Origin of the sequence: Streptomyces albireticuli (assembly GCF_021228125.1) — a bacterium.
Classification (GTDB): domain Bacteria; phylum Actinomycetota; class Actinomycetes; order Streptomycetales; family Streptomycetaceae; genus Streptomyces; species Streptomyces albireticuli.
The window spans coordinates 458,934-515,889 of sequence record NZ_JAJQQS010000004.1 but is presented as its reverse complement, the minus strand read 5'-3'; the positions used below and the strand labels follow the sequence as shown (position 1 = coordinate 515,889).

The following is a 56,956-nucleotide window of genomic DNA, read 5'->3' as shown; positions in this document are numbered from 1 at the left end:
CATCCGCCAGGTCGGCCCGTTCATCGCCGCCGGCGTGCTGCTGGCCCTGGCGCTCGCCCGCCCGCTGAACGCGGTGGCGCTCGGCGACGACACCGCCCGCGCGCTCGGCACGAGCCCCGTCCGCACCCGCGTCCTCGCCATGACCGCCGTCACCCTGCTGTGCGGCGCCGCGACCGCGGCCTGCGGGCCGATCGTCTTCATCGGCCTGATCGTCCCGCACCTCGTCCGCTCCCTCACCGGCCCGGACCTGCGCTGGATCCTGCCGTACGCGGCCGTGCTGGCACCGGTGCTGCTGCTCGGCGCCGATGTGATCGGACGCGTCGTCACCCGGCCCGGGGAGCTCCAGGCCGGCATCGTCACCGCGGTCGTCGGCGGACCCGTCTTCATCCACCTCGTCCGCCGCCGCAGAATGGCACAGCAGTGACAGCCGCCTCCCGAACCCCCCGAACCTCCCGGCCCGGTACGACCGGGAAGACCCTGCGGACCCGCGGTGGGCTCTCCCTGCGGGTGGACCCCCGGGCGGCCGTCGTCGTCCTGCTGCTCCTCGCCGTCGCCGTCGCCGCGGCCGTCGCGCTCATCGGCACCGGCGACTTCCCCATGGCGCCCGCCGACGTGCTGCGCACCCTCACCGGCGGCGGCACACCCGCGCAGGAGTTCATCGTCCGGGACCTGCGGCTGCCGCGGGTGCTCGTCGGCCTGCTCGTCGGCGCCTCGCTCGGACTGGCCGGCGCCGTCTTCCAGTCCGTCTCCCGCAACCCGCTGGGCAGCCCGGACGTCATCGGCTTCGGCCAGGGGTCGGCGGCCGGGGCGCTCGTCGTCATCGTGCTCTTCCACGGCGACCCCTTCGCCGTCGCGGCGGGTGCCGTCGCGGGCGGCGTCGTCACCGGCCTCGCCGTCTACCTGCTGGCGTGGCGCAAGGGCATCCACGGCTACCGCCTCGTGCTCGTCGGCATCGGCGCCGCCGCCGTGCTCACCGGTGTCCGCGACTACCTGATGACCAAGGCCGACCTCGTCGACGCCACACGCTCCATGGTCTGGATGGTCGGCTCGCTCGACGGCCGCGACTGGAGCCAGGTGTGGCCCCTGCTGTGCGTGGCCGCCGTGCTCTTCCCCGTCCTCCTCGGCCACGGCCGGGCCCTGCGGATGCTGGAGATGGGCGACAACGCCGCGTACGCCCTGGGCGTACGGGCCGAGCGCACCCGGCTCGTGGCGATGGGCGCCGCCGTGCTGCTGACCGCCGCCGCGACGGCCGCCGCCGGACCCGTCACCTTCGTCGCCCTCGCCGCGCCCCAGATCGCCCGGCGGCTCACCCGGGCGTCCGGGCCCAACCTGCCCGCCTCCGCCTGCACCGGCGCGGTGCTGCTGGTCGGCGCGGACTGGGGCTCCCAGCGGCTCTTCGGGGCCGACCAGCTGCCCGTCGGGGCGCTGACCGGGATGCTGGGCGGCTGCTATCTGCTGTGGCTGCTGTTCACCGAGCGCAAGGCGGGACGGATATGAGCGGCCGGGGCATGAGCGCACCGGGCGCGGGCACGCCCGGGAGGCGGGACAGAAGCGCGTCGGCCGCCGCGCGCGCGTCGTACGGGAACGCCACCCGCGTCGGGTCGTACGCGAACACCGAGCGCGCGTCGTACGGCAACAGCCAGCGCGTGTCGCACATGAACACCGAGCGTGTGTCGCACATGAACACCGAGCGCGAGTCGTACGGGAACACCGAGCGTCGTACAGGTACACCGAGCAAGGAGACATCACCGTGAGCCGACTGACGGCCGAATCCGTCACCCTCGCCTACGACCAGCGCGTCATCGCCGAGAACCTCTCGGTCGCCGTCCCCGACAACTCCTTCACGGTGATCATCGGCCCCAACGCCTGCGGCAAGTCCACCCTGCTGCGGGCCCTGTCCCGGATGCTCAAGCCGGCCACCGGGTCCGTCCTCCTCGACGGCGCCGCCATCGACAGTTACCCCGCCAAGCAGGTCGCCCGCACCCTCGGTCTGCTTCCGCAGTCCTCCATCGCGCCGGACGGCATCACCGTCGCCGACCTGGTCGCCCGGGGCCGCTACCCGCACCAGGGGATGCTGCGCCAGTGGTCGCGCGAGGACGAGCGGATCGTCCAGGAGTCGATGGAGGCCACCGGCGTCGGGGCGCTCGGCGACCGGCACGTCGACGAGCTCTCCGGCGGCCAGCGCCAGCGGGTCTGGATCGCCATGGCCCTCGCCCAGCAGACCCCGCTGCTGCTCCTGGACGAGCCGACCACCTACCTCGACATCCAGCACCAGATCGAGGTCCTCGACCTCTGCGCCGACCTGCACGAGACCCAGGGCCGCACCCTCGTCGCCGTCCTCCACGACCTCAACCACGCCGCGCGCTACGCCACCCACCTGATCGCGATGCGCGACGGCCGGGTGGTGGCCGAGGGCGCGCCGGGCGAGGTCGTCACCGCCGAGCTCGTCGAGCGGGTGTTCGGGCTGCGCTGCCAGGTCATCGACGACCCCGAGACGGGCACACCGCTGGTCGTCCCGGCCGCCCGGCAGCGCCGGAGCGCCTCCGCCGAGGCCGCTACAGCAGCTTCCGCAGGCGCAGCACGTCCCGCAGGCTCGCCTGCACCCTGACCCGGCCGGCGGCCCACGCCTTCGCGAAGTTCAGCCGGCCGTCCACCAGGGCCACCAGGTCGTCGCCCGTCATCGTCAGGGCGATCTCCGAGCGCCGCTCGGGGGTGCCCGGGACGGTCCGTACGTCCTGGATGTGGCCGCCCGCGAGGTGGCCCACGAAGGTCACGTCGAGGTCGGACAGATGACAGCTGAGCGAGCGGTCGGGCGCGGCGGCGTCGCGGAGGTCGCCGCTCGCCCCCGCGAGGTTCTCCGCCAGCCGGTCGAGCGCTTCTCTGCACTCCTCGATGGTCGCCATTGGGAGGGACGCTACCTCAGGTGATCGCGTACGCCGCACAGGCGCTGTTCCGGGGTAGCGTCGGAGTCATGAGCGAAGCGATGAGCGGTGTGCCGGACGAGCCGCCGGGCGAGGCGGCACAGGACCCGGCGGACGGTCTCGCGGACGGGGCGGACGAGCGCGCCGGGGCCCCGGACGCCGCCGGGCCGCGGCCCCTCGGCGTCGACCGGGCGCCCACCGGCGACGCCGCGGTGGACGCCCAGCTGCGCCGGCTGGCCGACGCCGACCACCTCGCCGCGAGCGGCCACCTGGAGGTGTACGAGGATGTACACCGGGGCCTGCGCGACGCGCTCACCGCGCTCGACAGGCACCCGGGACCACCCGCGCCGTCCGGCGCGCCCGCCTCGTACGACAACAGGAGCTGAACCACCCGTGGCAGTGACCCGCCCGCGCCGCAGCCGACTCGACGCCGAGCTGGTGCGCCGGAAACTCGCCCGCTCCCGCGAGCACGCGAGCCAGCTGATCGCCGCGGGCCGGGTGACCGTCGGCGGCGCCGTCGCGACCAAGGCCGCCACCCAGGTGGAGATCAGCGCCGCCGTCGTGGTCACCCAGGACGAGAACGACCCCGACTACGTCTCCCGCGGCGGCCACAAGCTCGCGGGCGCCTTCGCCGCCTTCGTCCCGAAGGGCCTGAAGGTCGAGGGCCGCCGGGCCCTGGACGCGGGAGCCTCCACCGGCGGCTTCACCGACGTCCTGCTGCGCGCGGGCGCCGCCCACGTCGTCGCCGTGGACGTCGGCTACGGACAGCTCGCCTGGTCCCTCCAGAGTGACGACCGGGTCACCGTGAAGGACCGTACGAACGTCCGCGAGTTGACGCTCGACCAGATCGACGACCGGCCGGCCGACCTCGTCGTCGGCGACCTGTCCTTCATCCCGCTCGGCCTCGTACTGCCCGCCCTGGTGCGCTGCGCCGCGCCCGACGCGGACCTGGTCCTCATGGTCAAGCCGCAGTTCGAGGTGGGCAAGGAGCGGCTCGGCACCGGCGGCGTGGTGCGCAGCACCCAGCTGCGGGCCGAGGCCGTCCGCACGGTCGCCGGCCAGGCGGCCGCCCTCGGCCTCGGTGTGCTGGGCGTGACGGCCAGCCCGCTGCCCGGCCCCTCGGGCAACGTCGAGTACTTTCTGTGGCTGCGCGCCGGAGCGCCTGAACTGGACCCGGCGGACGTTGACCGTGCAGTGGCGGAGGGGCCCCGTTGACCACTTCAGAAGCAGCATCCGAGACAGCAGCAGCACAGGTGCGGAACCGGGCGGGAGCGGCGGGGGAGGCCACCGAGGCCGGCCGCACCGTCTTCCTGCTCGCACACACCGGCCGCCCGGCGGCCATCCGCAGCGCCGAACTCGTCGTCCAGGGACTGCTGCGCTGCGGCATCGGGGTGCGGGTCCTCGCCGAGGAGGCCGCGGACCTGCCGCTGCCGCCCTCGGCGGAACTGGTCGAGGCCGGACCGGGCAGGCCGGACGTCCTGGAGGGCTGCGAGCTGCTGATCGTGCTCGGCGGTGACGGCACCCTGCTGCGCGGCGCGGAGTTCGCGCGGCGCTCCGGGGTGCCGATGCTGGGCGTCAACCTCGGCCGGGTCGGCTTCCTGGCCGAGGCCGAGCGGGACGACCTGGACAAGGTCGTCGACCGCGTCGTGACCCGGGCCTACGAGGTCGAGGAGCGGATGACGCTCGACGTCCTCGTCCGGACCGACGGGCACGTCGTGCACACCGACTGGGCGCTGAACGAGGCGTCCGTGGAGAAGGCGGCGCGGGAGCGGCTGCTGGAGGTCGTCACGGAGGTCGACGGGCGGCCGGTGTCGCGGTTCGGCGGCGACGGCGTCGTCTGCGCGACCCCGACCGGCTCCACGGCCTACGCCTTCTCGGCGGGCGGCCCGGTGGTCTGGCCGGAGGTGGAGGCACTGCTGATGGTGCCCATCAGCGCGCACGCGCTCTTCGCCAAGCCGCTGGTGACGGCCCCGGACTCGGTCCTCGCGGTCGAGGTGCAGCCGCAGACGCCCAACGGCGTCCTGTGGTGCGACGGCCGCCGCACCGCTCCGCTGCCGGCGGGCGCGCGGGTGGAGGTACGGCGGGGTGCGGTGCCGGTGCGGCTGGCGCGGCTGCACCACGCGTCCTTCACGGACCGGCTGGTCGCGAAGTTCGCGCTGCCGGTCGCGGGCTGGCGGGGCGCGCCGCACTAGGGTTCCGCCCCCTCGCCCTTCCGCGCTGTCGCGTGGTGACCGCAAGCGAGGACCGGCCGGATGTTCCGGCTGTCCGATGCCGGCCGTCCCCGGGCCGGGGCCTGCCCCGCGCCCCGGTCGGCCTTCTTCCCCGGGCCGGGCGACGGCTCGGCGCGTCCGGCACTTGAGGACCGGGGTCCGGGGCGGAGCCCCGGGAGCGGGAAGGGACGGGTCGCGGAAGGACCCGCCGTGCCCGTCCTTGCCCCGGTTTGCGGAAGGCCCGGGGCCCTCACCCGGAACGGTGGCGAGGCGCTCTTCGGGGCGACCGGGAGGGGGAGCCGTCGCGAGGCGGCCCCGGAACCTCGTATGGTCGTATCCGTGTTGGAGGAGATGCGGATCCGGTCCTTGGGCGTCATCGATGACGCGGTGGTCGAGCTGTCGCCCGGTTTCACCGCGGTCACGGGTGAGACCGGCGCGGGCAAGACCATGGTCGTCACCAGCCTCGGGCTGCTGCTCGGCGGGCGCGCCGACCCCGCGCTGGTGCGCGTCGGCGCCAAGTCCGCGGTGGTCGAGGGCAGGCTCGCCGTCGACCGCCGGTCACCCGTGGCCGTACGGGCCGAGGAGGCGGGCGCCGAGCTGGACGACGGCACGCTGCTCATCAGCCGCACCCTCTCCGCCGAGGGGCGCTCACGCGCCCACCTGGGCGGCCGGAGCGTGCCCGTGGGACTGCTCGGCGAGCTCGCCGACGACCTGGTGGCGGTGCACGGGCAGACGGACCAGCAGGGGCTGCTGCGCCCGGCCCGGCAGCGCCAGGCGCTGGACCGGTACGCGGGCGACGCGGTGTCCGTGCCGCTCGCCAAGTACGCCGGCGCCTACCGGCGGCTGCGGGCCGTCGCCGCCGAGCTGACGGAGCTGACCACGCGCGCCCGCGAGCGGGCGCAGGAGGCGGACCTGCTGCGCTTCGGGCTGGACGAGGTGGCCGCCGTCGAGCCGCTGCCCGGGGAGGACGCCGAGCTCGCCGCGGAGGCCTCGCGGCTGGGCCACGCGGAGGCGCTGGCCTCCGCCGCGTCCGCCGCGCACGCGGCCCTCGCCGGGAACCCCGAGGACCCGGAGGGCATCGACGCGGCCACGCTGGTGGCGGGCGCGCAGCGCGCGGTGGAGGCCGTGCGCTCCCACGACCCGGCGCTCGCCGCGCTCGCGGACCGGATCGGCGAGATCGGCATCCTGGTGTCCGACGTGGCCGGTGAGCTCGCGGGCTACGCATCCGACCTCGACGCGGACCCGCTGCGGCTCGCGGCCGTGGAGGAGCGGCGGGCGGCGCTGACGCACCTGACGCGCAAGTACGGGGCGGACATCGCGGGCGTCCTGGCCTGGGCCGAGGAGAGCGCCGCGCGCCTGGGCGCCCTGGAGGGCGACGACGACCGCATCGAGGAGCTGACCGCGGAGCGGGACGCGCTCCGGGCCGAACTGGGCGGGCTGGCACAGGCGCTGAGCGACGCGCGCGCGGAGGCGGCGGAGCGGTTCGCCGGGGCGGTCACGGCCGAGCTCGCGGAGCTGGCCATGCCGCACGCGCGGGTCACCTTCGCCATCCGGCAGACCGAGGTGGCGGACGCGGAGAGCGGCGCGAACGGCGTCGAGGTCGGCGGCCGGGCCGTCGCGTACGGGCCGCACGGCGTGGACGAGGTCGAGCTCTACCTCACCCCGCACCCCGGGGCGCAGCCCCGGCCCATCGCCAAGGGCGCGTCGGGCGGTGAGCTCTCGCGCGTCATGCTCGCCGTGGAGGTCGTCTTCGCGGGTTCCGACCCCGTGCCGACGTACCTCTTCGACGAGGTCGACGCCGGTGTCGGCGGCAAGGCGGCCGTCGAGGTCGGCCGCCGTCTGGCCCGCCTCGCCCGCACCGCGCAGGTCGTGGTCGTCACCCACCTCCCGCAGGTCGCCGCCTTCGCCGACCGCCACCTGGTCGTGGAGAAGACCCACGAGGGCTCGGTGACCCGCAGCGGCGTCAAGGCCATGGAGGGCGAGGACCGCGTCCGCGAGCTCTCCCGCATGCTGGCCGGCCAGGAGGATTCCCAGCTGGCCAGGGCGCACGCGGAGGAGCTCCTGGAGGCGGCGCGGGGGCCGCTGGCGCGGGGCTGAGCGGCGAGGCGGGGTGCGGTGGGGTGCCGCTGCGCGGGGCTTTTCCCCCTGCCCGCCCCTTCCCGAACGGGGCTCCGCCCCGGACCCCGGGCCTCGATCGCCGGACGCGCTGGATTCAGCCCGTCCGGCGATCGAGGGCGTTCGGGAAGGGGAGCCGGGCACCTGACGTCGGCGCTCAGAATCACCTATGTGAGTGAATCCGCGGATGCGTGGGCGAGGTAAGGCGGCCAACCCGCGAGACGGTGGTGCCGGGATGTCGGTGCCTGCTGGCATCCTGGGCGCGGTTCCCCCGCCGCCCTCCCCGCCCACCGCCGGAACGGAGCGTCCACCCGCGTGAGCAGCACAGCCGTACCGCCGCACGGGCGCCCGCCCCTGCACGCCGTGCAAGTGCTGGGCGGCGGGGGCGCGGGCAGCGGGGCGCACGTGCGGTCGCTGGCCGCCGGGCTGGTGGCGCGGGGGCTGCGGGTCACGGTGTGCGCGCCCCGGGGCACCGGGGAGGGGTACGGCTTCGCCGGGTCCGGGGCCGCGTTCTCGCCGCTGGGCACCTCCACCGACGCCCGGGCCGTCGCCGGGATCCGGGCCGCGAGCGCCGGAGCCGACGTCGTGCACGCCCACGGGCTGCGGTCCGGGGTGCTCGCGGCGCTGGCACTGCGCGGACGCCGCACGCCCCTCGTGGTCACCTGGCACACCAAGGCCCGCGCGGTGGGCGCGCGGGCCCAGTTCGTGCGGCTCATGGAACGGCGGGCCGCGCGGGCCGCCGCGGTCGTCCTCGGTGTGACCGCCGACCTCGTCGACCGGGCCCGGCAGCGGGGTGCCCGTGACGCCCGGCTCGCACCCGTGGCCGTGCCCCCGCCCCGGCCCACGCCCGACGACGACGAGCCGCGCCGCCACAAGGCCCGTGCCGAACTCGGCGCCGTCGCCCGGCCGCTGCTGGTCACCGTCGGCCGGCTCGACGCCGACCGGGGCCACGGCCCGCTCCTCGACGCCGCCCGGGACTGGCGGGAACTCGACCCCGAACCCCTGCTGATCGTCGCCGGCGAGGGCCGGGAGAGGCCCGAGCTCCAGCGCCGGATCGAGTCGGAGGGGCTGCCCGTCCTGCTCGTCGGCCGCCGCGACGACGTGCCCGAACTGCTGGCCACGGCCGACGTCGCGATCCTCTCCAGCCGCTGGGAGGCCCGCTCGGTCCTCGCCCAGGAGGCCCTGCACGCGGGCGTCCCGCTGGTCGCGACGGCCGTCGGCGGCGTCCCGGACCTGGTCGGCGACGCGGCCGAACTCGTCCCCTACGGCGACGCCGCCGCGCTCTCCGCCGCGGTGACGCGGCTGCTCGGCGACCCGGACCGGCGGGCGGCGCTGGTGGCGGCGGGGTTCGCGCAGGCGGCGACGTGGCCTTCGGAGGACGACACGGTGGCTCATGTCCTGAGCGTCTACGACGAATTGGCGGCGGGCGGGGGGAGGTGAGGGGTGCTTGTCCCCTACCCGCCCCTTCCCGATACCGGGGGCTCCGCCCCCGGACCCCCGACGGCCGCGTCGCGCGCGGCGCCCTCACCCGCCGCCCGGGCCGGAGGCGGCCCGGGCGGACGCCTGCCCTAGGCGGAGCTTGCCCGGGCCGGTGTCCGCTCGGGCAGTGCGCGTCCGGGCCGGTGACGGCCGGGGCGGAGCTTGCCCGGCTGCTGGCCGCTCGGGTTGCCGCCTGCCCGGGCCGGCTTCTTCCCGAGTCGGGTCCGCCGGGGCTGGGGCCCTTCGGGCTGGAGGCTGCCCGGGCCAGTGCCTGCCCGGGCTGATGCCGCCCGGGGCTGGGGCCCTTCGGGCTGGAGGTCGCCTGGGGTCGTGCCTGCCTGGCGTCGTGCCTGCCCGGGGCCGTGCCCGCCTGGGGTCGTGCCTGCCCGGGCTGATGCCGGTCGGGGCTGGGGCCCTTCAGGGTGGAGGTCGTCCGGGGCCGTGCCCGCCCGGGGCCCGTGCCCGCCCGGTGCGGAATCCCGCGCGGTGAGCCGCCTGCCGTGGCAGGTGGAAGGGTGGGCGGCGAGGCCGGATCCTGACCGGTACACCACCCCTCAGCCCACATGTCTCCGTGCCCGCAGGGCCAGGCCCACCGACAGCACCACCTGGGGGTCGTCCAGGTCCGTCCCCAGCAGTCGTTGGATCCGGCCCAGCCGGTCGTACAGCGTCTGCCGGTTGAGATGGAGGTCGCGTGCCGTCTCCGCCTTGCGGCCCGCGTGGGCCAGGTACGACTCCAGGGTCGGCAGCAGGGCCGGGCGGGACGCCTCGTCGTGGGCGAGGAGCGGGCCGAGCACCCGGTCCACGAACGCCGCGAGGTCGCCCCGCGCGCGCAGCCGCCACAGCAGGACGTCCACGTCGAGCCGCCGCACGTCGTGCCAGGCCCGGTCCGGCAGGCCCTGGGCCGCCGTCGCCGCCTCCGCGGCGTGCCGCAGTCCCGCCCCCGCCGCCGCCCACGCGGTCGCCGCCCCGGCCACCACCACCGGCCGCCGCACCCCCACCCGTTCCGCGCCCGCCCGCAGCGCGTCGGCCACCCGCCCGGCGACGGGGGACCGCTCGGCCTCCTCCCGCAGCCCGACCAGCAGCGGTATCCGGCCCTCCGGCAGCCGTACGCCCAGCAGCACCGGCACCCCCACCGCCGTCAGCTCCTCCTGCACCGCGCACGTCAGCGCGGCCCAGCTGTCCACCGGCACCTCACCCGTGGCCGGCCGCATCACCATCGGCAGCAGCGGCCCGGACCCCGGCCGGAAACCCAGGACGCGGGCCTGCGCGGGGGCCTCCGCCGGATCGACGCGTCCCTCGGCGAGGTCGCAGAGGAAGTCGCCCCGGCCGCGCGCCGCCAGCTCCTCCTCCTGGCGGGCCTGGAGCAGCACCACCGCCAGCAGCCCGGCGGTCCGCTCCGCCGCGATCCGGTGCACCGGCGCCAGCGGGGCGTTCACCGGCAGCACGGTCAGCCGCGTCCGTACGGCGCCGGGCCCCGGGCCGCCGCCGCCCGGCAGGTCGGTGGTCAGGGCCCCGGCGAGCGAGGCGCCGCGCAGTCCGTCCCATACCTGCAAGGGGTCGGCCGCCCCCGGCGGACCCGCCGGCCCGGCCGCGTACAGCAGCCGTCCCTCCGGCGTGCCCAGGAACACCGGGTTACCCGTGAACTCCGCGAAGAGCCGCAGCACCTCCGGCGCCCCACCACCGCCCAGCAGCACCTCCGTGCACCGCCGGTGCACCTCGTCGACCCGCCGCAGCAGGGCGTAGTGCTCGTTGACCAGCTCGGTGTGGACCTCCTCGGTCACCGCGACGAACGGCACCTCCCGGTGCAGCTGGACCAGCGGCAGCCCGTACGCCCGCGCCGTGTCCACCACCGCCGCCGGCAGCGTCGTGAACCGCGCGCCCAGCTCCACCACCAGCGCCGCGATGCCCCGCTCCGCCAGCCCGCGGACGAAGCCGCGCTGCTCCGCCGGGCGGCTGCCCAGCCCCAGCCCGGTGGTCAGCAGCAGCTCGCCGCCCTTGAGCAGGGTGGCGATGTGGGGCGACTCGCCGGCGTGCACCCAGCGCACCGGCCGGTCCAGCAGATCGCCCCCGGCCACCACCTCCGGCAGCCCCCTGCGCAGGGCGGGCAGTCCTAGGGCCCGCTCCACGGTGATCGTCCCTTGCGGGCCTTGCGGTTCCATGGTCGGGAACGCTACTCGGAGCGTCTCCGGCGGACCACCGTGCGCTTCGTCCACGGCCGAGGGCGCCGGTGCCGCCCGGCCACGCGCCCCCGCCGCGGGCGGCACGCCCGCCGTCCCGGAGCCCCTGGAGAGCCTGATCGGCGCGCGCCCCGCCCGCCGGCCGGGCCCGCGCGCCCTCCTCCCGGCCCCACCTCAGCGGCCTCGGGGGCGCCGCCGTCGCGCCCGGCCCCGGACTCCCGGACGCCGTGGGCGTCCACGTCTTCGCCGGACGGGCCGTCACCCGTACCCGGCCCGGTCCGGACCCGCTCCCGTCGGCCTTCTGTGACACCCCCGACACCCGTCGTTCACAGCCCCGTTTCCGTACCCGAACGGGCGGAGCCCTTCGGTACGTGGCCTCGTCACCCTCCGCGCCCACCGGCCCTGCCGCACCGGTCCTCGGGCACGCCACGAGGGTCGCGGTGAGGACGACGGCGCCGCCGCACCTCGCTCACCACGGCGCTTCACCGAGCGTGGTCGGGCCCGCCGCCAACCTGCGCATCACCGGTACGCACGCGCTGTCACCTCCGGTCGGGCGGATGACGGATCGTTTCGGCCGGATACCCGTGATCCTCCTCGGTCAGGTGTGCCATGTGGTGGCCACCCTGTCCGCGGGCACGGCGAAAGCCCGCCGGTGGGGATCACCAGCGGGCTGTACCTGCTCGGTCCGGCCAGGCCGCCTCTCCGGCGCGGTCAGCCGCCGAAGGCGCTCGACGCGGTGAGCCGCAGCGCCGTGTCGATCAGCGGGACGTGGCTGAAGGCCTGCGGGAAGTTGCCGACCTGCCGCTGGAGGCGGGGGTCCCACTCCTCCGCGAGGAGGCCGAGGTCGTTGCGGAGGGCCAGCAGCCGTTCGAACAGCTGCCGTGCCTCGTCGACGCGGCCGATCATGGCCAGGTCGTCGGCGAGCCAGAACGAGCAGGCCAGGAAGGCGCCTTCGTCCCCTTCCAGCCCGTCCACGCCGGCCTCGTCACCGGCGGTGGGGTAGCGCAGGACGAAGCCGTCCGGTGTGGAGAGCTCGCGCTGGATGGCCTCGATGGTGCCGATGACGCGCTTGTCGTCGGGCGGCAGGAAGCCCATCTGCGGGATCAGGAGCAGGGAGGCGTCCAGCTCCTTGGAGCCGTAGGACTGGGTGAAGGTGTTGCGCTCCTTGTCGTACCCCTTCTCGCAGACGTCGCGGTGGATGTCGTCGCGCAGCTCGCGCCACCGCTCCAGGGGGCCGTCCACGTCACCGGACTCGATCAGCTTGATCGTGCGGTCCACGGCGACCCAGGCCATGACCTTGGAGTGCACGAAGTGGCGGCGCGGGCCGCGCACCTCCCAGATGCCCTCGTCCGGCTCGTTCCAGTGGTCCTCCAGATAGCCGATGAGCCGCAGCTGGAGGAGGGAGGCGTAGTCGTTGCGGGCGAGCCCGGTCATGTGCGCGAGGTGCAGCGCCTCGGTGACCTCGCCGTAGACGTCGAGCTGGAGCTGGTCGGCGGCGCCGTTGCCGATCCGTACGGGGGCGGAGTTCTCGTAGCCGGGCAGCCAGGACAGCTCGGCCTCGCCGAGCTCGCGCTCGCCGGCGATGCCGTACATGATCTGGAGGTTCTCGGGGTCGCCGGCGACCGCGCGCAGCAGCCACTCGCGCCAGGCGCGGGCCTCCTCGCGGTAGCCGGTGCGCAGCAGCGAGGAGAGGGTGATGGCGGCGTCGCGGAGCCAGGTGAAGCGGTAGTCCCAGTTGCGGGAGCCGCCGATGTCCTCGGGCAGGGAGGTCGTGGGGGCCGCGACGATCCCGCCGGTCGGCGCGTAGGTGAGCGCCTTGAGCGTGATCAGGGAGCGGACGACGGCGTCCCGGTAGGGGCCGTGGTACGTACAGTGCTCGACCCACTCGCGCCAGAACTCCTCGGTGGACTCCAGCGAGCCCTCGGGGTCGGGCAGGGCGGGCGCCTCGCGGTGCGAGGGCTGCCAGCTGATGGTGAACGCGATCCGCTCACCGGGCGAGACGGTGAAGTCGGAGTAGGTGGTGAGGTCCTTGCCGAAGGTCTCCGCGGTGGTGTCCAGCCACACCGAGTCGGGGCCGGCCACGGCCACCGTGCGGTCGCCGACCTTGTGCACCCACGGCACGACCCGCCCGTAGGAGAAGCGCATCCGCAGGGCGGAGCGCATCGGCACCCGGCCGCTGACCCCTTCCACGATGCGGATCAGCTGCGGGGCGCCGTCGCGCGGCGGCATGAAGTCGATCACCCGCACGGTGCCGCGCGGGGTGTCCCATTCCGATTCGAGGACCAGGGAGTCCCCCCGGTACCTGCGCCGGTCGGCGTGCGGTGGCGCCGCCCCCGAGGGGTGGGCCGGGCCGATGCGCCAGAAGCCGTGTTCCTCCGTGCCGAGCAGACCGGCGAACGCGGCATGGGAATCAAAGCGGGGGAGGCACAGCCAGTCGGCCGTGCCGTCCCGGCAGACAAGGGCGGCGGTCTGCATATCGCCGATGAGTGCGTAATCCTCGATACGCCCGGCCACGTCATCTCCAGTCGAACGGCCACGTGACCCCGAAGGGTCCTTTTGCGGTCAAGCGATCTTTGACGAGCTCTTGTTCCGGAAGATGGGGGCACCTCCTGGCGTTCCTCGGCGGTAGCCGAGGGAGACAGCTGTACAGGGGGCGCCGTGCCGGCCGGCTCGCTGCATGTGTCCGTGCAGGATACGACGCGGAGTTGGTGCGACGCGCGACAGTTGGCGGACGAATCTGAGCCGAATGGGTGGCCTGGGACGCCACCGTCGGGGGGCCCGGGCACCCGCCCCGGGGGTCGGCGGCCGGCCCTTCCCGCCGGGTCCCGCGGAGCCCCCGACGAGCCCCTGACAAGCCGCCGACGAGCCCTCGAGAAGCCGCCGCCGAGCCGTCGCCGGCCTCCGCGGCGGCCCGGCGCCGGAGCGGAACGGGGGCTCCGGATGTGCCCGGCCCGCGTCGCCGGACGCGGTCGGGCCGGGGCGCTGATACCCTGGTACCCCGTGGACCGGTGGGCGCAAGACCCCCCAACCGCAGCGACGGCACCCCCGGAGAAGACCGGGTGATCGCCGATACGCACCTCACCTCGCGACCACGGGAGCCCCCCTTTGGCCATTGCCGCAAAGCCCACGACGACCAAGCACCTCTTCGTCACGGGGGGTGTCGCCTCCTCGCTCGGCAAGGGTCTGACGGCCTCCAGCCTGGGCGCGCTGCTCAAGGCGCGGGGTCTGCGGGTCACGATGCAGAAGCTCGACCCGTACCTGAACGTCGACCCGGGCACGATGAACCCGTTCCAGCACGGTGAGGTCTTCGTCACCAACGACGGTGCCGAGACCGACCTGGACATCGGCCACTACGAGCGCTTCCTCGACGTCGACCTCGACGGCTCGGCCAACGTCACCACCGGCCAGGTCTACTCCTCCGTGATCGCCAAGGAGCGGCGCGGCGAGTACCTGGGCGACACCGTGCAGGTCATCCCGCACATCACCAACGAGATCAAGCACCGCATCCGCCGCATGGCGACCGACGACGTCGACGTCGTGATCACCGAGGTCGGCGGCACGGTCGGCGACATCGAGTCGCTGCCGTTCCTGGAGACCGTCCGCCAGGTCCGCCACGAGGTCGGCCGCGACAACGTCTTCGTCGTGCACATCTCGCTGCTGCCCTACATCGGCCCCTCCGGCGAGCTGAAGACCAAGCCCACCCAGCACTCCGTCGCCGCCCTGCGCAACATCGGCATCCAGCCCGACGCCATCGTGCTGCGCGCCGACCGCGAGGTGCCGGCCGCCATCAAGCGCAAGATCTCGCTGATGTGCGACGTCGACGAGGCCGCGGTCGTCGCCGCCATCGACGCCCCGTCGATCTACGACATCCCCAAGGTGCTGCACACCGAGGGCCTGGACGCCTATGTCGTGCGCAAGCTCGACCTGCCGTTCCGCGACGTGAACTGGACCCAGTGGGAGGACCTGCTGGACCGCGTCCACAACCCCGACCACGAGGTCACCGTCGCCCTGGTCGGCAAGTACATCGACCTGCCCGACGCCTACCTCTCGGTGACCGAGGCCATCCGCGCCGGCGGCTTCGCCAACCGCGCCAAGGTCAAGGTCAAGTGGGTCGCCTCCGACGACTGCAAGACCCCGGCCGGTGCCGAGAAGCAGCTCGGCGACGTCGACGCGATCTGCATCCCCGGCGGCTTCGGCGACCGCGGTGTCAACGGCAAGGTCGGCGCCATCACCTACGCCCGCGAGAAGAAGATCCCGCTGCTGGGCCTGTGCCTGGGCCTCCAGTGCGTGGTCATCGAGGCCGCCCGCAACCTGGCCGGCATCGAGGGCGCGAACTCCACCGAGTTCGACCCGGCCACCGCCAACCCGGTGATCTCCACCATGGCCGAGCAGCTGGACATCGTCGCCGGCGAGGGCGACATGGGCGGCACCATGCGCCTGGGCATGTACCCGGCCAAGCTCGCCGAGGGCTCCATCGTCCGTGAGGTCTACGACGACCAGCCGTACGTCGAGGAGCGCCACCGTCACCGCTACGAGGTGAACAACTCCTACCGCGCGGAGCTCGAGAAGGCCGGTCTGGTCTTCTCCGGCACCTCCCCGGACAACAAGCTGGTGGAGTACGTCGAGTACCCGCGCGAGGCCCACCCCTACCTGGTCGCCACCCAGGCGCACCCGGAGCTGCGCTCCCGCCCGACCCGCCCGCACCCGCTGTTCGCGGGTCTGGTCAAGGCGGCCGTGAAGCGCAAGCAGGGCTGACCTATACGGTTGCCGGGGTGAGGGCCCGCGCCATGACGGCGCGGGGCCTCACCCCGGTTTCCCGTTTTTGGAGGTACCCATGGGCATCAAGGACACCGCCGAGGAGTGGCAGGTCAACGCGACCGCGACGCCCTTCGTCGGCAACAAGACCAGCGTCCGCACGGACGAGGTGGTGATGCCGGACGGCTCCACCGTCACGCGTGACTACCAGGTGCACCCGGGCTCGGTCGCGGTCCTCGCCCTCGACGGCCAGGGACGCGTCCTGGTCCTCAGCCAGTACCGGCACCCGGTCCGGCAGAAGCTCTGGGAGATCCCCGCCGGGCTGCTCGACGTGCCCGGTGAGAACCCGCTGCACGCGGCGCAGCGCGAGCTCTACGAGGAGGCGCACATCAAGGCCGAGGACTGGCGGGTGCTGACCGACGTCTACACCACCCCCGGCGGCTGCGACGAGGCCGTCCGGATCTTCCTGGCCCGGGAGATCTCCGACGTGGAGGGCGAGCGCTTCGCCGTCGAGCACGAGGAGCTCGACATGGAGCTGGACCGGGTGCCGCTGGAGGAGCTGGTGCGCGGCGTCCTCGCGGGTGAGCTCCACAACAACTGCCTGGTCGTGGGCGTGCTGTCGCTCTCGGCGGCGCTGGCCGGCGACGGCCTGGACGCGCTGCGCCCGGCGGACGCCCCCTGGCCCGCCCGCCCCTTCGAGGCGTAGCCGCCGCGCCGGTCGGACCGTCCGGAGAACCGAATAGGTGATCTTCGGCGGGGCCGGTCCGGATTCCGCGGGGGGTGTCGGGCGGTGAACTAGGCTCGACGCGTTCCCGACCGCGTCCGCGGCGGGCTCGAACGTGCAGTTGGGACGGGAGTGTGCCCCGTGGCGGAGCGGGCGGTGGAGACCGGCAGCAGGATCGCGGAGCCCCCGCCCGAGCGGCGGTCCGCGGCACCCCGGACCGGTACCGGTGACCAGGACCGGCACCAGAACCAGCACCAGAACCGGCAGCGTGACCGTCAGCAGCGGCCGGGTCCGGCCGGGGTCTTCGTCGGCCGCCGCCGCGAGCTGGAGGAACTGCGGGCGGACATCGACCGCACCGGGCTCGACACCCTGGCCGGCCGCAAGGCGCCGCGCTGCCGGGTGCTGCTCATCGCCGGACGGCCCGGTTCCGGCCGTACCGCGCTGGCCGAGCGGCTGGTCGGGCAGCTCGCCGACGACTACCCCGACGGGGTCCTGCGGGCCCGTCTGACGGGCGCCGACGGCGAGCCCGTACCCACCGAGCGCACCGCGCGGGCCCTGCTCGCCGGCCTCGGCGCGCCCGTGCCCGCGGGCGCCGGCGAGGACGAGCTGACGGAGGCGCTGCGCACCGCGCTGCTCGGGCGGCGGACGCTGCTGCTCCTCGACGACGCGGCGGGCGCCGAGCAGGTCGACCCGCTGCTTCCGGACGAGTCGGGCTGCCTGGTCGTGGCCGTCTCGCGCGGCCCGCTGACCGGCGTCCCCGACGTCCGCCCCTGCACGCTGGGCGGGCTCGACACGGCGGCGGCCGTGGAGCTCCTGGAGAGGTACGCGGGCCCCACCCGGATCACCTGCGACCCGGTGGCCGCGAAGGCCGTCGTGGAGGAGTGCGGCGGCCAGCCCGCCGCGCTGGTCCTGGTGGGCGGCTGGCTCGCGGCGCACCCCAAGACGACCGTCGTCGACGCCGCCAAGCGGCTGCGGGAGCTGCCGCCCGCCGACGGCCACGAGAGCGCGGGCCGGCCGCTGGCCCGGGCCTTCTGGCTCGCCTACGAGGCGCTGCCGGCCTCCGCCGCCCGGATACTGCGCCTGCTGGCGCTGGCCCCGGCCGGCCCGGCGGACGCGCACACCACGTCGGCGCTGGCAGGGTGCTCGGTGGCGGCCGCCGAGAGCGCGCTGGAGGACTTCGCCGCCCGCGGCCTGCTGCGGGCCGAGCCCGCGGGTCCGTACCTGGGTCCGCAGTACCGGGTGCCGGGCTGCCTGGCGTCGATGCTGCGGGCGCTGCTGGAGACCCAGGAGCGCCCGGCGGAGGTGGAGCTGGCGCGGGCCCGGATGCTGGAGCGGACCGTGCGGCAGCTGCACTCCTGCCGGGCGAGCACCGAGACCGACGACCCGCTGACCCGCAGACGCCTCGCGGAGCTGCCCAGGCCCCTGCGGTTCCCGACCCCGCAGGCGGCCGAGGAGTGGTTGCGGGGCCGGTTGCCGGCGTTGCTGGCGGCGGCCCGGCTGGCGGTGCGGGACGGCAGGCTGGACACCCTCGCCCGGCGGCTGGTCTCCGCGCTGACCCGCGCCCTGACGGCCCATCTGGGCGCCGAGGAGGCGGGGCCGGAGCTCTACGGGCTGCACCAGCTCGTCCTCGACGTCGCGCAGCGCTGCGAGATGCCGCTGGAGAAGGCGGCGGCGCTGCTGAACCTCGGTGACCTGGACGCGCGCGCCGGCCGCACCCGTACCGCCCTGGGCCGCTACCGCGAGGCCCTGGACTCGGCGCGCGAGGCGTCCGACCCGTACGCCACGAGCCGTTCGCTGGAGTCCATCGCCGCCTCGCACCAGGAGCTGGGCGACTGGCAGCGGGCCGCCGACTGGTACCGGCGGGCGCTGGAGCTGCGCCTGACGAGGGGTGAGCCGGCGGACGAGGCGAGGCTGTACGGGCGGCTGGGCGCGGTGCACACCTACGCGGGGGAGTGGGGCGAGGCCCTGCGCGACTGGCGCGCGGCGGCGGCCACGTACCGGCGGCTGCGCGATCTGCCGGGCCACGCGCGGGCGCTCGGCGAGATCGCCCGGGTGCAGGAGTACGCGGGCCGCCCGCAGGAGGCGCTGCGCACCTGTCTGGAGGCCGTGGAGCAGGCGCGGCAGGCCGGTGACGTCCGGCTGGAGGCCGCGGTGCGGCTGAGGCTCGCGGACACCCTGGAGCGGCTCGGCGACCCGCCGGCGGCCGGTCTGCACCGAGGCGAGGCCGAGCGGCTGCTGGCGGCGGGCGAGCCGACGGGGTCCGCGGGGACGCCGGGGTCGGCGGCCGGCCCCGGCGCGGCCGGAGGGGACGGGCCGGGCATATCCCCGGCGCGGGCCCCCGGCGTGCCGCGCCCGCAGCCGGGCCCCCACGGGGGCTGACGGCGGTCGGGCCGTCACGGCGGCCGGCCGGTGGCCGGGTCCCTGCGGTGTCGGTCGAACCGGTGCCGGGCCCTCGTGGCGCGGGCTCCCGGCGTGCCGCGCCCGCAGCCGGGCCCCCACGGGGGCTGACGGTGGTCGGGCCGTCACGGCGGTCGGCCGGTGGCCGGGTCCCTGCGGTGTCGGTCGAACCGGTGCCGGGCCCTCGTGGCTCGGGCTCCCGGCGTGCCGCGCCCCGACCCGGGCCCCACGGCGGCCGATCGGAGCCGGACCGCCACAGCGGTCGAACCGGGGCCGGACCCCCGCGGCGGCTGACCGCGCCCGGCGCCTTCGGGCGTCCGTGGTCCCTTCCCGGCCGTCGCCGCCTCCCGTCCGCCACCGTCCCGACCCGCCCCGTCGCGCCGGGCCCGGAGTCCCCGCCGGTCCCGCCACGGCCGCCCTGCCCTCGGATGCCGCTCCTGCCCTCCGGCACCGGGGGGCGGCACCCGGGACCTCCGCCACCGGTGCCGGATCCTTCGCGGGCCCCACCCCGCCTGTCCGCGACCCTCCCGGCCCGCTCACCCGGCCCGTCTCCGGCGGTACCGCGGCCGGTCGCGGACCCGGGCCGGAGGACGCATGGCGTGAGCCCGCACCCCCAGAGGGTTACCTACGAAATCAGCAGTTGATCGCTAGAAGATTGGCGCTTTGCAAGGCTAGACAGCGCAGGATCCTTCATTAGACTGGTTGAGCCGCGATCGACGCGGTCTGCTCTGGTGTGCCCCGGCATTTCCGGATTAGCCTGTCATTCTCTGATTCAAGGACCGTGATCGACGTGAAGGTCGGCATCCCCAGCGAGGTCAAGAACAACGAGTTCCGCGTGGCCATCACGCCCGCCGGCGTGCATGAGCTCGTGCGCAACGGCCACCAGGTCTTCGTGCAGCAGGGCGCCGGTGTCGGCTCCTCCATCACGGACGCCGAGTACACGGCCGCGGGCGCGAACATCCTGGAGACGGCCGACGAGGTCTGGGAGACCGCCGACCTGCTCCTGAAGGTCAAGGAGCCGATCGCGGAGGAGTACCACCGCCTCCGCAAGGGCCAGACCCTCTTCACCTACCTGCACCTGGCCGCGTCCCGCGAGTGCACCGACGCGCTGCTCCAGTCCGGCACCACCGCCATCGCGTACGAGACCGTGGAGCTCGCCAACCGCGCGCTGCCGCTGCTCGCCCCGATGTCCGAGGTCGCGGGCCGGCTGGCCCCGCAGGTCGGCGCCTACCACCTGATGCGCTCGGCCGGCGGCCGTGGCGTCCTGCCGGGCGGCGTCCCGGGCACCGCGGCCGGCAAGGCCGTCGTCATCGGCGGTGGCGTCTCCGGCTGGAACGCCGCGCAGATCGCCGTCGGCATGGGCTTCCACGTCACCCTGCTCGACCGTGACATCAACAAGCTCCGCGAGGCCGACAAGGTCTTCGGCACCAAGGTGCAGACGATCGTCTCCAACGCCTACGAGCTGGAGAAGGCCGTCGTCGAGGCCGACCTCGTCATCGGCGCCGTCCTCATCCCGGGTGCCAAGGCCCCGAAGCTCGTCACCAACGAGCTCGTCGCCAAGATGAAGCCCGGAAGTGTACTTGTCGACATTGCGATCGACCAGGGCGGCTGCTTCGAGGACTCCAAGCCGACCACCCACGCCGAGCCGACCTTCCAGGTCCACGACTCGGTGTTCTACTGCGTCGCGAACATGCCGGGCGCCGTGCCGAACACGTCCACCTACGCGCTGACCAACGCCACGCTGCCGTACATCGTCGAGCTGGCCAACCGCGGCTGGCAGGACGCGCTGCGCCGTGACGCCGCGCTCGCCAAGGGCCTCAACACCCACGAGGGACAGGTCGTTTACGGTCCCGTCGCCGAGGCGCACGGTCTGCCGCACGTCGAACTGAGCGACCTGCTCGGCTGAGTCGTCAACACGACACGCCAAGAGCGCGCACCCGGCCGGGCCTTGCTGAGCAAGGTCCGGCCGGGCCGTTTACCGCCCGTTTCGCGGGTGTTTCGACGCCCCGTGAAACTTCCGGGTTGTGGGCCGTACACCCTTGACAGAAGGCTGTTCGATTGCCGACACATCGTGCCGTCTCCGGCGGATTGTGTTGCTGCGGACCGCCGACACGCCATAGAGTCGCCAACCGTCGGCATGGTGCAACGCTGACCTATCTAGATGTTTCCTGGTCACCAAGGAGGTAGGACGACTTGTGAATGAGTCGACATTTGCTCCCGGGGGTGGTCACCCAGGAATGTCTGCGCAGGGCCAGAGTCCCATGGGGCTCCAAGCTGTCGGCTCCGTCGCTGTCCACACCTTCGCGGCACACCAGAGCATCCAGAGCACGCAGAGAGCACAGAGCACACCGACAGCCCACCAGAGCATGGACGGCCATCACGTGAACGCCATGGCCGGCGACCGCGGCGGAGCGGATCCCGCCCGGCTCGCCGACTACGAGGACGTGCCCGAGGGGCACTTCTACGACCCTGACGCGGAGTACGAGCCCGACCCCGAGTACGCGGCCACCCTCGCGCCCGACGCTGCCCGGCAGCGCCGCGAGCGCATCGGCCCGACCGGGCGTCCCCTGCCGTACTTCCCCATCCCCGGTCCGCTGACCGACCACGGCCCCGCGAAGATCATCGCGATGTGCAACCAGAAGGGCGGGGTCGGCAAGACCACCTCGACCATCAACCTGGGCGCCGCGCTCGCGGAGTACGGGCGCCGGGTGCTGCTCGTCGACTTCGACCCGCAGGGCGCGCTCTCCGTCGGCCTCGGCGTCAACCCGATGGAGCTCGACCTGACGGTCTACAACCTGCTCATGGAGCGGGGCATGTCGGCCGACGAGGTCCTCCTGAAGACCGCCGTGCCCAACATGGACCTGCTGCCCAGCAATATCGATTTGTCAGCGGCCGAGGTGCAGCTCGTCAGCGAGGTCGCCCGCGAGTCCACCCTCCAGCGCGCCCTCAAGCCGCTGCTGGCGGACTACGACTACATCGTCATCGACTGCCAGCCGTCGCTCGGTCTGCTGACCGTCAACGCCCTGACGGCCGCTCACAAGGTGATCGTCCCCCTGGAGTGCGAGTTCTTCGCGCTGCGCGGTGTGGCGCTGCTCACCGAGACGATCGAGAAGGTCCAGGAGCGGCTCAACCCCGAACTGGAGCTGGACGGCATCCTCGCCACCATGTACGACTCGCGGACCGTGCACAGCCGCGAGGTGCTGGCCCGGGTGGTCGAGGCGTTCGACGACCACGTCTACCACACGGTCATCGGCCGTACGGTCCGCTTCCCCGAGACCACGGTCGCGGGCGAGCCCATCACCACGTACGCGTCCAACTCCGTCGGCGCCGCCGCCTACCGTCAGCTCGCCAGGGAGGTGCTCGCCCGGTGTCACGCCGAGTGAGTCTGCCCGGCGCCGACGAGCTGTTCCGCACCACCGGGGGGACCGGGCTCCAGCCCTCCTCCCCCCGCCGGCAGGCGAACCCCGAGGCGGGTCCGCGGGTCCCCGGCCCGGCCGGCGAGTCCGGCTCGGGGCCGGAGACCGGCGGGGCGGGCCAGGAGGGCGCCGCCGGGCCCGGCGGCCGGGGTCCGGCCGCGACCGACCGGGACCCGGCGGCCGAGCGGCGCACGGCCGCGCAGGGTGCCGCGGGCCGCGACGCCGCCGCTCCGGCGCCCGCGCAGGGCCGCCGCCGCGGCCGGGGTGCCAACCGCCGGCCCAGCGGCCGCGAGCGCCACGACGAGAAGATCACCGTCTATGTCTCCGCCGAGGAGCTCATGGACCTCGAGCACGCCCGGCTGGTGCTGCGCGGCGAGCACGGCCTCGCGGTCGACCGCGGCCGGATCGTGCGGGAGGCCGTCGCGGTCGTCCTCGCCGACCTGGAGTCCCGCGGCGACGCGAGCATCCTCGTGCGCCGCCTGCGCGGCCGCTGAGCGGCTCCGCCGCTAACCTGCCGTCGGGCCGTACGGTCCGCTCTCCGCCCGCACCTGGAACGTCGATGCCCGTAGCCGCCTCCTCCCCGGCCCGCCGCCCCCTGGGGCACGGTGCGCCGGACCGGGAGCCGCCGACGCCGCCCGGCGACGGCCCGGGAAGCGCCCGGGCGGCAGGGGAGGTCCCGGGGAACGCGCCCGAAGGCCCTCCGGGGCCGGAGGCCGCCGACGACGGCCGGTTCACCGTCCGGCTCGACAACTTCGAGGGCCCCTTCGACCTGCTGCTCCAGCTGATCTCCCGGCACAAGCTGGACGTCACCGAGGTCGCGCTGTCGAAGGTCACCGACGAGTTCATGGCACACATCCGCGCCATGGGACCGGACTGGGACCTCGACCAGACCACCGAGTTCCTGGTGGTCGCGGCCACCCTCCTCGACCTCAAGACGGCCCGGCTGCTGCCGGCCGCCGAGGTCGAGGACGAGGCCGACCTCGCCCTGCTGGAGGCCCGGGACCTGCTGTTCGCGCGGCTGCTGCAGTACCGCGCGTACAAGAAGGTCGCGGACATCTTCGGCGAGCGGCTGGCGGCCGAGGAGCACCGCCACCCGCGCACCGTCGGCCTGGAGCCGCACCACGCGGAGCTGCTGCCCGAGGTCGTCCTCGGCATCGGCCCGCGCGGCCTCGCCGAGCTGGCCGTGAAGGCGATGCGGCCCCGGGCCGAGCCCCAGGTCCTCACCGAGCACATCCACGCGCCGCTGGTCAGCGTCCGGGAGCAGGCCCGGGTCGTGGTGGCCCGGCTGCGGGTGGCCGGCACGGCGACCTTCGGCGACCTCACCCGGGACGCCCCCGACACCCTGACGGTCGTGGCGCGCTTCCTCGCCCTCCTGGAGCTCTACCGCGAGCGGGCGGTCGCCCTGGACCAGGAGCTGGCCCTGGGCGCGCTGACGGTCCGCTGGACGGGCGCGGAGGAGGCCCTGCCGGTGGTGACGGACGAATTCGACCGGGAGACGCGGGAAGACGGGTCCGACGGGTCCGAGGACACGAAGGAGGAGCCGGCGTGAACGGTGCGACGGACAGCGGGGCGACGGCCGTGGACACGGATGCCGGGGCGGACGCGGGCCGGACGCCGCCGCCCGCCGGGCCGCGGGACGTGGCCGGGCTCGCCCTGGCACCCGCCCTGGAGGCCGTCCTGATGGTCGTGGACGAGCCCGTGGCCGAGGAGTACCTCGCCCGGGTCCTCCAGCGGCCCCGGCGCGAGATCACCGAGGCGCTCCGCGGCCTGGCCGCGGAGTACACCGCCCAGGGGCGCGGGTTCGAGCTGCGCGAGATCGCCGGCGGCTGGCGGTTCTCCACCCGCCCGGAGTACGCCGACGCCGTGGAGGCGTTCGTCCTCGACGGCCGGCAGGCCCGGCTGACCCAGGCCGCGCTGGAGACTCTGGCCGTCGTCGCGTACCGTCAGCCGGTCAGCCGTTCGAGGGTCTCCGCGGTCCGCGGGGTGAACTGCGACGGCGTCATGCGCACCCTCCTCCAGCGGGGTCTGGTGGAGGAGACGGGGACGGAACCCGAAACAGGTGCGATCCTGTACAGGACGACGAACTACTTTCTGGAGCGAATGGGCCTGCGGGGCCTGGACGAGCTCCCGGAGCTCGCGCCCTTTCTCCCCGAGGCGGACGCGATCGAAGGCGACACTCAGGAAGGTGTGCCGTCGTTCGATCCGGACGCACCGGACACCGAAGCGGACGACAAGACGGAACTTTGATGCGAAGCAGCGGCAGGAACAGCGGAAGCGGCAACCGGGACGACCGGGGCGGGCGAGCGGGAGCTCCCCGTCCGGCCTCCGGGGGCGGACGCGCGGGCGGCGGCCGGTCCGGCGGCGGGCGCCCCGAGGGCGGCCGTTCCGGTGGCCGCTCCGGCGGTGGCCGGTCCGAGGGCGGCCGCTCCGGCGGCGGTCGTTTCGACGGCGGCCGTGACGGCGCCCGTCGCGACGACAGGCAGCAGGAGCAGCGTCCGCGCCGGCCGCGCCCCGAGGAGCGCCGCTACGACGTGGGCAACGACGCCCCGGAGAACCGCGGCGCCCGTGGCGCGGCGGCCCGTGGTGGCGCCAAGGGCGGCCCGCGCAAGAGCCCCACGGCGGGCTCCGGCGGCCGGGCCAGCGGCCCCGCCCGTGGCCGTACGCTCCCGGGCCGTCCGCGCGAGCTCGACGCCAAGATCGAGGAGCGCAACCGGGAGCGGCACAACAAGCCGCAGATCAAGACGCCCAAGACCTTCCCCGGCGCCGAGCAGGAGGGCGAGCGCCTCCAGAAGGTGCTGGCCCGGGCGGGCATGGGCTCGCGGCGCGCCTGCGAAGAGCTGATCGAGATGTCCCGCGTCGAGGTCAACGGCGAGATCGTCACCGAGCAGGGCCTGCGCGTGGACCCGGAGAAGGACGAGATCAAGGTCGACGGCCTCACGGTCGCCACCCAGTCCTACCTCTTCTTCGCGCTCAACAAGCCGGCCGGCGTCGTCTCCACCATGGAGGACCCCGACGGCCGCCAGTGCCTCGGCGACTACGTCACCAACCGCGAGACCCGGCTCTTCCACGTCGGCCGTCTCGACACGGAGACCGAGGGCATCATCCTGCTCACCAACCACGGTGAGCTGGCCCACCGCCTCACGCACCCCAAGTACGGCGTCCAGAAGACCTACCTGGCGGCCATCACGGGCCCGCTGCCGCGCGACATCGGCAAGCAGCTCAAGAGCGGCATCCAGCTGGAGGACGGCTGGGCCCGCGCCGACAACTTCCGGGTCATCCAGCAGACCGGCAAGAACTACCTGGTCGAGGTGACCCTCCACGAGGGCCGGAAGCACATCGTGCGCCGGATGCTCGCCGAGGCCGGCTTCCCGGTCGAGAAGCTGGTCCGCACCGGCTTCGGCCCGATCCCGCTCGGTGACCAGAAGTCCGGCTGGCTGCGCCGTCTGACCAACACCGAGGTCGGCATGCTGATGCGCGAGGTGGATCTCTAAAACCCCGGGACCGGCGATCCCGCAGCTGGAATGCTTGATCCATGAAAAATATGGAGATAGGAGCGGACCGGCTGCGGGACGCCGGACTGCCGGACGCGGACCTGTCGCCCGTGCTCGCGGAGCAGGGGCACCCGCTCGTCTTCGCGACCGTTTCCGGAGCCCATCTGTACGGCTTCCCGTCACGCGACTCGGACGTGGACCTGCGGGGGGTCCATCTGCTGCCGCTGGAAGACCTGATCGGGCTCCGTGAGGGCGAGGAGACCCGGACCGTGACCGGGCCGCGGGACGGTGTCGAGATGGATCTCGTCACCCATGACCTGCGGAAGTTCGTCCGGATGATGCTGCGCCGCAACGGCTATGTCCTGGAGCAGCTCCTCTCGCCGCTGGTGGTCCGCAGCACGGACGCGCACGCCGAGCTGATCGCGCTGGCCCCGGGCGTCCTCACCCGCAACCACGCCCACCACTACCGCGGCTTCGCGGTCACACAGTGGCGGCTCTTCGAGAAGCGGCACGGGCTGAAGCCGCTGCTCTACACCCTGCGGGTGCTGCTCACCGGCATCCATCTGATGCGCAGCGGCGAGGTCGAGGCCCACCTCCCCACGCTGCTCGGCCATGTGACCGCCCCCGGCTACGTCCGTGAGCTGATCGCGGCGAAGGCGGAGGCCGAGCAGGGGCCGCTGGGGGGCCTGGTCGACGTGGTGCGGGCCCAGGCGGACGTCGAGGCGCTGCACGCGGAGCTGGAGGCGGCCCAGGACGGGTCGCTCCTGCCGGAGAGCCCTTCGCGCGAGACGCACGACGCCCTGCACGACCTGGTGGTGCGGGCCCGGCTCGGGGCCTAGGCCGGCCCGCACGGCGCCGACGCCCCGGACCCCGGTCCTCAAGCGCCGGACGGGTTGGTTTGTCGCCCGGCACGGGCGGAAAGCCGAGCTCGGACAGAGGCGGAATCCAGCCCGGCCGGCGTTTGAGGCCACCGCGCGGCAGCGCGGAAAGGGGGCCGGGGGCGAAGCCCCCGGTCACGGGAAGGGGCGGGTAGGGGATCAAGCCCCCGCCGACCCCCGCCGCACCCGCACCAGAAAGTCCTCCACCCGCGCCACGTCCGGCTCCACCGGCAGCGGGGACCCCGCCCCCGCCGTCTCGTTCTCCTCCCACAGCCGCCCGAGCCACGACTCCACCTCCGCCCAGGTCAGCTCGCCGCGCCGGACCGCCAGCAGGCGCTCCCGCTCCTCGCCCACCTCGATGACGAGCCGGCCGGTGCGCAGCAGATCGCGGCAGCTGGTCAGCAGCCGCAGCAGGTGCATCGCGTGCTTCCAGCGCGGCGCGCCGCGCCCGCGGATCTCCGCGTCGAGCTTCTTGCGCTGCGACACGGCGTAACCGGCGAAGGACTGCCGGACCCGCTGCGAGAGGAACGCGTCGCGCAGTCCGAGCAGCTCCAGGCCGGTGGCGTCGGCGTGCTCGACGAGCGGGGAGTGCAAGCACTCCAGGATGTTGGGGTTGCCCCGCAGGGCCAGCTCGCAGAAGCGCTCCAGCTCCCAGGAGAACCGCTCCTCGCCCGGCCCCTCCACATGCGTGGGCGGCTTGGTGAAACCCCAGAACAGCGGGGTGGGCGCCACGTAGACGCCCCGGCGGTCGGTGTCGCTCGCCTCCGTGGCCAGGCCGAAGGCGCGCGACCCCATCACACAGGTGTAGACCGAGTGTCCGGTCACCAGGGCGTGATCGGGGGAGAGTGGTGTTCCGGGGCGCATGGGGCGATTGTGACCGCCCCCGGACGGCCACGTCACCCGGGTTTCCCGCCGCCCGGTGGCCGCGAGGGCCCCGAAAGCCTCAGGACCAGACGGCCAGGCCCGTCGCGCGACCCTCCTCGTCCCGCTGGACCTCCATCATCCCGTCGACCGCGTCCCGGTTGATCCGCCCGAAGACGTGCGGGAAGAGCGTCCCCTCCGGGACGCCGGGCGGCGGTGCCGGATCGGCCGCCTCCCAGCGGACCATGACGTCCAGCTTGTGCTCGTCGATCAGCAGCACCATCAGCGGGCCGGGCGTCGCGCGGTAGAAGGCCGTGACGACCGCGAGCGTGGTCTCCTCGTCCGGGGAGCAGTGCACGAAGCCCTCGTCGGAGAGGGAGGCGGGGGAGTACGGGCGGTCGGGCACGGCCAGCCAGTCGTCCAGGGGCACCACGTGGTAGATCATGTACATGGTTGTACCGGACGCGGGCCCGCCCGTCGTGGAGGGCGACTCCCGAGCCGCACCGAGCCGACCGGGGCGACCGGGGCGGCCCGGTCCGGGACCCGGGCCGGACGCCCGGGCGTACGCCGATCGGGCCGCCCCGCACATCCGCCCGCCGCGCTGACTAGGCTGGTCGGGCACGCCACGCCGGTCCGGTCCGCGGCCGCACCGAGCGCCCGTGGCACCGCACCCCGTGTCCCCCGGCCGCCTCCCGCAAGGACTTCGCCCGTGAGAACCGCCCTCGTCATCGGTACCGGACTGATCGGCACCTCGGCCGCCCTCGCCCTCGCCGGCCGTGGCGTCCACGTCCACCTCGTGGACCACGACCCGGCCCAGGCGGAGACGGCCGCGGCCCTCGGCGCCGGCACCGACCGGGCCCCGGAGGGCCCGGTGGACCTCGCCATAGTCGCCGTGCCGCCCGCGCACGTCGCGGCCACCCTCGCCGAGGCCATACGCGGCGGCGCCGCCCGCGGCTACCTCGACGTGGCCAGCGTCAAGGGCGGCCCGCGCCGCGAGCTGGAGGCCCTCGGCGTCGACCTCACCACCTACCTGGGCACGCACCCGATGGCCGGCCGGGAGCGCTCCGGCCCGCTGGCGGCCACCGCCGACCTCTTCGAGGGCCGCCCCTGGGTGCTCACCCCCACCCGCGACACCGACACCGAGGTCCTCAACCTGGCCCTCGAGCTCGTCGCCCTGTGCCGCGCCGTCCCCGTCGTCATGGACGCGGACGCCCACGACCGGGCCGTCGCCCTCGTCTCGCACACCCCGCAGCTGGTCTCCAGCATGGTCGCGGCCCGCCTCCGGGACGCCGACGAGACGGCCGTACGGCTGTGCGGCCAGGGCATCCGCGACGTCACCCGGATCGCCGCCTCCGACCCCCGGATGTGGATAGACATCCTCTCCGCCAACCCCGGACCGGTCGCCGACGTCCTCGCCGCCGTCGCCGCCGACCTGGAGGGGACCGTACGCGCCCTGCGCGCCCTGGACTCCGGCGACGCGGACCGGCGCGAGGACGGCGCCGCCGGCATCGAGGACGTGCTGCGCCGCGGCAACGCGGGCCGCGTCCGGGTGCCAGGCAAGCACGGCTCCGCGCCCACCGTGTACGAGACGGTCACGGTCCTGATCGGCGACCAGCCGGGCGAGCTCGCCCGGATCTTCGCGGACGCGGGCCGGGCCGGGGTCAACATCGAGGACGTGCGCATCGAGCACGCCGCCGGCCAGCAGGCCGGTCACATCCAGCTGATGGTCGAGCCCTCGGCGGTGCCGGCCCTGATCGAGACCCTCCAGGAGCGGGGCTGGTCGCTCCGGCAGTGAGCCCGGCCGGCGGTCGCCGCCGGGGCCCGTGGGGCCCCACGGCGGCCGTCCTCTCCCGTCCCCGGCGAGAGGACGGGTGGCGAGCCAGTAACCTTGTCCGAAGGCCCCAGCGGGCCCCACCGAGCCCGGATCGCCGGAATCTCCCCCGCCACGTGCACTAGGAAGGTGTCAGACACCGTGGGCAACGCCGCCAACGCCGCCAATGCCACAACCGCCGCCCGGACCGCTCCGGCAGCGGTCATCGTCGGCATCGACGGACCTTCCGGCACCGGCAAGTCCAGCACGTCCAAGGCCGTCGCCGTCAAGCTCGGCCTGCGCTACCTGGACACCGGCGCCCAGTACCGGGCGATCACCTGGTGGATGCTGAGCAACGGCATCGACGTGAACGACGCCGAGGCCGTGGCCGACGCCGCCGGCAAGCCGGAGATCGTCTCGGGCACGGACCCGGCCGCGCCGACCATCACGGTCGACGGCGCCGACGCCGCCGCGCCCATCCGCACCCAGGAGGTCACCTCCGCGGTCAGCGCCGTCAGCGCCGTGCCGGAGGTGCGGACCCGGCTGACCGAGCTCCAGCGCGCCATCGCCGCCGAGGCCCCGGACGGCATCGTGGTCGAGGGCCGTGACATCGGCACCACCGTCCTGCCGGACGCCGACCTCAAGATCTTCCTGACCGCTTCGGCCGAGGCCCGCGCGGCCCGCCGCAGCGGTGAGCTGAAGGGCAAGGAGGCCACCGACCTGGCCGCCACCCAGGCCGCGCTGGTCCGCCGCGACGCCGCCGACTCCGGCCGCAAGACCTCCCCGCTGGCCAAGGCCGGCGACGCGGTCGAGGTCGACACCACCGAGCTCACCCTCGACCAGGTCATCGAGTGTGTCGTGACCTTGATCGAAGAGCGGCGGAGTGCGGCCAAGGACGCGGAGAAGCGGTCGGCGTGAGCGCCTCCGCGTCCGGCGCCGCCGTGGGGCGGCGGATCGGCATCGGCCTGATGTACGGGCTGTGGAAGCCGCGCGTGCTGGGCTCCTGGCGGGTGCCCGCCGCCGGGCCCGTCATCCTCGCGGTCAACCACTCCCACAATCTGGACGGCCCGATGCTGATGGGCACCGCGCCCCGGCCGGTGCACTTCCTGATCAAGAAGGAGGCGTTCGTCGGTCCGCTGGACCCGTTCCTGCGCGGGATCGGCCAGCTGAAGGTGGACCGCACGGGCGCCGACCGCACCGCGATCACCGGCGCGCTGGACGTCCTGGCCGACGGCGGCGTCCTGGGGATCTTCCCCGAGGGCACCCGGGGCGAGGGCGACTTCGCCTCGCTGCGCGCGGGGCTCGCCTATTTCGCCGTACGGTCGGGTGCGCCGATCGTGCCGGTGGCCGTGCTCGGCAGCGCCGAGCGGCGGGGCCGGGCGATATCCGCCCTGCCCCCGCTGCGCAGCAGGGTCGACGTGGTCTTCGGGGACGCGTTCGCGGCCGGCGACGGCAGCGGGCGGCGGACGCGCACGGCGCTGGACGAGGCGACCGTGCGGATCCAGGGCCGGCTCGCCGCGCACCTGACGGACGCCAAGCGGCTGACCGGCCGCTGACAGAGACTTGAGTAGTGGGCCGCGTAGGAGCGGCCCGCCGATGACGAAGAACGAGGAACGGACTTCATGAACGACCAGATCCACTCCGGCGACGAGCACGGTGAGCTTGGCGACGCCGAGTACGCGGAGTTCATGGAGCTCGCGGCGCAGGAGGGCTTCGACGCCGAGGAGATCGCCGGCGCGCTCGACGAGGCCGGGCACGGCCCGCTGCCCCGCCTCGCCGTCGTCGGCCGCCCCAACGTCGGCAAGTCGACCCTGGTGAACCGCATCATCGGCCGCCGCGAGGCGGTCGTCCAGGACAAGCCGGGCGTCACCCGTGACCGCGTCACCTACGAGGCCGAGTGGGCCGGCCGCCGCTTCAAGGTCGTCGACACCGGCGGCTGGGAGCAGGACGTCCTCGGCCTCGACGCCTCCGTCGCCGCCCAGGCCGAGTACGCCATCGAGGCGTCCGACGCGGTCGTCTTCGTCGTGGACGCCACCGTCGGCGCCACCGACACCGACGAGGCCGTCGTCAAGCTGCTGCGCCGGTCCGGCAAGCCCGTCGTGCTCTGCGCCAACAAGGTCGACGGCCAGTCCGGCGAGGCCGACGCCGCCGCCCTGTGGTCGCTGGGCCTCGGCGAGCCGCACCCCATCTCGGCCCTGCACGGCCGTGGCACCGGTGACATGCTCGACGCCGTGCTCGAGGCGCTGCCCGACGCCCCCGCCCAGACCTTCGGCGCCGCCGGCGCCGGCGGCCCCCGCCGCATCGCCCTGATCGGCCGCCCGAACGTCGGCAAGTCCTCGCTGCTCAACAAGGTGGCGAACGAGGAGCGCGTCGTCGTCAACGAGCTGGCCGGCACCACCCGCGACCCGGTCGACGAGCTGATCGAGCTCGGCGGCGTGACCTGGAAGTTCATCGACACCGCGGGCATCCGCCGCCGGGTCCACCTCCAGGAGGGCGCGGACTACTACGCCTCGCTGCGCACCGCCGCCGCCGTGGAGAAGGCCGAGGTCGCGGTCATCCTGATCGACTCCAGCGAGTCGATCAGCGTCCAGGACCAGCGGATCATCACCATGGCCGTCGACGCCGGCCGCGCCATCGTCCTGGCGATGAACAAGTGGGACACGCTCGACGAGGAGCGCCGCTACTACCTGGAGCGCGAGATCGAGACCGAGCTCGGTCAGATCGCGTGGGCGCCCCGCGTCAACGTCTCCGCGCGCACCGGCCGCCACATGGAGAAGCTGGTCCCGGCGATCGAGACGGCCCTGGCGGGCTGGGAGACCCGGGTGCCCACCGGCCGGCTGAACGCCTTCCTCGGTGAGATCGTCGCCTCCCACCCGCACCCGATCCGCGGCGGCAAGCAGCCGCGCATCCTCTTCGGCACCCAGGCGGGCACCAAGCCGCCGCGGTTCGTGCTGTTCGCCTCGGGCTTCCTGGAGGCGGGCTACCGGCGCTTCGTCGAGCGCCGCCTGCGCGAGGAGTTCGGCTTCGAGGGCACGCCCATCCACATCTCGGTGCGGGTGCGCGAGAAGCGCGGGCGCAAGAAGTAATCCGGCGGCCGGCCGGAAGGCGAGGGCCCGGCCCGGGGACAACGGGGCCCGGGCCCCGACGGCCGGGCCCGGGTTCGTCCGGCCCGAGCTGTCCGGGGCCGGAAAGAGCGGTTCAGAAGCCGCGCATACGGCCGTCGCGCGGAGCGGGCGGCAGCGCGGCGGGCATGTGCCCGCCGCGCTGCCGCCCGTAGTACATGTCCCAGCCGCCCGGGTGGCCGGGCGGACCCGGATAACCCTGCTGGCCGCCGAGCTGCCCGGCATAGCCCTGCCCGCCGTACGGGGACCAGCCGCCGACGAGCTGGGTGCCGAAGCCCACGAACCTCAGATCCTCCTCGCCCGAGCGGTCGAAGGGGAGGGCCCGGAACGAGCGGCGGTACTCGGCGTAGAGCGCATCGTAGATCGGGGTGACCGAGGTGGGGTGGCTCTGCGGGGCGGCATCGCGGGATGGGCGCATACCGGGAATGTGATTCGGGTACGGGATCCGGGAGGCAGGCTCGTATGAGTGCACATATGAGCCAACGAGCCCGTGCCCCGTGGGATGCGGCCACGGGCGCGAATGGCCCGCCGGCACGTAGGGGAACGGCTGCCCGGCGCCGGTCACGTGCCCGCGAGCGGCATGGTGGCGGCGACCAGCTGACCCCGGGACGCGGCGCGGTCGAGGGCCTCCCGCAGCAGGTCCTCGCGCGGCTGCTGCCCGATGGTGCCGACCGGCGCCGCGAGCACCAGCACCCGCTTCGTCTTGTTCACGGCCGCCCGCCAGTCGTCGGCGACCTGCATCGCCTGGTGCGCCTGCCACCACGCGCTGGCCTTGGCGCCGGGCACGGCCGGCTGGAGGATCGCGTGCAGCTTCCCCATGGCCACCAGCACCGACCAGCCCGGGTTGGGCTCCGGCACCTCCTCGACGGAGGCCACCGGCGCGAAGCCCTGCTCGATCAGGAGCGGCAGGAAGACGTCGACCGGACCGGTGGTGCCCGGGCGGGCGATCGGGCCGAGCGGCTCCACGACGAGCGCCGGGATCAGCTCGTCCTTGATCAGGACCAGCCCGCTGGTCACCCCCAGCTCCGCCTGGACGGGGCCGTCCGCGGCGGGCGGCGCCTGCGGGGCCGCCGCGGCGGCGGGCGCGCCGCCCTGCTCACCGGTGATGGACCGGACGGCACCCTGGAGCTGCTCCTCCGAGACCGGGACGACCTGGGAGGGGATGCAGGCGGCGTGGGCGAAGGCCAGCACGGCCGTCTCCTCGCCGACGAAGAGCACGGTGCTGGTGCGCTCCCGCTCGGTGTTCCCGGGGGTGCGGCAGGAGGTGCAGTCGTAACTGCCCGGGGCGTTCTCGCCGCCGAGCAGTCGCTCGGCCTCTTCGTCGCCGATCTCGGCGCGGACGTCGTCGCTGACGTCGAGCATGCGCGGCACGGTGGCTCCTAGAACTCGGTGCGTGTGGCGCCGGGCGTCTCCCGGCTCGTATGGAAGACAACGGGTGATCCACGGCCGGGGTCACGCCCCGGCGGCGGGAGCGGCCGGGAACAGCCGGTGGGCGCGGAAAGTTCCCCGGTCCGCCACCGGTTCCCCGCCCGCCGGGCAACGAGTTGGTGATCACGGCCAACCTCCTGGCCCCCGCAACGGTCTAATCTCTCGGTAGGCGGGCTGCATGGAATGTCCGCGGCGGACGGCTGGGGACGAATGCACATCTCATTCCTGATTCACAACGCGTACGGCATCGGCGGGACGATCCGCACCACGTACAACCTCGCCGGGACCCTGGCGGAGCACCACGACGTGGAGATCGTCTCCGTCTTCCGGCACCGCGAGGAGCCGGTCTTCGCACCGGCCGCGAAGGTGCGCCTGCGCCACCTCGTGGACCTGCGCAAGGGCACCCCCGGCTACGAGGGCGACGACCCGGAGTACGAGCGCCCGGCCACGGTCTTCCCGCGCACCGAGGGGCGGTACAAGCAGTACAGCGCCCTGACCGACCGGCGGATCGCCGAGCACCTGCGGAGCCTGGAGAGCGACGTCGTGGTCGGCACCCGGCCCGGCCTCAACGTGCACATCGCCCAGCAGGCCCGCCGGGGCGTCGCCCGCGTCGGCCAGGAGCACCTCACGCTGGCCACGCACTCCCCGCAGCTGAAGCTGACGCTGCGCACGCACTATCCCCGCCTGGACGCCGTCACCACCGTCACCGAGGCGGACGCCGCGACCTACCGCAAGCTGATGCGGCTGCCCGGCGTGCGGGTGGAGGCCGTGCCCAACAGCATCCCGGCGCCCGCCCTCGCGCCCGCGGACTCCACCGGCAAGTGGGTGATCGCCGCCGGCCGGCTCGCCCCCGCCAAGCGCTACGACCTGCTGATCCGCGCCTTCGAGAAGGTCGTCGCCGAGCGCCCCGACTGGCGGCTGCGGATCTACGGCGCCGGCGCCGAGCGCGCCAAGCTGCGCGCCCAGATCGACAAGCGCGGGCTGTACAACCACGTCTTCCTCATGGGCCCCGCCAACCCCCTGGACCCCGAGTGGGTCAAGGGCTCCATCGGCGCCGTCACCTCCAGCCTGGAGTCCTTCGGCATGACCATCGTCGAGGCGATGCGCTGCGGCCTCCCCGTGGTCTCCACCGACTGCCCGCACGGCCCCGGCGAGATCATCGACAACGGTGTCGACGGGCTGCTGGTGCCCACCGGCAAGGTCGACGCCGTCGCCGCCGGCCTGCTCAAGCTGATCAACGACGACGACCTGCGGCGGCGCATGGGCAAGGCGGCCCTGGAGAGCTCCGCGCGCTTCGACCCGGCCCACGTCGCCGGGCGCTACGAGTCGCTCTTCACCGACCTGACCTCCCGCGGCGGCCTGCGCGGCTCGCTGCACCGCACCCGGGGCGCCCTGCTCAGCAGCGCCTTCCGGACCACGGACCGGAGCCGGTCCGCCCTGCGGAAGGCACGCGCCGCATGAGCCCCGCCGCCGGTCCCGCCGGGAATCCCCCCGAGCACACCCCGTCAGATCCTTCCCATCCCGAGGAGCCCACCACCGTGTCTGCCCCTCCCCTCTTCGGCGCGGGGGACCCCAGCGCCGACTGCATCGCGGATTCCGCGGGCGGGCTCACCTTCGACCTCGACGCCCCCGGCCTCCCCGACACCACGGGTGACTGGTCCGCTGCGCTCGTCCTGCGCCGCCGGGGGAGCGAGGAGGAGGCCGAGGAGGTGCGGCTGCCGCTCGCGCCCGACGGGGACGGCCGGCTGCGCGCCGTGCTGCCCAGCACCGTCGCCCTCCCCGAGGGCCGCTGGGACGTCTACGCCGCCTCCGCCGACGCCGAGCCCCGGCGGCTGGTGCCCGGCCTCGCCGACCTCCGCTCGCTGGTCGACCGCAGACCCGGCCCCAGCACCTCCCCGCTGGCCGTGCGGATCCCCTACGCGACCAAGCACGGCAACCTCTCGCTCCGCAGCTGGCTCCGCGGCCCGCACGCCGAGGCCGGCGATCTCCTCCTCAGCGCCACCGGCCTCACCGGGCACGGCCGTCTCTACCGCGTCCAGGACCCCGCCGGCTGGCTCTCCGGCGCCGTGGTCGAGGCCCGGCTGCGCCGTGACCCCGAGGTCGTCCGCACCGCCCCGGTCACCGCCGCCGAGTCCGGCGCGGCCGACGGCACCGACGGCCAGGACTTCACCTTCACCCTGCGCTACGCGGAGCTGGCCGAGGAGTGGCACGGCGGCCTGGACGTCTGGGACCTGTGGCTGCGCACCGCCGACGGCACCGCCTCGGCCCGCGTCGCCCGCATCCTCGACGACATCGCCGACAAGAAGCAGATCTTCACCTACCCGGCGAAGGACGTCGACGCCGCCTACGCGCCCGCGCAAGCCGGTCCGTACTACACGGCGGACAACGACCTCTCGGTCCGCGTCGACGAGCGCCCGCCCGCCGCGCGCTGACCGCGGCACGCCCCACCGGTCAGGGGGCGGCCGGTTCGGGCCGCTCCGTGACCGGGGGCTCCGCCTCCTTCGCGACCTCCGGGTGGTGCAGGTCGAAGGCCGGGGACTCGGAGCGGATCCGGGGCAGCGTCACGAAGTTGTGCCGGGGCGGGGGGCACGACGTCGCCCACTCCAGCGAACGGCCGAAGCCCCAGGGGTCGTCGACCCCGACCGGCTTCCCGTACTTCGCGGTCTTCCAGACGTTGTAGAGGAACGGCAGCGTCGACAGGCCCAGCAGGAACGCCCCCATCGAGGACACCGTGTTCAGCGCCGTGAACCCGTCGGCCGCCAGATAGTCCGCGTACCGCCGGGGCATGCCCGCCACGCCCAGCCAGTGCTGGACGAGGAAGGTGGCGTGGAAGCCGACGAACAGGGTCCAGAAGTGGACCTTCGCCAGCCGCTCGTCCAGCATCTTGCCGGTGAACTTCGGCCACCAGAAGTAGAAGCCCGCGAACATCGCGAACACCACCGTGCCGAACACCACGTAGTGGAAGTGCGCCACCACGAAATAGCTGTCCGTGACCTGGAAGTCCAGCGGCGGCGAGGCCAGGATCACCCCGGTCAGCCCGCCGAACAGGAAGCTCACCAGGAAGCCGACCGCCCACAGCATCGGCCCCTCGAAGGACAGCGAGCCCTTCCACATCGTGCCGATCCAGTTGAAGAACTTCACCCCGGTCGGCACCGCGATCAGGAAGGACATGAAGGAGAAGAACGGCAGCAGCACCGCGCCCGTGGCGAACATGTGGTGGGCCCAGACCACCACCGACAGGGCCGTGATCGCCATCGTCGCGCCGATGAGCATCACATAGCCGAAGATCGGCTTCCGGGAGAACACCGGGATGATCTCCGTGACGATGCCGAAGAACGGCAGCGCGATGATGTAGACCTCCGGATGGCCGAAGAACCAGAACAGGTGCTGCCACAGCAGCGCCCCGCCGTTCTCCGAGGCGAAGACCTGGGAGCCGAACCGCCGGTCCGCCTCCAGGCAGAGCAGCGCCGCCGCCAGGACCGGGAACGCCATCAGGATGAGGATCGAGGTGAACAGCACGTTCCAGGTGAAGACCGGCATCCGGAACATCGTCATACCCGGCGCGCGCATCCCGATGATCGTGGTCAGGAAGTTCACCGCGCCGAGGATCGTGCCGAACCCGGACAGCGCCAGCCCCATGATCCATAGATCGGTGCCGATCCCCGGCGAGCGGACCATGCTGTTCAGCGGGGCGTAGCCGGTCCAGCCGAAGGTGGCGCCGCCCTGCGGCAGCAGCAGACCGCTCACCACGATCAGACCGCCGAAGAGATACAGCCAGTACGAGAACATGTTCAGCCGGGGGAACGCCACGTCCGGCGAACCGATCTGCAACGGCATGATCGCATTGGCGAAGCCCGCGAACGCCGGGGTCGCGAAGAGCAGCAGCATGATCGTGCCGTGTGCCGTGAACGCCTCGTTGAACCGCTCGTTGGTCAGCAGCTGGAGCCCCGGCCGGGCCAGCTCGGCACGCATCACCATCGCCAGCAGCCCGGCCACCAGGAAGAACGCGAACGAGGTGATCAGATAGAGATGGCCGATCTTCTTGTGGTCCGTGGTCGTCAGCCAGTCCACCAGGATCCGGCCGGGCCGCCGCTCCCGCGCCGGAGTGGCCGCCTGCGCGGTGTCCGTCCCCATCTGCGCTCCCTCGATGTCATCTTCGACGGGCTTTCGGGCTCACGCCATGATGCTCGCCACGGGGTCGGCGCGCGAGGGCGCCTCCGGTGTGTCCCGGGCGTGTCCCGGAGGGGACCGCGCCCGGATCCCGCCCGGCGCCGCCCCGGGAACGGGCGGCCGGCGGCCCGTCACTCGCGGGGCAGCAGGGGGCCCAGCGGCCCGAGGTCCACGTTGAGGTCCGCCGGCTCCAGTCCGTAACGCTCGCGCAGCTCCGCCATCCTGTCGGCCAGCAGCATCAGCGTCAGCCCGATCCGCTCCTCCTGATCCTCTGTCAGATCGCCCTGGTCCACGCGACGCAGCGCCTGGCGCTCCATCAGCTGCCGTAGCAGCTCCACGAGGGTGAGCACCAGCCGCATCAGGTCCCGCTCGACGGTGTCCCGGTCCAGCTCCACCCGGCGCGTCACGGCGCCCCTCCGTCCCGCCCGGGGCCGTCGCACGGCTCGCACGGCTCCCACGGCGCGGGCACGGTGCCGCCCACCGAGCCGAGGAGGGCGTGCAGGTCGATCCGTACGAGATCGACGTCGGCGATCCGCAGCGTGAGGTCACCGGCGATCACGACACCGCCCGCCAGCAGCCGGTCGAGGACGTCCAGCAGGGACAGCTCGCCCCGCCCGGCGGGCGGGCCCGTCACGGGCACGGATGTCACGGGGTCTCCCGGGGCGCGACGAAGGAGTACGGCGCCCAGGGCCCGGAGAGCTCCACCCGCAGCCCGTCCCGGCGGTCCGCGAACGCCCCGGCGGCGGACCGGAACGCCCGGGTGCGCTCGCGCCGCACCAGATAGGCGGCGTTGAGGAGGTTGCGGCCGGGCCGTCCGGAGAGCCGGGCGTCCCGCGGCGGGTGCAGCCTGGCCTCCTCGGCCAGGGTGAGCAGCGCGGCGTGGACGTGCGCGACCGCCTCCTCCGCGCGCAGCCGGTCCGCCTCGCGGGCCCGCCGCTCGGCGCCCCGCCGGGCGAGGTAGTCCCGGCCCGAGCCCCCGGAGCCCCGGGGGCGGGGCCCGTCCGCCGCTGGCCGGCCGGGGCCGGTCCAGACCTTGACGGCCCACTCGGCGCGGCCGTCCAGCCGGTCGAGGGTCGCGTCGAGCTCGGACCGCCCCGCCGCCAGCATCCGCCGCAGCCCGCGCTCGTCGCGGTAGACGGTCGCCAGCCGCAGCGGCAGCACACACGCGCGCGCCGCGGCCGCGTCGACCACCCGCTGATGGCCGCGCGCGACCCGTTCCAGCCAGCCGAGGTCCTCCAGCCGCTCCCGCAGCGGCGCCTGGTCGAACTCGGCCGCCGGGACGCTTCCCACCAGCACCACCAGCCCCTGCTGCCGTACGGCGCGCACGGGTTCGCGGGCCGCGCCCGCGACCCCGGGCAGCTCACCCTCGGGCAGGTCGGCGTCCCGGGCGACGGCGTACGCGTACAGCAGCGCGTCATCGGGGCCGCTCCCGGCGGCCGTGTCGCGGTCGGTCATCGTCACTCCTCCTGAGTCTCCTGCGCCGCCCGGATCTGCCGCGTCTCCTGTGAGCCCCGCGTCTCCTGCGAGCCCTGAGTCTCCTGTGACTCCAGTGCGGCGATACGGGCCTTGAGCCGCTCGTTCTCGGCGCCCAGGTCCCGCCGGCGGGTGCCGGGGGAGAGCGCGGGGTCGTGCTCCCACCAGTCGATGCCCATCTCCTTCGCCTTGTCGACGGAGACGACGACCAACCGCAGCTTGACCGTGAGGAGTTCGATGTCGAGCAGATTGATCCGGATGTCGCCCGCGATGACCACGCCCTTGTCGAGCACCCGCTCCAGGATGTCGGCGAGGTTGGCCGAGGCGCCGGGCGGTGGCGGCGGCGCGGGCAGCCGCCCCGCCGGGCCCGTCAGGGCGTCGTCCATCGCCGTACCTCCTCCAGGCGGTCGAGCAGCGCGTCCTCGCACCTGTCGAACTCCTCCTCGTCGATCAGCCCGGCCGCCAGCCGCTCCTCCAGCCGCCGGAGCTCCCCCTGGACGACCGCCGGGTCGTGGTACAGGCGCTCCGCCTCGGCCAGCACCTGACGCAGCACCCACCCGACGAAGGTCACGGGGTGACGAAGCTGTACGGGGGCAGCGGGCCGTGCACCTTGAGGTCCAGCTGCGGGTGGGACTTCTCCAGCCCGGCGGCCGTGGTGAGCAGCCGCTCGGCGGCGGGCCGGGTGAGCAGGAAGGAGAGGTTGACGAACCAGCCGGCGCTCTCCGGGCCGGGCCGGCACTCCTCGGCCAGCGGCCGCAGGCTGTCCTCCACCAGCGCCGCGTCCCGCACCTCGCGCTCGCGCACCCCGTGCGCCACCAGCTCGCCGAAGCGCAGCCGCTCCTCGTACGAGCCGCCGCCGGTGGCCCGGTTGGCCGCCGCCAGTGCGCGCAGCTCGGCGTTCCCGGCGAGGACGAGGTGCAGCACCACCTCTTCCCGGTGCACGGCCTTGACGTTGTACTCGACGCGGCCGGTGAGCCGGTCCAGCTGTTCCCGGTAGCGCTCGGCGTGCTCCGCGAGCACCGCGCGCACCTTCTCGTCGCTGTCGGAGACGCTGCCGAACCGCATGGGCAGCACGGTGGCCCACCGGCCCACCTCGGCCAGCACCCGCTGGTGCGCCAGCAGGTCGCGGCGCTTGGGCCGCAGCCGCTCGGGGCAGTCGCTGACCACGGCGGCCAGCCCGCCACCGCCGACGACGCGCACCGGGCGGGGCGGGTCGCCGACCCCGGTGAGCCCCTCGGGCAGCTCGTGCGGTTCCGGCGGGCCGGCCGGGTCCGCCCGCTCGTCGCGGGCGATGCCGTAGACGTAGGTGGTCACTCGCTCTCCTCCTTGTCCTTGCGGGAGCCGGTGGCGCGCCGGACACGGCTCTCACCCTTCTCGCGGGCCTGGCCCAGGGCGTCGGTGACGGTCTGCGCGGCACCGGACAGCGCGCCCTTGGCCTTGCCCCGGGCGCCGCTCTCGGTGACCTCGCCGACGAGGTCGGGCAGGCCGGGGCTGCGGTGCGGGCCGGCCTCCAGGTCCAGGCGATTGCACGCCTCGGCGAAGCGCAGATAGGTGTCCACGCTGGCCACCACGACCCGTATGTCGATCTTCAGGATCTCGATCCCGACCAAGGAGACGCGGACGAACGCGTCGATCACCAGGCCGCGGTCGAGGACGAGCTCCAGGACGTCGTACAGGCCGCTGGTGCCGCCCGCACCCCCGGACTGCCGCTCCGGGACAACGCTCATGTCGGACCTGTTCCTCTCGTGGGGACGGTCGTGGCGGTGGTCCGCTCCGGGCAGGGGGCGCGCCTCAGCGCCCGGCCCTCCCGCGCTCGTAGCGGCGCACGCGGCGGTAGCCGGTGAGCAGGCCGTCCGGGTCGAGGGTCACCTCGTAGAGCGCCACGATGCTCATGGTCTCGGGCACCCTGGTGACCTCCGTGACCTCGGCCTCCAGCACCCAGCCGGCGTCGGTCCGCTCGAAGCGGGAGACGCCCTCGGGGCACATGCCGGTCAGCTCGGTGAGCTGTTCGCGGGCCGCGCGCAGAAGTTCCACGGGCGTCGGCTCCCGCCCACCACTGTCGTTTTTATGGCTTTTTCCCGATGTTCCCGATGTATCTGATGTGTCTGTCATGGGATCCTCGGTGCCCCGGGTACCTCGGCGACGGCCCGTCAAACCCCGTGGATCCGGGTGGCAGATATCGGAATACTGCATTCCGAATTCCTCCGCCGCGAGGGAAGGGGAAGCGTGGCCCGTAAGGGCAGGCGGTCTTTCCGAGGCTTCCGGGACGCGAAGAAATTCCTGGGACGCCACGGGACTTTATGGAAGCCGATTTCCCGAAGCCCGGAATTTTCGGCGGTGATGATTCACGCGGCTTGCGCACGGGATAGCGGAAGGCCCGTACGGGTGAGCCGACCGGCGGTAAACCGGCACGGGTTTTCTGTGACAGAAGCGTGACCAGTGGCGGACCGGAAGCGGACGGAACCATGGGCCTGTCGGCGCTTCCACCGACGCGGGAGGCGGCCTACGGTGAGTCCCATGGCACCTCTACCGAACATCCCCGCCGAACCCGACGACGCCCCCGAGGGATACACCGGCCTCGACGCCGCCGAGGCGTCCCGGCGGGCGCGCGAGCGCGGCTGGGCGACCGTGCGCGCCCTCGCCCCCGGCACGGTCGTCACCATGGAGTACCAGGTGGGCCGGCTGAACTTCGAGGTCGAGAACGGCACCGTGCGGCGCTGCTGGAAGGGGTGACCGGCCGTAAGAACGGGAGCGGCGGCCCCGGAACCCCTCCTCGAAGGGGTCCCGGGGCCGCCGTGCGCCCGCGCGGGGGAGTGCGTACCACCCGCGCGGGCCGTGAGGTCCCTGGCCGGCCTCAGCCGCCGACGGTCCGGCCGCGGCCCGTGGCGGGGCCGAGCGGCGAGCTGCGCGGCGTGCGGTCGGAGTGCGGCGGCCGGCGGCTGCCGGTCGGGGTGACCGGGGTGCGCTCGGAGCGCGCCGTGTGCGGCCGGGCCGGCAGGTGCGGCCGCCCCTCGGGCACCCTCGGGCCGCTCGCCGAACGGCCGCCGACGCCCACGGGCTCGCGGGCGGCGGGCCGCTGGTCGTCGGCCGGGCCGCGCGGCGCGCCGATGGCGGCGAGCGGGGCGACCGCGGCGGGCACCAGCGTGGAGCGCTCCCGGAGGCGGTGCCAGCCGGCCAGCAGCCACGTCTCGGCGACGGCCATCGGTGCCTCGAACCACGGCAGGGCGAGCAGGACCAGCAGTCCGGCGCTCCAGCCGAGGGTCACATCGCTCATCCAGTGCGTGCCCAGGTAGACCGTGGTCATGCCGACGCCCAGGGCCAGCAGCGCGGCGATCACCGAGGCCACCCGGCGGGTTCTCGGCGTGGTGGCCAGATAGGCGAGGACGCCCCAGGTCACCACCGCGTTGGCGGTGTGACCGGAGGGGAATATGTCGCCGCCCGCGAACATCTCGTTGGAGCCGACGGAGGTGGCGTAGTGCGGACCGAGCCGGCCCATGCCGATCTTGGCGGCGCCGACGGTGGCGTTGAGCAGCAGCAGCGACGTGCCCAGCACCAGCAGCGGGCGCAGCGTCTTCTGCTTGTAGGTGCACCAGCCCAGCCACGCGGCCACGGCGACGGCGGTGGGGCCGCGCTGGCCGAGGACCACGAAGTAGTCGAGGAAGGTGTGGATCTCCGGCCACTGCTTGTACGGCCGGAAGAGCATGACCTGCCAGTCGAACCGCACCGGCCAGGACGTGGTGAGCACGCCGACCACGATCGCCAGATAGACCACGGAGGTCGCCACGAAGATCCCGAGGCGGGTACGGGTCATCCGCGGCCGCACGGGCTCGGTCGGGCGCTCCTCCGGTGGGACGAGCTCGTCTTTGGTACGCACTCAATCGACGTTACATTGCGTGACAGGAGGCTTCGGCCGATCGGGCCTGTTTGTGATGACGATGTGATGTGGAATGCGTCTCAAACATGACTTACAGCACGTTCGGAGAGGACCAACGTCCTTGTGCCGGGGGCGGAATGAAAAACGCCGTCGCATTGTGACGAACCGTGGGAACGGTTGATTCCGCGCGTTCCTTTCGTATTCCCCGTCACCGTTTATCGGCGATTGGCCGGGGCTTCGCCCGGAGTTCTCCGCGGGGAATTCCGACCCATCGGGCCGGGCCGACGGCCATCCTTCACCGGCGTGCCGTCGCCCGTGCCTTCACGCCCGGGATCACGGGCGGGAACACGTCCGGGATCACGGCGGGCCGGAGCCGTGCAGCCAGAACGCTCCGTAGACCGCCGACGCCAGCGCCAGCAGAGACACCGTCAGCACCGCCCGTACCGTCCGCAGCCGGGCCACGGCCGTCGCGAGCGGCAGCAGCAGGGGGAACGCCGGCATCATCAGCCGGGGCTTGGAACCGAAGTACCCCTTGGCCGTCAGGGCCAGCAGCAGCACCACGCCCCCGTACACCAGCAGCGGCAGCGGTTCACCGCGGCGCACCCCGGTCGCATACAGCCACACCACCAGGCCCACGCCGATCAGCAGCCCGAGGCCGGCGGGCCAGGCGGGGCCCGCCAGCCGCTCACCGATGAAGGAGGCGAAGGCCACCCCGCCGTCGAAGCCGTTGCCCCAGCCGCCCTGGACGTCGAGGTAGCCCGTCACCGAGCCGGTCCGCGCGCCGACCCAGGCGAAGTACGCCAGCCAGCCGAGCGGGGCGAGGGCCACGCCCAGCAGCATCCGGCCCGCCGACCGCCCGCCGCCGCGCCACCACACCACCGCCGCCGTGATCCACACGGCCGCGACGACGGCCGCCCCCACCGGCCGGGTCAGCCCGGCCAGCGCGGCCAGTGACCCCGCCCACACCCACCGGCCGGTGAGCACGCAGTAGACGCTCCACGCGGCCAGCGCCGTGAACAGCGACTCCGAGTACGCCATCGACTGCACGACACCGACCGGCAGCGCCGCCCACAGCGCCACCAGCGCCACGCCCGCGCGCCGGCCGTGCAGCCGGTCGCCGGTCAGGAAGATCGCCCAGGCCGCGGCGAGCGAGGCGACCGCGCTCACCAGGAGCCCGGCGTCGGCGGCCGAGAGCGGCAGGACCGCCGACAGCCCCCGCTCCAGCCACGGCAGCAGCGGGAAGAACGCCAGATCGGAGTGGACCTTCCCGCCGGGCAACTCCAGGGTGTAGCCGTAGCCCCGCTCGGCGATCCGGGAGTACCAGAGGGAGTCCCAGCGCGCCGACAGCAACTGGTGCGCGTCGCGGTCCGCCGCCCAGGCCCACACCGCGAGCACCACCAGCCCCAGCGCCCGCACTCCCGCGAACACCAGCAGCGCGGGCACCGCGCGGCGCAGCGCCCCGCGGGCTCCGGCGGCCCCGGGCACACCGCCCGCCCCGGCGCCCGTACCGGCGGGAGAAACGAGATCAGTCACCGATCAATTGTCCAGCATGCGCGTCACGCCCCCGGCCAGGGACGACGACGTGACGCGTGGCACGTATCCGTGGCCGGGACTCGCGTACTCTGTCGACTCACTCCCCTCGATACCCCCGGGTCCACAGTCCCCCAAGGCCCGCGGTCGGCGGCGAGCGCATGACACGGAGGTGTGTATGTCCGGGACGACCACGGCCGGCCCCCGACGGGCGGCGGGCGTCCCCCGGCAGCGGTCCCGGTACGGGCAGTGGCGTCAGCCGCGCCCGTCGTCCGGCCGCGGCGCCGGGGCCAACCGCTGGACCGTGCTCGTCGTCCTCTGCGTCAGCCTGCTCCTCGTCGCCGTCGACGCCACCGTCCTGCACGTCGCCGTCCCGGCAGTCACCGAGGACCTGCGGCCCGGGGCCATCCAGCTGCTGTGGATCGTCGACGTCTACCCCCTCGTCTGCGCCTCGCTCCTGATCCTCTTCGGCACCCTCGGCGACCGCGTCGGCCGCCGCCGGGTGCTGCTCCTGGGCTACGGGCTCTTCGGCGTGGCCTCCGCGCTCGCCGCGGTCGCGCCCACGCCCGAGGTGCTCATCGGGGCCCGCGCGCTGCTCGGCGTCGGCGGGGCGATGATCATGCCCGCGACGCTGTCGATCCTCCGGCAGGTCTTCCCCGACCGGCGGGAGCGGGCGCTGGCCGTCGGTGTGTGGAGCGCGGTCGCCGCCGTGGGCGCCGCCTGCGGGCCGCTGGTCGGCGGCTTCCTCCTCGAACACTTCTGGTGGGGCTCGGTCTTCCTCATCAACATCCCGCTGATGGCGGTCAGCCTGCCCGTCGGACGCTGGCTGCTGCCCGAGTCCACGGGTGACGGCGACGGTCCCTGGGACGTGCTCGGCGCGCTGATGGCCGCCTTCGGTCTCTTCGGCGTCGTCCTCGCGGTGAAGCGGCTGGGCGGCGGGGAACCGCCGCTGACCCTGGCGACGGTCGTGCCCGGCGCGGTCGGCGCCGCGCTCCTCGTCCTCTTCGTCGGCCGGCAGCGGCGGCGCGCGCACCCGCTCGTCGACCTCCGGATGTTCGCCCGGCCGGCCTTCGGGACGTCGGTGGGCTGCATAGTGCTGGCCATGCTGGCGCTGGTCGGCCTGGAGCTGATAGCCGCGCAGTACCTCCAGCTCGTGCTCGGCCTCACCCCGCTGGAGACCGGTCTGCGGCTGCTGCCGCTCACGCTCGCCGCGATGGCCGCGGGCCTGGTCGGCTCCCGGCTGCTCCAGCGGCTCGGCCCGCGCGCGATGGTCGCCCTCGGCTTCGTGCTGACCGCGGCGGCGGTCGCCTCGCTGACCGTGATGGGCACACAGGACCGCCCGACGGTGCTCGTGGGCGGCTTCGTCCTCCTCGGCTTCGGCCTGGAGACCACGCTCTTCGGGGCGTACGAGTCCATGCTCAGCGAGGCCCCCGCGGAGTCCGCCGGCGGGGCGGCGGCGATCGGCGAGACCTCGTACCAGCTCGGCGCGGGCATCGGCATCGCGCTGCTGGGCAGCGTCATGAACGCCACGTACGCGCCCGGTGTCGCAGGGGCGCCCGGGGTGCCGAGCGCCGAATCGGCCGCCGCGAGCCACTCCCTCGGCGAGGCTTACGAGGTCGCCTCCCGGCTCGGCGGGCCGGCGGGGGAGGCGCTGCGGGTGGCGGCGCGGGACGCGTTCGTCCACGGTCTGCACGTGACGCTGATGATCAGCGCGGGGCTGTTGCTGCTGGGGGCGGTGGCGGCGACACGGCTGCCGAAGACGATGGACTGCGGCGGGGGCGAACTCCAAGGCGGTGCCGATCGCGCGGCGGACACGGTGCCGGCGGTGCCGGCGGCCTCACCGATGGCGGTGGTTTCACCGGTGGCGTCGGAGGTTTCCGTGCCGGCCGAGCGGCCGGTGCCGGCCGAGCGTTCGGACTGAGCGCGGGGGCACTCCCCGCCCGGCCCCTCCCGTATCGGGACCGAGCGGCCACGGGCCCCTTGCCACGACGGCGCGGCGCCGGTCGGCTGTTCGCCGGGAGCCGGGAGCCGGGAGCCGGGAGCCGGGAGCCGGGAGCCGGGAGCCGGGAGCCGGGAGCCGGGAGCCGGGAGCCGGGAGCCGGGAGCCGGGAGCCGGGAGCCGGGAGCCGGGAGCCGGAGACCGGGTTGCCGGTCGGGAATGCTGCTCGGGGCTGCTGCTCGGGGCGGACGGTCCGGCGGAGCCCCAAGAGGCATCTGGACGGCTCCGTGAACGGGAGTTAGCGTCGGGCCGTGATCAGGCCGGCCGCCGCGGCCGGCGCCGTAGTGTCGGAGGCTGGCATGTCCGTACCCTCGTCCCCCCGCAGCGCGACCACGTTCGATCCGCACGACCCCCTCGGCATCGACGATCTGCTGACGCCCGAGGATCTCGCCGTCCGTGACACCATCCGCCGCTGGGCCGCCGACCGCGTCCTGCCGCACATCGCCGAGTGGTACGAGCGCGGCGAACTCCCCGTCATCCGGGAACTCACGCGCGAACTCGGCGCCATGGGCGCCCTCGGCATGCCGCTCACCGGCTACGGCTGCGCGGGCGCGAGCGCCGTGCAGTACGGGCTGACCTGCCTGGAGCTGGAGGCCGCCGATTCCGGCATCCGCTCCCTCGTCTCGGTGCAGGGCTCCCTCGCGATGTACGCGATCCACCGCTTCGGCTCCGAGGAGCAGCGGCAGCGCTGGCTGCCGGGCATGGCCGCCGGTGAGCTCATCGGCTGCTTCGGGCTCACCGAGCCCGACCACGGCTCCGACCCGGCCGGCATGCGCACCCGCGCCAAGCGCGACGGGAGCGACTGGCTGCTCACCGGCCGCAAGATGTGGATCACCAATGGCTCGGTGGCCGACGTGGCCGTCGTCTGGGCGCGTACCGACGACGGGATACGGGGTTTCCTCGTGCCCACGGACAGCCCCGGCTTCTCCGCGCCCGAAATCACCCATAAGTGGTCACTGCGTGCGTCCGTCACGAGTGAACTGGTCCTCGACGAGGTGCGGCTGCCGGCCGACGCGGTGCTCCCGGAGGTCACCGGACTGCGCGGTCCGCTCGGCTGTCTGAACCACGCCCGCTACGGGATCGTGTGGGGCGCCATGGGCGCGGCGCGCAGCAGCTTCGAGTCGGCGCTGGACTACGCCCGTACCCGCGAGCAGTTCGGCCGGCCCATCGGCGGCTTCCAGCTCACCCAGGCCAAGCTCGCCGACATGGCGCTGGAACTGCACAAGGGCATCCTGCTCGCCCATCACCTGGGGTCGCGCATGGACGCGGGGACGCTCCGCCCGGAGCAGGTCAGCTTCGGGAAGCTCAACAACGTGCGCGAGGCGATCGACATCTGCCGCACGGCCAGGACCGTCCTCGGCGCCAACGGGATCTCGCTGGAGTACCCGGTCATGCGGCACGCCACGAACCTGGAGTCGGTGCTCACCTACGAGGGCACCGTGGAGATGCACCAGCTGGTGCTGGGCAAGGCGCTCACCGGTCTCGACGCGTTCCGCTGAGCACCCGCCCGTGAGGGGCGTCAGCTCTGGTTGAAGAAGCCTCCGTTCGTCCGCCCCGTGGGTTCGCCGTTGAGCACCTGGTAGTCGGCGGGGGTGAGCAGGAAGACCCGGTTGGCGACCCGCTCGATGGAGCCGCGCAGGCCGAAGGTCAGCCCCGCCGCGAAGTCCACGACGCGCTTGGCGTCGTTGGGCTCCATGCCGGTGAGGTTGACGATCACCGGCACCCCCTCGCGGAAGAGCTCGCCGATGCCCCGGGCGTCCCGGAAGCCGTCCGGGGTGACGGTCGCGATCCGCGTGCCCTGTTCCTGCGCGGTCTCGTCCGCCACCCGCACCTTCGGGTTGGTCACCCAGGAGTCGCCGGGCTCGGGCCCCTCGGCGTAGTCGTCGTCGTAGTAGCGCTCGTCATCGCCGTCGTCGACGAGGCCGAGCCAGGCACTCGCCTTGCGCACCGATCCCATGGACGCCTCCTCTCACACGCGGTGTGGTCCGACCGCTTCTCTATCGTCGTCCATGATGCGGATGATGTGCCAAGTGGATGGCCGCCAAGCGAGGATTTCGTGACGCATCTGGTGCAAAGCGCTTGGCGGTGCGTCAGAAAGCCCGAGAGCTTCGCCACACGCTCTGGACCTGGGCATATGCGGTACGGGGAACGGTCCGCGGGCTGCGGACCGGTGTGGTTGTCCGGTGATTAGGATGCCCGGGTCCATCCACACCACACACGGGGGCTTGAATTGTTCGGGATCATCAGACCATGCCGGCACCGGCTCTCGGAGGCGATGCGCACCGAGTGGGTGGCCCATCTGTGCGGGCTCTGCCTCGCCCTGCGCGGTGACCACGGACAGTTCGCGCGCGCCGCCACCAACTACGACGGACTCGTCATATCGGTGCTCGTCGAGGCCCAGTCGGCGCGTGCGGACGACGCCGGCTCCTGGCGGCGCACGGCCGGTCCCTGCCCGCTGCGCGGCATGCGCACCGCCCCGGTCGCGCGCGGCGAGGGCGCGCGGCTCGCCGCGTCCGTCTCGCTCGTCCTGGCGTCGGCGAAGATGCGCGACCATGTGGCCGACGGTGACGGACTGTTGGCCCGGCGCCCGGTCGCCGCCGCGGCCCGGCGCGTCGCCGCGAAGTGGGACCGCGCCGGAGCCCGTACCGGATCGGACCTCGGTTTCGACACCGCCGTCCTCGTCGACGCGGTCGACCGGCAGGCGGGCATCGAGGCCCTCGCGGGCGTCGGCACCCCTCTGCTGGACATCACCGAGCCGACCGAGACGGCGACCGCCGCGGCCTTCGGGCACACGGCGGTGCTCGCCGGCCGGCCGGGCAACAAGGAGCCGCTGGAGGAGGCCGGCCGGCTGTTCGGCCGGCTCGCGCATCTCCTCGACGCCGTCGAGGACCTGGAGGAGGACCGGAGGACCGGGGCGTGGAACCCCGTCGCCGCCACCGCGACGGACCTCGCGGAGGTCCGCCGGCTGTGCGACGACGCCGTGCACGGCGTGCGCCTCGCCCTGCGCGAGGCCGACTTCGGGAGCAAGGCCCAGGGCAGGCTGGCGCACCTGCTCCTCGCGCACGAGCTGGACCGGGCCGTGGACCGGGCGTTCGGCACCTCGGGCTGCGGCCACCAGGGACACGCGGAGGCGACTACGGGCGCCCCCGAGGCCCCCGGCGGGCAGGCCGTGGGCGCCTTCGGACCGCCGCCGGTCATGCCGCCCGGCGCGCCGCCGGAGCCGCCGCGCCGGGGCAGGGAGCGCGGGCTGATCGCCGGCTGTGCGGTGTGGAGCGGCCTCCTGCGCACCTGTCAGCTGTGCTGCGCCGACCCGTTCCACGATCCGTGGACCGGGGAGCCGCGTCAGGGGTGTTGCCACAAGTGCGACTGCGGTGATTGCGGAGACTGCGGCAATTGCTGTGACTGCTGCGACTGTTGCAATTGTTGCGAAAACTGCGACTGCGGTTGTGACTGCGGCTGCTGAAGGGTCGGGCCGGCCGTCGAGGCACCGCGTCACGTGGACGACGTACGAGGGGAAGCGCGGCCCGCGGGCCGCACGGGCGCGGTGCGGGTGTGAAGGCGTGCGGGAGGCGTCAGCCCTGACGGGAGGCCGGGCGCGAAGCGGGACAGGAGCCCGGACAGGAGCCCGGACACGCCGCCGACCGGAGATGGCCGAAGTCGATGTGGTCCCGGGTGACCGGACGTTGCCCTGAGCGCATGGGCCAAGTGGAACAGCCTTCCGATTCCGCGTCAACCGGATCCGGTCCGCTTGTCCGGCATGTGGACCGCGACATGGACACCCGTCCGAAGGCGCTTGACAGCGGGCCGTGGCTCCGGCTTAGCCTCGGGGTCCGGCCGTGCTGAGGGGCGCGGTCCGGGTGTGAAGGCAGCGTCAACTCCCGTGTTCGACCACCGCATCCACGGAGCCTTCGCATGCCCGCACCGATCCGGCCGACCCGGCCCCTGCACCTGTCCGTCGCCCTCGACCGGCCCGCCGGTGAGGGTGCCGGGCCCTATCTGCGCGCCGCCCGTCTCGCCGAGCGCGGCCGGCTGGACTTCGTCACCCTCGGCGACAGCCTCGGTCCGCCCCGCCGGGGCGCGAGCCGCCTGGACGCCCTCGCCGTCCTCGCCCGGATCGCCCCCGCCACCGAGCGCATCGGCCTGGTGCCCACCGTCACCACCACCCACACCGAGCCCTTCCATGTCTCCTCCGCCGTCTCGACCCTGGACTGGGTGAGCCGCGGCCGGGCCGGCTGGACCGTGGACGTCTCGGCGGACGAGGCCACGGCCCGGCACTTCGGCCGCCGAGCCGCCGCCCCCGCCGCCGAACTCTGGCGCGAGGCCGGCGAGGTCGCCGACGTCGTCACCCGGCTCTGGGACAGCCGGGAGGACGGCGCCGAGCTCCGCGACACCGCCACCGGGTGCCTCGCCGACCGCGACAAGCTCCACCGCGTCGACTTCGAGGGCACCGGCTTCTCCGTCCGCGGCCCCTCCCTCGTGCCCCGCCCGCCCCAGGGCCACCCGGTCACCGTCGTCGACGCCACCCACCCGCTGCCCCGCGCGGTCGCCGCCGCCCACGCGGACCTCGCCTTCCTGCGCGTCCCCCGCCGCGGCGACGGCACCCGCGTACTCCGCGCCGCCCGCGACGACCTGCGCCGCCGCGCCCGGGACGCGGGCCGTGGCGAGGGGCTCCCCCTCGTCGTCGCCTCCTTACCCGTCGCGCTCCACGCGGTCGCCGACGCCGTCGCCCTCGCCGACCTGGCCGGCGCCTGGTACGCGGACGGCCTCGTCGACGGCCTCCACCTCCGGCCCCGGGACCCCGACCGGGACCTCGCCCTCCTCGTCGACGGGACCGTGCCCGTGCTCCAGCACCGCGGCCTGCTGCGCTCCTTCTACCCGGGCGGCACGCTCCGCGAGCACCTGTGCCTGTCCCGCCCCGCCAACCGCTACGCACGCGCGCGGACCGACGGGGCCGCATGACCCGCGACCACGGCCCCCACCGGGACCCGGAGCAGATCCACCTGGCCGTCCGCTTCCCGGGCGTGGACGACACCCCCGTCCGGCCCGGCCACCGCTCCGGCGGCCCGTTCGACTTCTCCTCCTTCGCCCACCTCGCCCGCACCGCCGAACGCGGCCTGTTCGACTTCCTCCTCCTCGCCGGGGAACCGGGGCCGCGCGAGCACGGCGACCACGGCCTCGACGCCGTCGGCCGCCCCGAATTCCTCACCCTGCTCGGCGCCCTCGCCGCCGTCACCGACCGGCTCGGCCTCGCCGCCACCGCCGACACCACCTCCCACGAGCCCTACGAACTCGCCCGCCGGCTCGCCTCCCTGGACCACCTCAGCGGCGGTCGCGCGGCCTGGGGCGTCGTCACCTCCTCCGACGCCCTCACCGGCGGGAACTTCCGGCACGGCGGCCCCCTCGACCGGGCCCGCCGCCGGGACCGGGCCGCCGAGTTCGTCACCATCGCCCGCGAACTGTGGGACTCCTGGCCGGCGGGGACCCCGGGCCGGAGCACCGTCCCGCGCCCCTTCGCCCACCACGGGCGGCACTTCGACGTCTCCGGCACCTTCGACGTGGCGAGGTCCCCGCAGGGCCACCCCGTCGTCATCCAGGCCGGTGACACCGGGGAGGACCGGGAGTTCGCGGCCGCCGCCGATGTCGTCCTCCGCCGGCACGGCACCCTCGCCGCCGGCCGCGCCTTCCGCGCCGACGTCACACGCCGGCTCGGCGCGTACGGCCGCCGCCCCGGGGAGCTGAAGACCATGTCCGAGGTCACCGTCGTGCTCGGCGACACCGCCGCCGAGGCCCGGGAGAAGGCCGCGGAGATCCGCCGGCGGCAGGCGCCGTCGCGGACCACCCCGCTCACCCTGGAGCGGGTCCGGGGCCGCGACCTCCCGTCCCACCACCCGGGCGGGCCGCCGCCCGGCGTCGACCCCGACCCGGCCGGGGAAGCGGCGCGCGGCCGGGCCGTGGCCGCCGCCCCGTCCGCCGTGGCCGGGGGCCTCCTCGTCCGGCGGACCGTCGCCGGGACGTCCGGCGGGCAGTCCTTCGTCGGCACGCCCCGGGCCGTCGCCGCGCGGATGGCGGAGTACGTCGCCGGGGGCGCCGCCGACGGATTCGTCCTCGTCCCGCCCCCCACCCCCGGCGGGCTCGACGAATTCGTCGACCGGGTCGTACCCCTCCTCCAGGAGCGTGGCGTGTTCCGTACGGAGTACGCGGGCACGACCCTCCGCGAACACCTCGGCCTCCCCGCCGCCCGGCAGCCTGACCATGTGAAAGGTTGACCCGTATGACCACCGACGCACAACAGCAGTGGAAGGCGTGGCACGAGGAGCGCACCGGGACGGTCACCGCGCCGTACGGTCCGCTCTCGCTCGCCGGCACCTTCTGGCTCTCCGATCTCGCCGACGGTCGAATTCCGGCCTTCTCCGGCGACCGCGGGGTGCCGGTCCCGGGGCGCTGGGCCGACGCGGGCGAGGCCGTGCTCCTCACCGCCGCCGCCGGTGACGGGCTGACCGTCGACGGCCGCCCCGCCGAGGGGGAGTACCGCCTCACCGCCGACGGCGGGGCGGCCACGGCCCGGGTCGCGCACGGCACGCGCAAGCTGCTCGTCATGCGCCGCGAGGACTCCTGGGCCGTCCGCGTCTACGACCCGGAGTCCGCCGCCCGCCGGGAGTTCGCCGGCATCGGCGTCTTCGAGCACGACCCGCGCTGGTCACTGCCGGGGCGCTACCGCCCGTACGGGCGGGACCGCCGGATCACGGTCGAGAACGCCGACGGGCGCGAGCGCGGCCTCGGCCTCTCCGGCGAGCTGGCCTTCGACCTCGACGGCGAGGAGCGCGTGCTGCGCGTCGCGGCCGAGGCGGACGGCGGGCTGTGGGCGGTGTTCGCCGACGCCACCAGCGGGCGGACCAGCTACCGCTTCCGCTTCCTCCACACCCCGCCGCCCGCGCCGGACGGGCGGGTGACCGTCGACTTCAACCGCGCGGTGCTGCCGCCGTGTGCCTTCTCCGACGCGTTCATCTGCCCGTTCCCACCGCCCGGCAACACGCTCGCGGTCGAGGTACCGGCGGGGGAGCGGGCGGTTCCGTAGCGGTCGGAGGCCGGGGCCGGGGCGCGCCATCCGGGGCGGCGGGGGCGGCCCGGCGCGCTCCTGCCCGGGCCCGGCGCGCGCCCTGCCCGGCACCGGCGGTTCCGGGCCCGCGTCCGAAAGATGCTCTTGCGCCGTGGTGCGCCGGGCCCGAATACTCCCGAACAGCGCGCTTGTCAGGGGCACGGCGAAGCGGAACCCGGTGTGCCCATGCGGCCGCGCCTCATGGGCCCGCGCCCACAACCCCACCCGCGGACCCCCGACCCCACTCGGGAGGCACTACGTGAGGACGAAGCGCACCACCCCCCACCGTCGATCCGCGAGACGAACCGGAATCGCCGCCGTGGCCACCGGTCTCGTCGCCGCGTCCGCCCTCGTCGCGACCAACGCCCACGCCCAGCCCGGATCCACCGGCTCCGCGCACTCCGCCGCCCAGCTCTCCGCCGCGAGCGCCGCCGTGCTGTCGGCGGACGTCGCGGGCACCGCCTGGGTCGTCGACAAGGCCTCCGGCGACCTGGTCGTCACCGCCGACTCGACGGTCTCCGCCGCCGCGATAGCGAAGATCAGACGGGCCGCCGGGCCGAACGCGGACGCGATACGCGTCGAGCGCACCCCCGGCACGTTCCGGAAGCTCATCTCCGGCGGCGACGCGGTCTACGCGCCCAGCTGGCGCTGCTCCGCCGGGTTCAACGTGCGCAAGGGCAACACCTACTACTTCCTGACCGCGGGCCATTGCACCGAGGGCAAGCCCGCCTACTACGCCAACTCCGGCCACACCACGAGCATCGGCCCCACGACCGGGACCAGCTTCCCGGGCAACGACTACGGCATCGTGCAGTACAGCAACACCTCCCTCCCGCACCCCAGCGAGGTCAACCTCTACAACGGCAGCGCGCAGCGCATCACCGCCGCGGGCGAGGCGACCGTCGGGCAGTCGGTGCGGCGCAGCGGCTCCACGACCCGGGTGCGCGACGGCAAGGTCACCGGCCTGAACGCCACCGTCAACTACGGCAGCGGGCAGGTGGTCCGCGGCCTGATCAAGACCACGGTGTGCGCGGAACCCGGCGACAGCGGCGGCGCCCTCTTCGCCGGCTCCACCGCCCTCGGCCTGACCTCCGGCGGCAGTGGCAACTGCACCTCCGGCGGGACGACCTTCTTCCAGCCGGTCGGCCCCGCGCTACGGGCCTACGGGGTGAGCATCTTCTGACCACTCCGTGCCCGGCCCGCCCGAAACCCCTGACCGCGAGCGAGCACGATCCCTTCCCCAAGCCTTGCGGCCAGCAGCACAGGAGCCCCCGGTCCGGCCAGGGCCGGGGGCTCGACCCGTGCCCAGGACGGGCATACCGTGGGATATGACACCTGACGTGCAGGGCAGGGGGCCGTGCCATGGTCGAGGAACTGGTGATGGCGGCGGTGGGCGCCGCGTCCGCGGGCGCGGCGTACGTGGTGGCGGGCGCCCGAGTGGTCAAACAGTACGAGCGCGGCGTCGTCCTCCGGCTCGGTCGGCTCCGTGACGAGATCCGCCCGCCGGGGTTCACCATGGTCATCCCGGGAGTGGACCGGCTGCGCAAGGTCAATATGCAGATCGTCACGATGCCCGTCCCCGCGCAGGAGGGCATCACCCGCGACAATGTGACCGTAAGGGTCGACGCGGTCGTCTACTTCAAGGTCGTGAACCCGGCCGAGGCCGTGATCGCGGTCGAGGACTACCGCTTCGCGGTCTCGCAGATGGCCCAGACCTCCCTGCGCTCGATCATCGGCAAGAGCGACCTCGACGACCTCCTCTCCAACCGCGAGAAGCTCAACCAGGGCCTGGAGCTGATGCTCGACAGCCCCGCCATCGGCTGGGGCGTGCAGATCGACCGGGTCGAGATCAAGGACGTCTCGCTGCCGGAGACGATGAAGCGCTCGATGTCCCGGCAGGCGGAGGCAGAGCGGGAGCGGCGGGCCCGCGTGATCAACGCGGACGCGGAGCTGCTGGCCTCGAAGAAGCTCGCGGAGGCGGCGGCGACGATGTCCGAGCAGCCCTCGGCCCTGCAACTGCGGTTGCTCCAGACGATCGTGGCGGTGGCGGCGGAGAAGAACTCGACGTTGGTGCTGCCGTTCCCGGTGGAGTTGCTGCGGTTCCTGGAGCGGGCGGGGCAGGTGTCCGGTGCGCCGGCCGCGGCGGGTGAGCCTGCTTCGGCGGGTGGGGCGGACGCTGCCGGTGGGGCGGCTCCTGACGCGGAGCGGTCTGCGGGGGGCGCGGCGTAGGCGGTGCCCTGAGCGGGGCTTTTCCCCTACCCGCCCCTTCCCGATCCCGGGGCTCCGCCCCGGACCCCGGTCCTCAAACGCCGGACGGGCTGGATTCTCCGGTATCGACCCACGCCCCGGCGCGCGTCGGTGGGTTCGCGCAACCGGGAGTCCGCCTTGTACGCGCCCTCCGGCCCCCGGGACAATCGACGCGCGACTTGGCATGGACGCGCCTTCCGTAAAGCCGGGGGTGCGCCGCTGCCGTCTCCGGGCCCCGGGCACCCCACTGCCGGGCCCGCTCCCCCCACTGGAGGTGTCGAGTTGAAGCGATCCTGGATGCCCGTGCGCGCCCTGCTGGCCGCCGTGGCGGTCGCCGCGTTCGCGGCCGTGACCCTCAGTCCGCAGGACGCCGACGCGTCGACGGCCGGGGAGCCCGGGGCGATGACGTTCTCGAGGTCCGAACTGGCCTCCGCCCAGGCGGCGCTGGACGCCGGTGAGCTCATTCCCGGCACCACCTGGGGGGTGGACCCCAGAGTGGGCCGGGTCGTCGTCACCGCCGACCCCACCGTCAGGGGCGCGGGGCTGGCGCGTCTCAAGCGGGCCGCCGCGAGCCACGGCGGCAAGGTGGTGCTGAGGAGAAGCGCCGCGAAGCTCACCCGGTTCCTCGCGGGCGGCGACGCCGTCGAGGGCGCCCGCGTCCGTTGCTCGCTCGGCTTCAACGTCACACGGCCCGGCAAGCCGGACGGCTTCCTCACGGCCGGGCACTGCGGCAACGCCGTGACGACGTGGTCCGCCGCGGACGGCGGTCCGCGGATCGCGAGG

54 protein-coding genes (2 of these 54 only partly in view) are annotated in these 56,956 nt (G+C 74.2%); 35 read left to right on the top strand and 19 right to left on the bottom strand.

The window, feature by feature from the left end; genetic code table 11:
• The 4 genes in view from LUZ64_RS10680 to LUZ64_RS10665 are tightly spaced (at most 11 nt apart) and all read left to right on the top strand, a layout consistent with a single transcriptional unit that may run on beyond the window.
• Positions 1-424, top strand: the 3' portion of a protein-coding gene (locus LUZ64_RS10680) for a FecCD family ABC transporter permease (protein WP_372472042.1). It extends 626 nt beyond the left edge of the window; only the last 424 of its 1,050 coding nucleotides appear in the window; its start codon lies beyond the left edge, outside the window; its stop codon occupies positions 422-424.
• Positions 421-1,497 (top strand): FecCD family ABC transporter permease, encoded by a 1,077-nt coding sequence (locus LUZ64_RS10675; RefSeq protein ID WP_095580643.1) that lies wholly within the window; start codon positions 421-423, stop codon positions 1,495-1,497. The genes LUZ64_RS10680 and LUZ64_RS10675 overlap by 4 nt, the downstream gene beginning before the upstream one ends.
• 11 nt (positions 1,498-1,508) lie before the next feature.
• On the top strand, positions 1,509-1,754 hold the full coding sequence (locus tag LUZ64_RS10670) for a hypothetical protein (protein ID WP_143593074.1): 246 nt from the start codon (positions 1,509-1,511) through the stop codon (positions 1,752-1,754).
• Positions 1,751-2,608 (top strand): ABC transporter ATP-binding protein, encoded by an 858-nt coding sequence (locus tag LUZ64_RS10665; protein WP_095580639.1) that lies wholly within the window; start codon positions 1,751-1,753, stop codon positions 2,606-2,608. Before LUZ64_RS10670 ends, LUZ64_RS10665 begins: the two co-directional genes overlap by 4 nt.
• Here LUZ64_RS10665 and LUZ64_RS10660 read toward each other — a convergent pair.
• Positions 2,556-2,903: a sterol-binding protein gene (locus LUZ64_RS10660; RefSeq protein ID WP_095580637.1), complete on the bottom strand. Its 348-nt coding sequence runs from the start codon at positions 2,901-2,903 to the stop codon at positions 2,556-2,558. The two genes, LUZ64_RS10665 and LUZ64_RS10660, sit on opposite strands and share 53 nt — an antisense overlap.
• Positions 2,904-2,971: 68 nt before the next feature.
• Here LUZ64_RS10660 and LUZ64_RS10655 point away from each other — a divergent pair, with 68 nt between their 5' ends.
• The 5 genes from LUZ64_RS10655 (at position 2,972) to LUZ64_RS10635 (ending at position 8,686) form a co-directional block, all read left to right on the top strand.
• Complete coding sequence (locus LUZ64_RS10655) at positions 2,972-3,307, top strand: hypothetical protein (protein ID WP_232390416.1); 336 nt, start codon at positions 2,972-2,974, stop codon at positions 3,305-3,307.
• Between the two features lie 13 nt (positions 3,308-3,320).
• On the top strand, positions 3,321-4,136 hold the full coding sequence (locus LUZ64_RS10650; RefSeq protein WP_095580635.1) for a TlyA family RNA methyltransferase: 816 nt from the start codon (positions 3,321-3,323) through the stop codon (positions 4,134-4,136).
• Between the two features lie 38 nt (positions 4,137-4,174).
• Positions 4,175-5,113 carry an NAD kinase gene (locus LUZ64_RS10645; RefSeq protein WP_095580633.1) on the top strand — a complete coding sequence of 313 codons (939 nt, stop codon included), beginning with the start codon at positions 4,175-4,177 and terminating at the stop codon, positions 5,111-5,113.
• Positions 5,114-5,458: 345 nt separating this feature from the next.
• The gene (gene recN / locus LUZ64_RS10640) at positions 5,459-7,228 is read left to right on the top strand and encodes a DNA repair protein RecN (RefSeq protein ID WP_095580631.1); all 1,770 of its coding nucleotides are present in this window, start codon (positions 5,459-5,461) and stop codon (positions 7,226-7,228) included.
• A 333-nt stretch (positions 7,229-7,561) separates the two neighbouring features.
• Positions 7,562-8,686 (top strand): glycosyltransferase family 4 protein, encoded by a 1,125-nt coding sequence (locus LUZ64_RS10635; protein ID WP_095580629.1) that lies wholly within the window; start codon positions 7,562-7,564, stop codon positions 8,684-8,686.
• A 593-nt stretch (positions 8,687-9,279) separates the two neighbouring features.
• Here LUZ64_RS10635 and LUZ64_RS10630 read toward each other — a convergent pair.
• Together LUZ64_RS10630 and LUZ64_RS10625 are read right to left on the bottom strand one after the other, a co-directional pair.
• A complete protein-coding gene (locus tag LUZ64_RS10630; RefSeq protein WP_095578817.1) occupies positions 9,280-10,884 on the bottom strand; it encodes a PucR family transcriptional regulator in 1,605 nt (534 codons plus the stop codon).
• A 729-nt stretch (positions 10,885-11,613) separates the two neighbouring features.
• Positions 11,614-13,416, bottom strand: coding sequence for a glycoside hydrolase family 15 protein (locus LUZ64_RS10625; protein ID WP_095578818.1), 1,803 nt, complete (start codon positions 13,414-13,416; stop codon positions 11,614-11,616).
• A 591-nt stretch (positions 13,417-14,007) separates the two neighbouring features.
• On the opposite strand from LUZ64_RS10625, the gene pyrG reads away from it, so the two are divergent.
• From pyrG to LUZ64_RS10575, 10 genes are all read left to right on the top strand, one after another.
• On the top strand, positions 14,008-15,657 hold the full coding sequence (gene pyrG, locus LUZ64_RS10620) for a CTP synthase (protein ID WP_248288255.1): 1,650 nt from the start codon (positions 14,008-14,010) through the stop codon (positions 15,655-15,657).
• A 79-nt stretch (positions 15,658-15,736) separates the two neighbouring features.
• Positions 15,737-16,363 carry an NUDIX domain-containing protein gene (locus LUZ64_RS10615; RefSeq protein WP_095578819.1) on the top strand — a complete coding sequence of 209 codons (627 nt, stop codon included), beginning with the start codon at positions 15,737-15,739 and terminating at the stop codon, positions 16,361-16,363.
• A 342-nt stretch (positions 16,364-16,705) separates the two neighbouring features.
• Complete coding sequence (locus LUZ64_RS10610; protein ID WP_095578820.1) at positions 16,706-18,760, top strand: tetratricopeptide repeat protein; 2,055 nt, start codon at positions 16,706-16,708, stop codon at positions 18,758-18,760.
• 808 nt (positions 18,761-19,568) lie between these two features.
• Complete coding sequence (gene ald / locus LUZ64_RS10605; RefSeq protein WP_095578821.1) at positions 19,569-20,684, top strand: alanine dehydrogenase; 1,116 nt, start codon at positions 19,569-19,571, stop codon at positions 20,682-20,684.
• A gap of 331 nt (positions 20,685-21,015) precedes the next feature.
• Entirely contained in the window at positions 21,016-22,161 is a 1,146-nt protein-coding gene (locus LUZ64_RS10600; RefSeq protein ID WP_087928714.1) for a ParA family protein, read from the top strand.
• Positions 22,146-22,688: a hypothetical protein gene (locus LUZ64_RS10595; RefSeq protein WP_232390415.1), complete on the top strand. Its 543-nt coding sequence runs from the start codon at positions 22,146-22,148 to the stop codon at positions 22,686-22,688. Before LUZ64_RS10600 ends, LUZ64_RS10595 begins: the two co-directional genes overlap by 16 nt.
• Positions 22,685-23,743 carry a segregation and condensation protein A gene (locus LUZ64_RS10590; RefSeq protein ID WP_443728953.1) on the top strand — a complete coding sequence of 353 codons (1,059 nt, stop codon included), beginning with the start codon at positions 22,685-22,687 and terminating at the stop codon, positions 23,741-23,743. Before LUZ64_RS10595 ends, LUZ64_RS10590 begins: the two co-directional genes overlap by 4 nt.
• 131 nt (positions 23,744-23,874) lie before the next feature.
• Complete coding sequence (gene scpB / locus LUZ64_RS10585) at positions 23,875-24,441, top strand: SMC-Scp complex subunit ScpB (RefSeq protein WP_232390422.1); 567 nt, start codon at positions 23,875-23,877, stop codon at positions 24,439-24,441.
• Positions 24,441-25,685 carry a pseudouridine synthase gene (locus LUZ64_RS10580; protein WP_095584410.1) on the top strand — a complete coding sequence of 415 codons (1,245 nt, stop codon included), beginning with the start codon at positions 24,441-24,443 and terminating at the stop codon, positions 25,683-25,685. The genes scpB and LUZ64_RS10580 overlap by 1 nt, the downstream gene beginning before the upstream one ends.
• 50 nt (positions 25,686-25,735) lie before the next feature.
• Positions 25,736-26,524, top strand: a complete 789-nt coding sequence (locus tag LUZ64_RS10575; protein WP_095584409.1) for a nucleotidyltransferase domain-containing protein — start codon at positions 25,736-25,738, stop codon at positions 26,522-26,524.
• A 198-nt stretch (positions 26,525-26,722) separates the two neighbouring features.
• Here the strand turns inward: LUZ64_RS10575 and LUZ64_RS10570 are convergent, their stop codons facing one another.
• Together LUZ64_RS10570 and LUZ64_RS10565 are read right to left on the bottom strand one after the other, a co-directional pair.
• Positions 26,723-27,427: a nucleotidyltransferase domain-containing protein gene (locus LUZ64_RS10570; protein WP_095584408.1), complete on the bottom strand. Its 705-nt coding sequence runs from the start codon at positions 27,425-27,427 to the stop codon at positions 26,723-26,725.
• 79 nt (positions 27,428-27,506) lie between these two features.
• Positions 27,507-27,869: a DUF952 domain-containing protein gene (locus LUZ64_RS10565; protein WP_095584414.1), complete on the bottom strand. Its 363-nt coding sequence runs from the start codon at positions 27,867-27,869 to the stop codon at positions 27,507-27,509.
• Positions 27,870-28,133: 264 nt separating this feature from the next.
• Here LUZ64_RS10565 and LUZ64_RS10560 point away from each other — a divergent pair, with 264 nt between their 5' ends.
• The 4 genes from LUZ64_RS10560 to der all read left to right on the top strand — a co-directional run bounded on the left by LUZ64_RS10560 (position 28,134) and on the right by der (position 32,320).
• Positions 28,134-29,219, top strand: coding sequence for a prephenate dehydrogenase (locus LUZ64_RS10560; protein ID WP_095584407.1), 1,086 nt, complete (start codon positions 28,134-28,136; stop codon positions 29,217-29,219).
• 165 nt (positions 29,220-29,384) lie between these two features.
• Positions 29,385-30,152, top strand: coding sequence for a (d)CMP kinase (cmk, locus tag LUZ64_RS10555; RefSeq protein WP_232390414.1), 768 nt, complete (start codon positions 29,385-29,387; stop codon positions 30,150-30,152).
• Between the two features lie 50 nt (positions 30,153-30,202).
• Positions 30,203-30,790, top strand: a complete 588-nt coding sequence (locus tag LUZ64_RS10550) for a lysophospholipid acyltransferase family protein (RefSeq protein ID WP_232390421.1) — start codon at positions 30,203-30,205, stop codon at positions 30,788-30,790.
• A 66-nt stretch (positions 30,791-30,856) separates the two neighbouring features.
• A complete protein-coding gene (der, locus tag LUZ64_RS10545) occupies positions 30,857-32,320 on the top strand; it encodes a ribosome biogenesis GTPase Der (RefSeq protein WP_095584404.1) in 1,464 nt (487 codons plus the stop codon).
• Positions 32,321-32,432: 112 nt separating this feature from the next.
• Here the strand turns inward: der and LUZ64_RS10540 are convergent, their stop codons facing one another.
• Both LUZ64_RS10540 and LUZ64_RS10535 read right to left on the bottom strand, forming a co-directional pair.
• Complete coding sequence (locus tag LUZ64_RS10540) at positions 32,433-32,774, bottom strand: hypothetical protein (RefSeq protein WP_248288253.1); 342 nt, start codon at positions 32,772-32,774, stop codon at positions 32,433-32,435.
• Positions 32,775-32,917: 143 nt separating this feature from the next.
• Positions 32,918-33,727, bottom strand: coding sequence for a DUF8842 C-terminal domain-containing protein (locus tag LUZ64_RS10535; RefSeq protein WP_211305155.1), 810 nt, complete (start codon positions 33,725-33,727; stop codon positions 32,918-32,920).
• A 267-nt stretch (positions 33,728-33,994) separates the two neighbouring features.
• Between LUZ64_RS10535 and LUZ64_RS10530 the strand changes: the two genes are divergently transcribed.
• On the top strand, positions 33,995-35,245 hold the full coding sequence (locus LUZ64_RS10530) for a glycosyltransferase family 4 protein (protein ID WP_095584402.1): 1,251 nt from the start codon (positions 33,995-33,997) through the stop codon (positions 35,243-35,245).
• A gap of 77 nt (positions 35,246-35,322) precedes the next feature.
• Positions 35,323-36,216 (top strand): hypothetical protein, encoded by an 894-nt coding sequence (locus LUZ64_RS10525; protein WP_095584401.1) that lies wholly within the window; start codon positions 35,323-35,325, stop codon positions 36,214-36,216.
• A 19-nt stretch (positions 36,217-36,235) separates the two neighbouring features.
• Here LUZ64_RS10525 and ctaD read toward each other — a convergent pair whose 3' ends face one another.
• The 9 genes from ctaD to gvpO all read right to left on the bottom strand — a co-directional run bounded on the left by ctaD (position 36,236) and on the right by gvpO (position 41,539).
• Positions 36,236-37,918 (bottom strand): aa3-type cytochrome oxidase subunit I, encoded by a 1,683-nt coding sequence (gene ctaD, locus LUZ64_RS10520; protein ID WP_095584400.1) that lies wholly within the window; start codon positions 37,916-37,918, stop codon positions 36,236-36,238.
• A 167-nt stretch (positions 37,919-38,085) separates the two neighbouring features.
• Entirely contained in the window at positions 38,086-38,361 is a 276-nt protein-coding gene (locus LUZ64_RS10515; protein ID WP_095584399.1) for a gas vesicle protein K, read from the bottom strand.
• A complete protein-coding gene (locus LUZ64_RS10510) occupies positions 38,358-38,594 on the bottom strand; it encodes a gas vesicle protein (protein ID WP_095584412.1) in 237 nt (78 codons plus the stop codon). Before LUZ64_RS10510 ends, LUZ64_RS10515 begins: the two co-directional genes overlap by 4 nt.
• Positions 38,595-38,599: 5 nt before the next feature.
• Entirely contained in the window at positions 38,600-39,409 is an 810-nt protein-coding gene (locus tag LUZ64_RS10505; RefSeq protein WP_095584398.1) for a GvpL/GvpF family gas vesicle protein, read from the bottom strand.
• Positions 39,410-39,411: 2 nt separating this feature from the next.
• Positions 39,412-39,813, bottom strand: coding sequence for a gas vesicle protein (locus LUZ64_RS10500; protein ID WP_095584397.1), 402 nt, complete (start codon positions 39,811-39,813; stop codon positions 39,412-39,414).
• The gene (locus LUZ64_RS10495; protein WP_095584396.1) at positions 39,798-39,998 is read right to left on the bottom strand and encodes a gas vesicle protein GvpG; all 201 of its coding nucleotides are present in this window, start codon (positions 39,996-39,998) and stop codon (positions 39,798-39,800) included. The genes LUZ64_RS10500 and LUZ64_RS10495 overlap by 16 nt, the downstream gene beginning before the upstream one ends.
• Positions 39,995-40,741, bottom strand: a complete 747-nt coding sequence (locus tag LUZ64_RS10490) for a GvpL/GvpF family gas vesicle protein (RefSeq protein WP_095584395.1) — start codon at positions 40,739-40,741, stop codon at positions 39,995-39,997. Before LUZ64_RS10490 ends, LUZ64_RS10495 begins: the two co-directional genes overlap by 4 nt.
• Positions 40,738-41,154, bottom strand: a complete 417-nt coding sequence (locus LUZ64_RS10485) for a gas vesicle structural protein GvpA (protein WP_095584394.1) — start codon at positions 41,152-41,154, stop codon at positions 40,738-40,740. The genes LUZ64_RS10490 and LUZ64_RS10485 overlap by 4 nt, the downstream gene beginning before the upstream one ends.
• Before the next feature lie 64 nt (positions 41,155-41,218).
• A complete protein-coding gene (gene gvpO / locus LUZ64_RS10480) occupies positions 41,219-41,539 on the bottom strand; it encodes a gas vesicle protein GvpO (protein WP_095584393.1) in 321 nt (106 codons plus the stop codon).
• Positions 41,540-41,944: 405 nt separating this feature from the next.
• Here gvpO and LUZ64_RS10475 point away from each other — a divergent pair, with 405 nt between their 5' ends.
• Complete coding sequence (locus LUZ64_RS10475) at positions 41,945-42,160, top strand: I78 family peptidase inhibitor (RefSeq protein ID WP_095584392.1); 216 nt, start codon at positions 41,945-41,947, stop codon at positions 42,158-42,160.
• Between the two features lie 121 nt (positions 42,161-42,281).
• Here the strand turns inward: LUZ64_RS10475 and LUZ64_RS10470 are convergent, their stop codons facing one another.
• Together LUZ64_RS10470 and LUZ64_RS10465 are read right to left on the bottom strand one after the other, a co-directional pair.
• The gene (locus LUZ64_RS10470) at positions 42,282-43,301 is read right to left on the bottom strand and encodes a phosphatase PAP2 family protein (protein WP_211305154.1); all 1,020 of its coding nucleotides are present in this window, start codon (positions 43,299-43,301) and stop codon (positions 42,282-42,284) included.
• A 357-nt stretch (positions 43,302-43,658) separates the two neighbouring features.
• Entirely contained in the window at positions 43,659-44,834 is a 1,176-nt protein-coding gene (locus LUZ64_RS10465) for a putative hexosyltransferase (protein ID WP_107426698.1), read from the bottom strand.
• Positions 44,835-45,009: 175 nt separating this feature from the next.
• On the opposite strand from LUZ64_RS10465, the gene LUZ64_RS10460 reads away from it, so the two are divergent.
• Entirely contained in the window at positions 45,010-46,752 is a 1,743-nt protein-coding gene (locus tag LUZ64_RS10460) for an MFS transporter (protein WP_095584389.1), read from the top strand.
• A gap of 377 nt (positions 46,753-47,129) precedes the next feature.
• Positions 47,130-48,329 (top strand): acyl-CoA dehydrogenase family protein, encoded by a 1,200-nt coding sequence (locus LUZ64_RS10455; protein WP_095584388.1) that lies wholly within the window; start codon positions 47,130-47,132, stop codon positions 48,327-48,329.
• 20 nt (positions 48,330-48,349) lie between these two features.
• Here the strand turns inward: LUZ64_RS10455 and LUZ64_RS10450 are convergent, their stop codons facing one another.
• On the bottom strand, positions 48,350-48,787 hold the full coding sequence (locus tag LUZ64_RS10450; protein WP_095584387.1) for a cell division protein SepF: 438 nt from the start codon (positions 48,785-48,787) through the stop codon (positions 48,350-48,352).
• 273 nt (positions 48,788-49,060) lie between these two features.
• On the opposite strand from LUZ64_RS10450, the gene LUZ64_RS10445 reads away from it, so the two are divergent.
• The 7 genes from LUZ64_RS10445 to LUZ64_RS10415 form a co-directional block, all read left to right on the top strand.
• Positions 49,061-50,293, top strand: coding sequence for a DUF5685 family protein (locus LUZ64_RS10445; protein ID WP_095584386.1), 1,233 nt, complete (start codon positions 49,061-49,063; stop codon positions 50,291-50,293).
• A 449-nt stretch (positions 50,294-50,742) separates the two neighbouring features.
• Entirely contained in the window at positions 50,743-51,789 is a 1,047-nt protein-coding gene (locus tag LUZ64_RS10440; RefSeq protein ID WP_232390413.1) for an LLM class flavin-dependent oxidoreductase, read from the top strand.
• Positions 51,786-53,096 (top strand): NtaA/DmoA family FMN-dependent monooxygenase, encoded by a 1,311-nt coding sequence (locus tag LUZ64_RS10435; protein WP_095579562.1) that lies wholly within the window; start codon positions 51,786-51,788, stop codon positions 53,094-53,096. Before LUZ64_RS10440 ends, LUZ64_RS10435 begins: the two co-directional genes overlap by 4 nt.
• A gap of 5 nt (positions 53,097-53,101) precedes the next feature.
• Complete coding sequence (locus LUZ64_RS10430; protein ID WP_095579563.1) at positions 53,102-53,905, top strand: DUF1684 domain-containing protein; 804 nt, start codon at positions 53,102-53,104, stop codon at positions 53,903-53,905.
• Positions 53,906-54,185: 280 nt separating this feature from the next.
• Positions 54,186-55,109, top strand: coding sequence for a S1 family peptidase (locus LUZ64_RS10425; protein WP_095579564.1), 924 nt, complete (start codon positions 54,186-54,188; stop codon positions 55,107-55,109).
• A 179-nt stretch (positions 55,110-55,288) separates the two neighbouring features.
• A complete protein-coding gene (locus LUZ64_RS10420) occupies positions 55,289-56,155 on the top strand; it encodes a slipin family protein (RefSeq protein WP_232390412.1) in 867 nt (288 codons plus the stop codon).
• 300 nt (positions 56,156-56,455) lie between these two features.
• Positions 56,456-56,956, top strand: partial view of a S1 family peptidase gene (locus LUZ64_RS10415; RefSeq protein WP_232390411.1) — the 5' portion only. The gene runs 420 nt beyond the window's last position; the window shows 501 of its 921 coding nt (coding positions 1-501); the start codon lies at positions 56,456-56,458; the stop codon falls past the right edge of the window.

Coding starts and splice junctions, on each gene's coding strand:
- LUZ64_RS10670 (WP_143593074.1), top strand. CDS start 1,509: ATGAGCGCACCGGGCGCGGGCACGCCCGGGAGGCGGGACAGAAGCGCG.
- LUZ64_RS10660 (WP_095580637.1), bottom strand. CDS start 2,903: ATGGCGACCATCGAGGAGTGCAGAGAAGCGCTCGACCGGCTGGCGGAG.
- LUZ64_RS10655 (WP_232390416.1), top strand. CDS start 2,972: ATGAGCGAAGCGATGAGCGGTGTGCCGGACGAGCCGCCGGGCGAGGCG.
- recN (WP_095580631.1), top strand. CDS start 5,459: ATGGTCGTATCCGTGTTGGAGGAGATGCGGATCCGGTCCTTGGGCGTC.
- LUZ64_RS10630 (WP_095578817.1), bottom strand. CDS start 10,884: ATGGAACCGCAAGGCCCGCAAGGGACGATCACCGTGGAGCGGGCCCTA.
- LUZ64_RS10615 (WP_095578819.1), top strand. CDS start 15,737: ATGGGCATCAAGGACACCGCCGAGGAGTGGCAGGTCAACGCGACCGCG.
- LUZ64_RS10600 (WP_087928714.1), top strand. CDS start 21,016: ATGTCTGCGCAGGGCCAGAGTCCCATGGGGCTCCAAGCTGTCGGCTCC.
- scpB (WP_232390422.1), top strand. CDS start 23,875: ATGGTCGTGGACGAGCCCGTGGCCGAGGAGTACCTCGCCCGGGTCCTC.
- LUZ64_RS10580 (WP_095584410.1), top strand. CDS start 24,441: ATGCGAAGCAGCGGCAGGAACAGCGGAAGCGGCAACCGGGACGACCGG.
- LUZ64_RS10575 (WP_095584409.1), top strand. CDS start 25,736: ATGGAGATAGGAGCGGACCGGCTGCGGGACGCCGGACTGCCGGACGCG.
- LUZ64_RS10570 (WP_095584408.1), bottom strand. CDS start 27,427: ATGCGCCCCGGAACACCACTCTCCCCCGATCACGCCCTGGTGACCGGA.
- LUZ64_RS10565 (WP_095584414.1), bottom strand. CDS start 27,869: ATGATCTACCACGTGGTGCCCCTGGACGACTGGCTGGCCGTGCCCGAC.
- LUZ64_RS10550 (WP_232390421.1), top strand. CDS start 30,203: ATGTACGGGCTGTGGAAGCCGCGCGTGCTGGGCTCCTGGCGGGTGCCC.
- der (WP_095584404.1), top strand. CDS start 30,857: ATGAACGACCAGATCCACTCCGGCGACGAGCACGGTGAGCTTGGCGAC.
- LUZ64_RS10540 (WP_248288253.1), bottom strand. CDS start 32,774: ATGCGCCCATCCCGCGATGCCGCCCCGCAGAGCCACCCCACCTCGGTC.
- LUZ64_RS10530 (WP_095584402.1), top strand. CDS start 33,995: ATGCACATCTCATTCCTGATTCACAACGCGTACGGCATCGGCGGGACG.
- ctaD (WP_095584400.1), bottom strand. CDS start 37,918: ATGGGGACGGACACCGCGCAGGCGGCCACTCCGGCGCGGGAGCGGCGG.
- LUZ64_RS10505 (WP_095584398.1), bottom strand. CDS start 39,409: ATGACCGACCGCGACACGGCCGCCGGGAGCGGCCCCGATGACGCGCTG.
- LUZ64_RS10500 (WP_095584397.1), bottom strand. CDS start 39,813: ATGGACGACGCCCTGACGGGCCCGGCGGGGCGGCTGCCCGCGCCGCCG.
- LUZ64_RS10485 (WP_095584394.1), bottom strand. CDS start 41,154: ATGAGCGTTGTCCCGGAGCGGCAGTCCGGGGGTGCGGGCGGCACCAGC.
- gvpO (WP_095584393.1), bottom strand. CDS start 41,539: ATGACAGACACATCAGATACATCGGGAACATCGGGAAAAAGCCATAAA.
- LUZ64_RS10475 (WP_095584392.1), top strand. CDS start 41,945: ATGGCACCTCTACCGAACATCCCCGCCGAACCCGACGACGCCCCCGAG.
- LUZ64_RS10460 (WP_095584389.1), top strand. CDS start 45,010: ATGTCCGGGACGACCACGGCCGGCCCCCGACGGGCGGCGGGCGTCCCC.
- LUZ64_RS10455 (WP_095584388.1), top strand. CDS start 47,130: ATGTCCGTACCCTCGTCCCCCCGCAGCGCGACCACGTTCGATCCGCAC.
- LUZ64_RS10450 (WP_095584387.1), bottom strand. CDS start 48,787: ATGGGATCGGTGCGCAAGGCGAGTGCCTGGCTCGGCCTCGTCGACGAC.
- LUZ64_RS10440 (WP_232390413.1), top strand. CDS start 50,743: ATGCCCGCACCGATCCGGCCGACCCGGCCCCTGCACCTGTCCGTCGCC.
- LUZ64_RS10435 (WP_095579562.1), top strand. CDS start 51,786: ATGACCCGCGACCACGGCCCCCACCGGGACCCGGAGCAGATCCACCTG.
- LUZ64_RS10430 (WP_095579563.1), top strand. CDS start 53,102: ATGACCACCGACGCACAACAGCAGTGGAAGGCGTGGCACGAGGAGCGC.
- LUZ64_RS10420 (WP_232390412.1), top strand. CDS start 55,289: ATGGTCGAGGAACTGGTGATGGCGGCGGTGGGCGCCGCGTCCGCGGGC.